Source organism: Sulfitobacter sp. CW3 (genome assembly GCF_019392245.1).
Lineage (GTDB): Bacteria > Pseudomonadota > Alphaproteobacteria > Rhodobacterales > Rhodobacteraceae > Sulfitobacter.
On sequence record NZ_JAHXRL010000005.1, the window covers coordinates 230687 to 285291 of the forward strand.

Genomic DNA, 54605 nt, shown 5'->3' on the forward strand with positions numbered 1-54605 from the left:
ATCCGGAATCTTCGATCGCCTGCTGTGCAGCGGCCACACCGAACAAAATGAACGTATCAACTTTGCGCTGCTCTTTAGGCTCCATATATTTGTCGGCATTGAACGTGCCGTCGGTGCCATCGCCAAGGGGAACTTCGCACGCGTATTGCGTGACCAAACGGCTGGGATCAAACCCCGTGATCGGGCCTGCGCCCGATTTACCGTCCAAAATTTTTGCCCAGCTGGCCTCGACCCCATCGGCCAAAGGCGTCACCAGCCCCAAACCCGTCACAACTACTCTGCGCATATCAAAGTCCCTTGGTGTATTTCCACGTTGATCGGCTATACCTTGGCACCGTGCCGAATTTCAAGACGCGATGCACCAGTTCCGTCTCAGTTCGGCGGGCCTTTGCGTGTCATCAGGCAAACGCGGGTGCCCTCGACTTCGACATCTCGCAACGCCACATAGCCCAATGTATCCGCCAAATGCAGCGACACATCGTTTTGCGCATCAATCATACAGACGGTGCGGCCGGTCACAACGCGATCAAACCAATCATGGGCCGCTGTCGCTGCCTCAAGGCCCAGGCCACTGCCCTGCGCATCGGGGTCCAAGACCCAGCCGGCCTCGGGATAAGGGTCGAAATCATCACCAAACCCGCGCGCCCCAAAGAAGAAACCCGTCTGGCCCGCCATTTCTAAGGTGCCGCGCGGCTGGATCGCCCATTGGCCAAAGCCCGCGACCTGCCAATGCCCCGCGTTGCGCAAAAACGCATCCCAAGAACGTGCCTTGGGCCATGGTTTGCCGTTGATATGGGTAACAACCTCGGGCGTGGCCCAGATTTCGGCGAAACGCTCGAAATCGTCGGAACGCATGGACCTCAAGGTCAGTCGGGCGGTGTTAATCGTTGGTACAGCTCGAGACATGTGGTGAATTACTTTCACGCTAAACTTATTATGCCGCCACTGTCGCCCAACCTACGGTGGTGAAACAAGTAAAAACTCTCACCCAAACGAAAAACGGCGCTCTTTCGTTTAGAAAGAACGCCGTTTAAGAAATTATTTGCCGATCAACCCGCAGTGCGGGCCACCGAAAGAAAGCTTAGGAAGCTTCTTTGATGAATTTGACCGCGTCGCCGAAGGTTTGGATGTTTTCGGCTGCGTCATCTGGGATTTCGATGCCGAATTCTTCTTCGAACGCCATAACCAACTCAACAGTGTCAAGGCTGTCTGCGCCAAGGTCGTCGATGAACGACGCGTTCTCGACAACTTTGTCCTCTTCAACACCCAAGTGCTCTACCACGATTTTCTTTACGCGTTCTGCGACGTCGCTCATAATCTGTCCTCATTCATTCGGGCAACTTTTGCCCTGTACTGGTTCCGCCCAAAGCCTGTAGGCCCGTTTGGATCGTGCCCCTAGGGGCGGCTATGGTTCTTGTTGACACAAGACATGGGGGGCGATCAAGCCTTCCCAAATTCGTTTCTGCGCCTCCTTTAGCATAAGACGCAAGTTTGGCAAACGCTTTGCAGCGCGCCGTTACAACATGGCCATACCACCATTCACATGCAAGGTGGTCCCTGTAACATAAGCGGCTTCCGCGCTGGCCAGATAAACAACGGCGGCGGCAATTTCCGCCGGTTCACCCATGCGAGCGGCGGGAATCTGCGCCATGATTCCCGATTTCTGATCATCGGTCAGTTTTTCGGTCATGGCAGTGGTAATGAACCCCGGTGCAATCGCATTCACGGTAATCCCGCGGCTTGCCACTTCGTAAGCGAGCGACTTTGACATCCCCACCATTCCGGCCTTGGACGCGGCATAGTTAGCCTGTCCGGGGTTGCCCGTCGCACCCACGATGCTCGAGATATTTACGATCCGGCCCCAGCGGGCTTTCATCATGCCGCGCATCACGCCTTTGCACAGTTTGAACGTCGCGGTGAGGTTCACGTTGATCACCGAATTCCATTCATCATCCGACATCCGCATGAACAGGTTATCGCGGGTGATACCGGCGTTATTGACCAGAATATCAACCGAACCCATCGCCTCGATCGCTTGCTTGGGCAGGGCTTCGACAGCTTCCATATCGCTTAGGTTACAGGGCAACACATATGCGCGGTCGCCCAGTTCGGCCTTCAGCGCCTCAAGCGGTTCTGTGCGGGTACCAGACAGCCCAACCGTCGCACCCTGCGCATGCAGGCTGCGCGCAATATCTGCACCAATACCACCGGATGCGCCGGTGATCAGCGCTGTTTTACCTGTCAAATCAAACATCTAAATATCCTTTAATCGCGGCTCACGCCGTATTTATCGCTTTTGGTTTATGCCGTGTTCATCGCTGCTGCGTCGGCTGCGGTGCCGATATTCACACAAGTGATGTCTTTGTTGATGCGGCGGATCATGCCGGACAAGGCTTTGCCGGCACCGATCTCCCAAATCTCGGTCACGCCCTGCGCGCCCATCCATTCAACCGACGACAACCAGCGCACTTGGCCGGTGACCTGTTCGATCAACAGCTTGCGGATTTCATCGGGGTCGGTCACCGCATGTGCGACGACATTCGCCACCACAGACACGATAGGCGCGTTCATCGTTACACCCGCCAGCGCCTCCGACATTTCCTCGGCTGCGGGGGCCATCAACGCACAATGGAACGGTGCGGACACCGGCAGCAGCAAGGCGCGTTTCGCCCCTGCCGCCTTGGCCAGATCAAGCGCCCGTTCAACGGCGGCCTTGCTGCCCGACACAACATTCTGCGCGGGATCGTTCTGGTTGGCGACCTGACATACCTCGCCTTGGGCGGCATCAGCGGCAACCTGTTCGGCCTGCTCAAAGCTGAGCCCGAGCAAGGCGGCCATTGCCCCTTGCCCGACGGGTACAGCTGCCTGCATGGCGCGCCCACGGATGCGCAACAAGCGCGCGGTATCTGCCAGCGAAAATGTGCCAGCCGCACAAAGTGCCGCGTATTCACCCAACGAATGGCCCGCAACGAATGCTGCCTTCTCGACCGTGATCCCTTCGGCGTTCAACGCGGCCATCGCGGCCATCGATGTCGCCATCAAGGCAGGCTGCGCGTTTTGGGTCAGGGTCAACGCCTCGGCCTCGCCTTCCCAGATCAACGTCGACAGCTTTTCACCTAGCGCCTCGTCGACCTCGTCAAACACGGCTTTGGCCGCTGGATAGGCATCCGCCAGATCGCGGCCCATGCCGATGGTTTGCGCGCCTTGGCCCGGATATACAAATGCAATGCTCATAAGGTCCCCCCGTTTCTAATTAAAACGGCTTTATCCTGTGGGGTCGGCGCAAACAAGCCTGCACCGACCCTGTGCGTTTATCCGTAATTGCCGCGGGGCCGCTTTACCGTAAACTAAACACACCATAAACCGGAGACCAAAATGGCCATTAGCAACACTGCAATCCGCTACGGCGGCGTAACAAAGTTCTTTCACTGGCTGACGGCGTTGCTGATCATCGCGTTGCTCGCTTCGGGCCTCTTCGCCGAGGATCTGCCCCACGAGACGCAAATCCAGCTGACGCAAAAAGCGTGGTTCTTTTCACTGCATAAAACCATGGGCGTCGCCGTATTTTTTGTGGCGCTTTTGCGGATCATCTGGGCCATCAGCCAACCCAAACCGGGCCTGCTGAATGCGGATAAAAAACTCGAACGCTGGCTGGCGGAAACCGTGCATTGGGTGCTTTATGCCTCGCTTGTGATTGTGCCACTGGCAGGCTGGATCAGCCACGCAGCCGCATCGGGTTTTGCGCCCATCTGGTGGCCGTTTGGCCAAAATCTGCCACTGGTGCCGAAAAGCACCGATATCGAACATCTGTTCGGTGCCATTCACGTGATTTCGGGCAAAGTACTGATGGGCGCGTTATTCCTACACTTTGTTGGCGCGATAAAGCACCATGTTATTGATCGCGATTCGACGCTGCGGCGCATGTTGCCGGGCGAACCACCCATCGGCCCCCTGCCCGTGCAATATCACAGCAGCGCCCCTGTCCTCGCCGCTTTGGTGGTCTGGATTGCAGCACTGGCCCTTGGGGTTGGTTTGGGTCTGGCGGGCGGCAAGGACGGCGCAGAAGCCGCCCAAGCGCCGGCATTGGAACAGGTGGCATCCGAATGGACCGTCCAAACCGGCACAATCGGCATTTCAGTCAGCCAGTTCGGATCGGCAGTCGAAGGCAGCTTTGCCGATTGGACATCGTCCATTTCCTTTGATGAAACAGTATCAGAGGGCAAAGCGGGCACCGTCACCACAACAATCTCGATCCCGTCGCTGACATTGGGCTCGGTCACGGATCAGGCGATGGGTGCCGACTTTTTCAATGCCGAAAACTTCCCTACCGCTGCTTTTGCCGCCGACATCACCGTCACCAATGGCAGCTATCTGGCCGATGGTACGCTGACGATCAAAGACCAATCGCTGCCGCTGTCCCTGCCCTTTAGCCTAACAATCGATGGCGACACGGCAGCGATGCAGGGCGCAACCAGCTTGGACCGGCGTGCCTTTGAGATCGGGCAAAGCGTGACAGACGCCGCCACATTGGGATTTGATGTCGCCATCGATATCAACCTGACGGCAACCCGCCCGGCCCAATAGGCCCACCAGCCATCACGCATAAAAAAAACGCCGGGGCGCTGACCCCGGCGTTTTCAATTTCAACGAACGCTAGAAGGCTTATTCAGCTTTCATCGCCTCAACGGAAATGTCGATTTGGACCTCGTCACTTACGAAGGGTGCGAATTTGCCAAGGTTGTAATCAGAACGCAGCACGGTCGTTGTCGCATCAAAACCGGCCCAAGGCTTGCCCGCCATCGGGTGGTCGCCCATTTGGTTGAGTTTGGCATCCAGAACAACCGCTTTGGTCACACCGTTCATGGTCAGATCGCCGGTGATCAGGCCGGTTTTCTCGCCTGTCACTTCGATGCCTGTCGACGTGAACGTCACCATATCGCCTTCGGCTGCACCGAAAAAGTCAGCGGACATAAAGTGATCGGTGCGCGGCTGCCAGCCGGTGATCATATCCATAACTGGAAAGGATACGGTGACAGAAGAATTCGCAGGCTCTGCCTCGTCCAGCATGATTTCGCCGTCGAAACCGCTGTACATGCCTGTCGATGTGGAAAACCCAAGGTGGCTATAAGTGAACACGATCTGGCTGTGGCTCGCGTCCAGAACATATTTCTCGGCTGCAAAGGCAGATGTCGCACCCAACGTCAGGGCCGAGGCAAGAAGGATAGATTTGAAAGTCATGATAAACACTCCGGTTGAACTATTGTATGAACCACAAATGGCGTAATTGAGCCGGTAAACAACCCAGCAGGGGCAAACACTGTCTGCGCAAGAATGAACACTTGCGCGCACCAAGGGCATAGCACAGCGGTTTTTGATCCGGGATAGTGACAGCGGCCAATCACACCCTTTTGACATGGCGCATTGCCCCTTGCCCTAGACGCCAAACCGTGTATATCGGCCCTTCGTTTTGCATCATCTTTTGAACCGCGCAGACTCTCGTGGTGGGGCCGCAAAACGCTAATGCCTCGCCTATGAAATGCGCCTTGATATAAATAGGAGTGCACATGCCGCTTTATGAGCATGTTATGATTGCGCGTCAGGACTTGTCCAACACGCAAGCAGAAGGCCTTATCGAACATTTTGGCACAGTTTTGGCTGACAACGACGGCAAGCTCGTCGACAGCGAATACTGGGGCGTCAAAACGATGGCCTATAAGATCAACAAAAACCGCAAGGGCCACTATGCCTTCCTGCGTTCGGACGCACCTGCGACCGCAATTCAGGAAATGGAGCGTCTGATGCGTTTGCACGACGACGTAATGCGCGTTCTGACCATCAAAGTTGATGAGCATAAAGAACTGCCATCCGTTCAAATGCAAAAACGTGACGAACGCCCCGAGCGCGGCGAACGCCGCGAGCGCCGTTGATCATCAGCTTGAAAGAAAGGACATAAACCATGGCCGCAAAACCATTTTTCCGCCGTCGTAAAGTCTGCCCCTTCTCGGGCGACAACGCACCGGCAATCGATTACAAAGACACACGTCTTCTGCAGCGCTACATCTCTGAGCGCGGCAAAATCGTTCCATCCCGTATCACAGCAGTTTCTGCGAAAAAGCAGCGTGAATTGGCCCGTGCCATCAAACGCGCCCGCTTCCTCGCCTTGCTGCCCTACGCCGTTAAGTAAGGAGAAAGCACATGCAAGTTATCCTTCTGGAACGTGTGGCCAAACTGGGCCAAATGGGCGAAGTCGTGGATGTAAAGCCAGGCTACGCACGCAACTATCTGCTGCCACAAGGCAAAGCGCTGTCGGCTTCCAAAGCCAACATCGAAGCCTTTGAAGGTCAGAAAGCACAGCTTGAGGCACAAAACCTCGAGACCAAAAAAGAAGCCGAAGCAATGGCGGACAAGCTGAACGGTCAGCAGTTCGTTGTTATCCGCTCCGCTTCCGATTCGGGTGCTTTGTACGGTTCCGTTACAACACGTGACGCAGCCGACGTTGCAACCGCCGAAGGTTTCACAGTCGACCGCAAACAGGTCGTTCTGCGCAACCCGATCAAAGATCTGGGCCTGCACGACGTAACCGTCGTTCTGCACCCCGAAGTAGAAGCCACCATTCAGTTGAACGTTGCACGTTCCCCTGAAGAGGCCGAACTTCAGGCGGCCGGCAAGTCGATCCAAGAACTGGCAGCGGAAGAAGAAGCCGCAGCAGAGTTCGAAATCTCTGAATTGTTCGACGATATCGGCTCTGCCGCGAACGATGACGAAGATCTGGCTGAAGCGGTTGAAGCGCAGGAAGACGACGAAGCGAAAGCTTAAGTCTCTCAATGCCTTAGAAGATTTAACGCCGTCCCCACATGCTGGGGGCGGCGTTTTCATTTGGTGGTCGCGCACGAACCGCCCTGCATGGCATTCGCCAGAATCACCCCCTTAAAAAACAAATTCTCCACGTCGCAGCCCGCGCGTCTGCGCTTCTACGCTCATTCGACGTCGGTTTAGGCGACCCTCTGCCCATGCAAAACCGCCAAGGTTGCGAGGCACTTCATCCGATGTAGTGTTTCCAAAGCAAAAACCAGAGTGTCCAGATGACAGCCATATCACGCCGCCTTTTGTGCCAGATGCTCTTGTGCAGCACTGGCCTTGCCGCTTGCGCAAGCACACCATCACCCGGCCCGGCCCCTGCCCCCAAAATGCAGCTTTATCCGAACGAGACGCCGGAACTGCGCAGCCTGATCAACAAATGGGCCGACTTTTACGACGTCCCGCGCCCGCTTGTGCACCGCCTGGCCATTCGGGAAAGCACCCACCGCCCAGAGGCCCGCAATGGCCCCTACTACGGGTTGTTGCAGATCCTGCCGGCAACAGCGCGCGGCATGGGGTTTCAGGGCAGCTCGGGCGATTTGCTGAACCCTGACGTGAACCTGAAATACGGGGTGAAATATCTGCGTGGCGCGTGGCTGCTGGCAGACGGCGATCACACGACAGCGATCAAATGGTACGCAAGCGGCTACTACTACGAAGCCAAACGCCGCGGCATGTTAAATGAAACCGGCCTGCGCAACGGGTGATCGGAAAATTCGAATTTTCCGGCCCGGAATTTTTTGAAAATTCCGCCACCGCCAGATAGCAAAAGGGCCACCCAAACGGATGGCCCTTCGCTAATTCTCACCTAGAAGGCGGTTAGACTTATTCGTCTTCCAGCGCTTCAACAGCTTTTTGAAGGTCCTCTTTGGACACTTCTTTTTCGTTCAATGTCGCTTGTTCAAACACGTGGTCAACGACCTTGTCTTCAAACAATGGCGCACGCAGCTGCTGCTGCATTTGCTGGTTTTGCTGAACGAATTCAAAGAACTGGCGCTCTTGACCCGGGTACTGACGTGCCTGGTTCATGATCGCTTGGGTCATCTCTGCGTCTGTTACCTGAACTTCGGCTTTCTGACCCAGCTCTGCCAACAGCAGGCCAAGACGAACGCGGCGTGCTGCCAAGGTCTTGTGCTCTTCTGTGGTTTCGATCTCTGGGTGGTCATGGCCCTGAACATCAGGGTTGTCTTCGTGCCACAGCTGGTGGGCGATCTGGCCCGCTTCGGCATCCAACAAGGACGGTGGCAGGTCAAAGCTGACCAGTTTGTCCAGCTCGTCCAGCAGGCCACGCTTCATAACAGCGCGCGATGCGCCCATGTATTCAGCTTCCAGACGTTCGGCGATTTGTGTTTTCAAACCGGCCAGATCTTCTGCGCCAAACTTGGTTGCCAGTTCGTCATCGATCTTGGCAGCAACAGGCTTTTTAACGTCTTTGACTTTGCATTCAAACACGGCCTCTTTGCCAGCAAGGTGCGGCGCTTGGTAATCATCTGGGAAAGAAACGGTAACGTCTTTTTCTTCACCAGCAACAACACCAACCAGCTGCTCTTCAAAGCCGGGGATGAAGGAGTTGGAGCCCAGTACCAAAGGATAATCCTCTGCAGCACCGCCATCAAACGCTTCGCCGTCAACTTTACCCAAGAAATCGAACACGATCTGGTCGCCGTCTTTGGCTTTTGTGCCCGCTTTGCGCGATTCAAAATCTTGTGCAGTCTCGGCCAGGTTTGCCAGCGCTTCTTCAACCGCGGCATCGTCGGCTTTGACGACCATTTTCTCTAGCTTGATGGATGTCAGATCAACTTCAGGAATCTCGGGCAGCGCTTCATAGGTCATTGTGACCTCGACATCGTCGCCTTCTTTCCAGTCTTCGTTGGCCATTTTCACATCGGGCTGCATCGCAGGGCGATCGCCGGACTTTTCAAAATGCTCTTGCATGGCACCATCGATGGCTTCTTGCATGGCTTCGCCCATAACCTTTTGGCCGAACTGCTTTTTCAGCAGCGCCATAGGTACTTTACCTTTGCGAAAGCCCTTCATTTCGACTTCGGGCTGTGCTTCGGCCAGCTTTTCGTTGACCTTGGCCTCCAGCTCAGCTGCTGTCACAGTGATGGCATAGCCGCGTTTCAGACCTTCGTTCAGCGTCTCGTTGACCTGCATGTTTGCTCCATAGGGTAAGGCCGCGCGATAATCGGCGCGGGCGGAAAAATTTCCGCTCTTCTATTTGGGCCTGCGCTTGGGCGCAAGCGGATTTGGGTTGGGCCCGGACCGGCGGCGCATAAAACCCGCCAAACCAAGCCCCGAATTACATCCCCAAGGCTTCTTTATACATCTCAAGGACGGCTTCTTCTTCAGCAATGTCGTCTTTGTCGCGTTTACGCAACGAGATCACTTTGCGCAGCACTTTGGTATCGTAACCGCGCGATTTGGCTTCGGCCATGACCTCTTTTTGCTGCTCGGCCAGATCTTTCTTTTCTGAATCAAGGCGTTCAATCCGCTCGACGAACTGACGCAGCTCGTTTGCGGTGACGCGGTAGGTGGCATCGCCAACGACGTCGGCGGATTCGGGGTTCGTAGCACTGTCGCTCATTGCGGGGTCCTGTGTCTGGAAAGGGTCAGCGCCCTGACTAACGCCGCGCCTGCCCTGCCGCAAGCCACACTTGCGATACCTTGCCGATTGAGATAGCTCGCGCCCCATGGAAAATGCATCAACATCTTTATTCGACATTCTGATCTGGGTCGGCGCGCTGATCTCGCTCGTAGGATTCTTTGGCCTTGTTTGGTGTATCGTCACCGTAATGCGGGCAAAACGCGCCAGCCTGTCCGAAGACGACATGCGCGCCGTCTTGCAGAAAGCCTTGCCGCTTAACCTTGCCTCGCTGTTTCTGTCAGTCATCGGTCTGATGATGGTCGTGATCGGGATCATGCTGGGCTAAATACGCGGCCCGCGAATTAACGCTTGAAACATATTCAATAATCTTTATATATCCTATTAACACGGGACGTATCTTTGCGGCCCCTCCTAACGTGTGAATGGGAATAACATGATTGAAGTCGAATGGATTTGGGGGCTGATTGGCGGCCTGATTATTGGATGTGGCGGCGCTGTCTATCTCTTGGGCAACGGGCGCATCATGGGGGCCAGCGGTATCATCGGCGGGCTTGTTGACGGCACGGGCCGCAATGCTTGGGTCGAACGGGTCAGCTTCATCGCGGCGCTTGTCCTTGCGCCAGCACTGTTGATTTACTTCTCCGGACGCCCTGCTGAAACCAACCTTACAGACAATTGGGTGCTTATTGTTGTGGCCGGGCTGCTGGTCGGCGTCGGCACTCGGGTCGGCAATGGTTGTACGTCAGGCCATGGCGTCTGCGGCATCTCGCGGCTGTCACCGCGCGGGATCGTGGCCACTTTGGTCTATATTTTTGCAGGTGCGGTGATGGTTGTTGCCCTGCGCTCCATGATGGGGGGACTGTAAGATGCGGAATATGATTGCTGTTTTGTCCGGTGCATTGTTTGGCATTGGCCTGTATATCGCGGACATGACCAACACCGTTAAGGTACAGGGATTCCTGGACTTTTTCGGCAGCTGGGATCCGACATTGGCCTTTGTGATGGGCGGTGCGATTATACCAATGGCCGTTGCATGGGCGTTGACGCGCAACCGCAAACCGCTGATTGGCGGCGAATTTCCTGCCCGTCCCGAGGCCAAATTTGACCGCCGGCTGATTGTTGGTGCGATCCTGTTCGGCATGGGCTGGGGTCTGGTTGGGCTTTGCCCGGGTCCGGCACTTGCCTCGCTTAGTTATGGCGGCATTGGCGGGCTGGTTTTCTTGGTGGCGATGCTGTCGGGGATGCTAATCGCCCCCAAAGTTTCGGCACTGCTGGACAGCAAACCCTGAGCTGGTTAAATCACGCTATGGATATGCATCAAATCACCCCCCGCTTCTTTGCTTCGCCTCAGATTGATCCGTCCGATATGGCCGCGATCAGCGAGGCGGGCGTTACCTTGATCCTGTGCAACCGCCCCGATGCGGAGGTGCCACCAAGCCATCAGCACCAGGCGATCAAGGCTGCCGCCGAAGCGGCGGGGATCAAATTTGCATATCAGCCCCTGACCCATCAGACGATGACGCCAGACGTGATCGCCAACAACCGCGCAATCGGTGCGGGCTTGGACGACGAAACCGTTCTGGCCTATTGCGCGTCTGGCACACGGTCGACGGTGGCTTGGGCCCTTGGTAAGGCTGGCGATATCCCGGCGGATGATCTGATCGAGGCGGCTCAGGCGGGCGGCTATGATCTGTCCCACATGCGCGGCATCCTCAGCACCAACTACGCGTAAACGCCCTTATCAGCCGGTCGTGTACTGGCTGATAAGATCTTCGGCGTCGTCCTCGAACCCGGGTAAATCCGACAAGTCGGGCATCGGGGCGCTGGCAAAATCCATGTCCGCGGCGGGCATGGGGGCCGCGTTCATCGCAGGGCCGGGCAATGCAGCCAAATCTTGGACGCTGTAAAAATCGTCGAACTGGGAATCCTGCGCCCCTTCCGCCTTCAATATACCAGCATCTGATGATCGCCGGCTTGGGACATCGCGCTGTTTCGCGCGCGGTTTGACACGCAAGGCGCGCATGCCCTCCCGCTGGCCAAGAACGCCATGCCCCAAAATCCGCCCTTCCAACGTCCTGATCTGCGCGTCCGAGAAACTGACCCGCCCCAGTTCAAGGACCTGCCCCACCTGCAAAGCCCCAGCCGCCCGGATTGGCAGTTGAAGCTGGGTGAGCGACACGATCAGGTTGGCTTTCAGTGATAGCACGTTCTCGCAAAGGGTTTTACTGCCCTCGTCAGCTGCGTCTTCGTCGTCCTCTGAATCAGGGGGGTCGATCTTTGGCGGCGGTTTTGGGACAGGCAGACAGAACAACAGCTCTCCCTGCCGGGTACCTTGGGCCAGATCCAGGGTCAGGCGCAGAATTTGATATTCTTTGTCCTCTAGCGCCAGCATCAACAAACGGATGTCTTGGGCCTTGGCACCGAATTTGAACCCGGTCATCAAACGCCGTTCGTCTTCGGTTTCCGGTAACGGGGCCGCCCGTTCCAGCAAGATATTGATAAAGGGTTCAATCAAGGACGCATCGGTGGTTGTCATGATACGTGCGGGGCCATCGGCCTTGAATGGCTGCACCGAACCCATGGTTTGCTGCTGGATCAGCCCCCCGACAAAAGCAGCGTCAACCATCGCCGCACCGCGCGCGCCGCCGGGCCCGTCAAGCAAGACCATCAAGTGGTCTTCTTTAAAGACGGCGGCGCAGCCTTCATTATCCACGATTTCCTGCGTAGCCCCCAGCACCGCCAGGGGCAATTCGAACAGATCGTTGCCAACCTTTGACATGCTCAGCCGCAGCGCCCTGAGCACAGAAACAGTGCGCGACTGGTGCATAGCCCGTCCCGCCTGCGTCTTACGCCGCATCGCTGATTGTTGCTGCTCCGTCACTGCATACTCCGCCGGACTCTGATCCCCGTTTGGGACAGGTTTATACGGTTAATCGTAAAGATGATCTTTATGCAGACGCGGCAATCTGAATATTGTCGGGGGTGTCGCTGTGCGGCCCAATTGGCAGTGTCACGCGAAAACCGGTACCCGCCACATCAGGCAGATAGACGATATCCCCTTGCAAACGCGTGATAATTTCACGGCATATGGCAAGGCCAAGCCCGGCCCCCTCGCCGCCTTGACCCGGAACACGGCTGAATTTCTCAAAGATCAGCGCCCGCGAGGCAGGATCGATTCCGGCACCGTTATCGATAAAATCAATCGCGACGTGATCGTCATGGCGCACCACGTTGATCCGCAGTTCGGGCACATCCGCGACGCAGTATTTCTGCGCGTTGGTAATCAAGTTGATAAACACCTGCGCCAGCCTGTCAAAATCGGTCTCAAGCATCACATCTTCGCTGTGCAGGTCGCGGATGATCTGGATCGCGCCGGTGTTGGCCGCCTTGCCCGTGGTCACCGCAAGGTCCAGCACATCACGCAACGACCCGTGTTCCCGGTTCAGCGTAACCGCGCCATTTTCCAACACCGAAAGCCCCAACAGATCGTCCAGCAGACGCGTCAGCCTGATGGTTTCCGAATGGATGATCGACGCATAGCGGGTCTTTTCCTCGGGGCTTAATGCCTGCGCATCGCGCAAGATTTCCGAAAACGACCGGATCGATGTCATGGGGGTGCGCAGTTCATGACTGATTTGGCTAAGAAAGCTGTCTTTTTGATGCGAAAGCTGGGTCAGCTTGTCATTGGCACCGCGCAGTTTTTCAGCCGTATCAGACAGCTCGCGCGACTTGATCTCGAGCTGGCTGGAATATTCCAACATTTGCGCAGATTCGTCAGCCACCGCCAGCAGATCGCGCACCGAAACCGACGCGCCCCCCACCAACTGGGCCACCATCGCATGGGCCGTTGCCGCCCCCACAGATGCTGCAAGCTCTCGCTCCAACGCTTGCACAAATCGCGGGGTGGGTTCTGGCAAACCTTCGGCTTTTTCCTGCAATCGCGCCTGCGCACGGAAAAACGCCTGCGCCTCGTTCGGGCCAAGGATGCGTTGCGCCATAATCATCAGGTCTTCGGTGCCTGCCTCAGACGCAGTCCACCCGCGTGCTGGGCTTGAGTGGTCAAAGATGTTGACGAATTGCGCACCCTGCAAACGCTCCATCGGGGTGGGGAAACTGACCAGCGACCCCAAGATAAAGGCGAGCGTGTTTAACGACAGGCTCCAGACCACGGCATGCACGGTGGGGTCCAGCCCGCTAACACCGAACAGGGCCTCTGGTCGGAGCCACGACAACCCGAACAACCCGTGTTCAAATGTCTGCGCAGACAAGGCGGCACCGGGGCCAAAGCTGGGCAACAGCATCGTGAATATCCACAAGGCAAAACCGATGCACAGCCCGAATACCGCCCCTGTGCGCGTCGCACCGCGCCAGAACACACCGCCCAGCAGGACCGGCAGAAACTGCGCGACCCCGCCAAAGGAAATTGTTCCGATAGCAGCCAACGCGCCGCTACCGCCCGAGGCACGGTAATAGGAATACCCAAGCGCAATAATAAACAGGATCGACAACCGCCGCGACAGGATCACCACATGGCGCACATCGCCCGATTGCTGCACAGTCCCCTGCCCGAAGGCCAGCCAGATCGGCATAACGATATGGTTGCTGACCATGGTCGACAATGCCAAGGTCGCCACAATCACCATGGACGTGGCCGATGAAAACCCGCCCAGAAATGCCAGCATCGCCAGATTGTTCTGCCCCTGGCTAAGCGGCAGGCTCAGCACGAAAAGATCGGGGTTTGACCCTTCGGGCAGCAGGTTCAGCCCCACCACCGCGATGGGCACCACAAACAGGCTCATCATCATCAGATATAGCGGAAAGGCCCAACTGGCGATTTGCAGATGGCGTTCATCGTCGTTTTCGACAACCAACACCTGAAACATCCGCGGCAGGCAGATCAAGGCGGCCGCCGCCAGCAAGGTCAGCGCCGCCCAGCGTCCGCCATCCACCTGCCATACGCCAATGTCAGAGCGGTCGATCTGTGCCATCGCCTCGGTCAGGCCACCCGCAAGGCCCCAGACCACAAACACACCAACCGCGATCAGGGCCAGCAGCTTTACAATTGCCTCGACCGCGATGGCGATCACCACGCCGTGGTGGCGTTCGTTGACGTTCAAATTCCGAGTGCCGAACAAGACCGTAAACAGCCCCAGCCCCACGGCCACCCAGAATGCAGCCTGCGCCGTGTTGATCGGATCAGCCGTGCCGCCAGCCAGATTGGGCGGGGCCGCAAAGATCGACAATGATAGGGTAACCGACTGTAATTGAAGAGCAATATATGGCGTCACGCCGATAACAGCCATCACCGTCACCAGAATGGCCAACAGGTTGGATTTACCATAGCGCGAGGAAATCAGATCCGCGACCGAGGTCACACGGTGCGAACGCCCGATGCGCACCAAGCGGCGCAGCAACCACCACCAACCGATCAGAACCAGACTGGGGCCAAGATAGATCGTCACATATTCCAGCCCCGACCGTGCGGCGTATCCAACGGCCCCGTAGAACGTCCAGCCTGTGCAGTAAATCGACAAGGACAGCGTATAAACCAGCGGTGAACGCAGCAGCCAATCGCCGCGCCCTTTGACCGCGGCACGTTCCGCCGCAAAGGCGACCGCAAACAAGCCCACAACATACAAAAGGCACACAGCAATCAGTTGGTTTAGCGACACCATCAGCTTTGGTATTCTTGTGCGATCTTGCGCGCGGTGCGACGCCACAGAAACAGGGCCAACAAGATCATCCCCAACCAGACGCCAAAGACATAGCGCAGCGCATGCGAAGTCATAATCTTGGGGTCTGCGACGGTATCAGGAACCGGCCATAACAGCGGCACCAACCAGAATGCCAAGGCCATGACCGGCAGCAACCGAACCGCGTCCATCAACCGGCGAAACCGATAGCTGCGCCGGGCCAGAAACAGAGGCGATCCGGGCCTGTTGCTCATGGTGCCGTCGGGGTCGTCGCTGTCAAAGAATGAACCGCCTCAAGCATCTCCGCATTTGAAAATGGTTTCGTCATAAAGCGGCTGACACCGGCGTCTTTGGCCATCTCGCGGTCACGGGCCTGCCCGCGTGCGGTCAACATCAGGATTGGCAGGTCGGCAAAGGCGGGATCAGCCCGCAGCTCCTTGAGGATTTCGAAACCGCTTTTGCCCGGCAACATCACATCAAGCATCACCAGATCGGGGCAGACGTTACGGATCACATCGACGGCGGATGATCCATTGGCCAACGTCTCGACGCGCCAGCCTTCACGGCCCAGCAGAAAACGGATTGCCTCTGCAATGTTTGTCTCATCCTCGACGAGCACAACGTGCTTTGTCATCGGTATTTCCTCTCCCGTGGTGGATCACGTCGCCCTTGAAAAGCGATCTTTGCCACCGGATCAGAGGATGCACCTTATTGATGCCACTGTCAAAACCCGTTTGGTGCCAAACTGCCGCACTATACACCATCATTCAGAATTGACGGTTCGCGGCGTGCAGGGCAATTGCTGCGGGGGCAAACCCGGCAGGTTGCCCCAACTTCCAGCCGCGGCCCGGTTGCCAGCCCTTGTGCTGGAAGGATCAACATCACCGATTGCACCAAGGGTTGCGCGTTATAGCTATGAACGGATTGAACTTCGCACGCGGCGATACAGTCGAATTCGGCATTGCCGCGGCCCAACTGTTCCACCCGTTCCTTGACCACCAGACCGGGATTTCCAAGCACCGCAAACAGCGGCCACAAGGGGCACCCCGCGCCAAAACGTGGCACCATGAAACCTTCGACGGATTTGCGGAAAATGACGGTGCCGGACCTGTCACAAACCAATAGACCGGCGGCAAGTTCGGGCATCGCGGCCATCCGCCGTAAGACCCGTCCGACAGGTTGGTGCAGATGCTGCGCCAAGGCCATGGGATCGCGGCCAATGTTTTTCATCACGCCCCGGATCGTCTCGATCGGGAGAGCATCGGCATCAACGGCCACCTGCTGCAACACGGTGCGCGCGATATGGCGCGCAGCAAAGCTTTTCAGCTCGGGGGCGGCATTGGCAAGGTTTTGAATGGCATCTTCGTCCCGACCGGCCTGTTCCAGCACGGTAAACTGAAACCGGTGCGCGGCCAGAAATGCTTCGACCTCTTCTTGGGGCGAACTCGCGACTGGCGTGGTTTCGGGGTCCGCCTCAAGATATCCGACCAAAGACTGCGCGCTGTCGGCCAAGCGCCTGCTGTCTTGATCGATGTTAATGTGGAACCGGTCCCGCCATTCGGGCTCGAGCGTTTTGGTGTCGGCAAGGATCGATGCCGTTGACCGGATCGCTGCCGCCGTGGTCAGCAATTCATGCATGGAGGCCGCCAGATGCGGATCATGGGCCAATCGGTCGGTCAGCGCCTCGATCGTGCGTTCCAGCGTTGCGATGCGACGCTGTGCATTGGCCAAAACATCCGCCCAGCCGGGGAACCGCCCGGCAAATTCATCCGCCCGCCCCACCTCGGGCCCGCTTAGCCCCGTGTCATCAGCAGCCTCGCGCAACGCGGCAATCAATGCGGCTTCGGCCCCTTCGGTCAGGGTCGTGGGTTCGACACCAAGCGCCGAGGATATGTTCAGCAACAATTTACCGCCGATTCTGCGGCGGTTATGTTCGATCAAATTGAGGTAACTCGCCGAGATACCAACAATGGCTGCAAGATCAGCCTGCTTCTGCCCAGCCATGATGCGCCGCTCTCGAATGCGGCTGCCGGTTAACGCTTCACGAGACAAGATTCCGTACTCCCATTTTACTGCGCGATTCCAACGGCTTTCTGCGATGCAACATCATAAACTTTACAAAGCCTATCACAAACTTGCGAATATATTTACAGAATAATTGTTTTTATCAAGGGGCTTATTGATCGGTTTTCAATCTTGCCCTCATATCGTCTTTGCACCTTTGTGCATCGTGTACATGAAAAGATATTCATGACGCGGTTTCAACAATTGGGAGGAAATATATGTCATTTTCTAATTTGACACGTCGTGGTTTGATCAAGACGAGTGCCGCTGCCGGCGCTGGCCTTGCGCTGCCGACGTATCTTAGCGCGGCATCGCATGCCGGATTTACCAACGCCCCGCAAGGCGACACGGTCACGCTGGGCTTTAACGTCCCGCAATCTGGCCCCTACGCGGACGAAGGCGCAGACGAATTGCGCGCATTCGAGCTGGCTGTCGAACACCTGAACGGTGGCGGCGACGGCGGCATGCTGAACACGTTCAGCTCCAAGGCGCTTGAAGGCAACGGTATCTTGGGCAAGAAAGTCCAGTACGTCACGGGCGACACACAGACAAAGTCTGACGCGGCACGTGCTTCGGCGCAGTCGATGATCCAAAAAGACGGCGCAGTCATGATTTCCGGCGGTTCGTCCTCTGGTGTGGCTGTTGCGGTTCAGGGCCTGTGCCAAGAAGCCGGCGTGATCTTCATGGCGGGTCTGACCCACTCGAACGACACAACAGGCAAAGACAAGAAGGCCAACGGTTTCCGTCACTTCTTTAACGCCTACATGTCCGCTGCCGCTTTGGCACCGGTTCTCAAGAACCTCTATGGCGATGACCGCAAGGTATACAGCCTGACAGCCGACTATACATGGGGCTGGACACAGCAGGAATCGATCCAAGCCGCAACCGAGGCAATGGGCTGGGAAACCATCAACGACGTGCGCACACCGCTCGCCGCGACTGACTTCTCCTCCTATATCGCACCTGTTCTGAACTCCGGTGCCGACGTTCTGGTTCTGAACCACTACGGCGGGAACATGGTTAACTCGTTGACCAACGCTGTTCAGTTCGGTCTGCGCGACAAGCAGGTTAACGGCAAGAACTTCGAAATCGTTGTTCCACTCTACTCCGAGCTGATGGCTCGCGGTGCAGGCAAGAACATTGCCGGTATCGTTGGTTCGCAGAACTGGGATTGGAAACTCGAAGACCAACTGGGTTCGCGCTACACAGGCACAAACGCCTTTGTTCAGTCGTTTGGTACCAAGTACGGCTTCCCACCCAGCCAGGCAGCTCAGACCTGCTATGCACAGACGCTTCTGTATGCTGATGCGGTTGCCCGTGCCGGTTCGTTCAACCCATGTGCCGTTGTCGAAGCTCTTGAAGGCTTTGAATTTGACGGTCTGGGCAACGGTCCAACGTTGTACCGTGCTGGCGACCACCAGTGCTTTAAGGACGTTGTCGTTGTGAAGGGTAAAGAGAACCCTGAAAACGAATACGATCTGGTGGAAATCGTCGAAGCCACACCAGCCGAGAAAGTTACCTATGATGTCGATCACCCGATGTTTGCGGGTGGCGAATTGGGTAACTGTAACCCAGGCGCGTAAGCACAAGTCTAAGGCGGAGGGAAACCTCCGCCCTTTCTTGCAGGCGGTTTCATCCGCCTTTCACTTATTAAAAATTCGAGGGCCCCGAGATGGACGCCATTCTTTTGCAACTTCTTAACGGGTTGGACAAAGGCTCAGCTTATGCGCTCATCGCGCTTGGTCTGACCCTGATCTTCGGCACATTGGGCGTGGTTAACTTTGCCCACGGTGCCATCTTCATGATTGGTGCGTTTTGTGCTGTCACCCTTAGCAAAATCTTCAGCCTGAGCCATCTGGCCTCAGAGCCGTCGGGCACCGACTTCTTGGGAAAACCCAAGTACGAAGATATCCTTTACATCAAAGAATGGTTTGGCGAGAGCGCTGGTGCCTGGATGCTGGACTGGTCCGTTCCGCTGTCGATCCTGTTTGCCATCCCCGTCATGATCGCCATCGGATTCATCATGGAGCGGGGCTTGATCAAGCACTTCTACAAGCGCCCCCATGCGGATCAGATCCTTGTGACCTTTGGTCTGGCAATCGTGCTTCAGGAAGTGATCAAGTATTTCTACGGCGCAAATCCGATCCCCACGGCCGCCCCCGAGGCATTCCGCGGGTCGTTTGATTTCGGCGTGCTGTTGGGCTTTGATCCCAACGCGATCATCTACCCCTACTGGCGCCTGATCTATTTCGCCTTCTCGGCCCTGATCATCGGCGGCGTCTTTGCCTTCTTGCAGTTCACCACCTTCGGTATGGTTGTGCGCGCTGGCATGGCAGACCGCGAAACCGTCGGCCTTTTGGGCATCAATATCGACAAGCGCTTTACCATTATGTTTGGCATCGCTGCCGCTGTCGCCGGATTGGCAGGTGTCATGTACGCGCCGATTAACTCGCCCAACTATCATATGGGCATGGATTTTCTGGTTCTCAGCTTTGTTGTGGTTGTTGTTGGCGGCATGGGCTCTTTGCCCGGTGCGGTGCTGGCGGGCTTCCTTCTGGGTATCCTGGAATCCTTTGCCTCGATGAACGAAGTCAAAAATATCCTGCCGGGTATCGACCAGATCATCATTTATGTTGTCGCGATTATCATCTTGCTGACACGCCCCCGTGGCCTGATGGGCCGCAAAGGCGTGATGGAGGAATAAGCCATGCTTGGACTAAACAAAAAAGACCTCGGGGTTTTGTTGCTGGTGGCTCTTCTCGCCTTGGCCGCACCGATCCTGCTCAACCCCTTCCCGGCCGATTCCGGCATGGCGCAATTCAACGCGGGTTATCCCGACCTGATGCAACGCTTTGTAATCTTCGGAATTTTCGCCATCGGATATAACATCCTGTTTGGCCTGACCGGCTACCTCAGCTTCGGACACGCCGCCTTTCTGGGTGTCGGAAGCTACTCCGCGGTCTGGATGATGAAACTGCTGTCGATGAACGTGATCCCTGCTATCGTTCTTTCGGTCATCGTGGCGGGCCTGTTCTCGGTCGTGATCGGCTATGTGTCGCTGCGCCGTTCGGGGATCTACTTCTCGATCCTGACGCTGGCCTTTGCGCAAATGTCGTTCAACCTGGCCTATTCGGTGCTGACACCGATCACGAACGGTGAAACCGGTCTGCAAATCTCGCTTAGTGATCCGCGCGTTCTGGACGGTGCCAATGCACCGAGCTACCCCAACCTCTTTGGGGCGCAAATGAACTCCGCGGCCACCCTTGAACTTGGCAGCTGGTCCTTCACCTTCTCCGTTGGCTATTACTTGTGTGCCTTCCTCATGCTTGTTGCTTTCTATATCTCGATCCGCATCTTCCGCTCGCCTTTCGGGTTGATGCTGCGTGCCGTGAAATCGAACCAGCAGCGCATGAACTACACCGGCCTGAACACCAAGCCTTATACACTGGCGGCCTTTGTAATCTCGGGCATGTATGCGGGTCTTGCTGGCGGTTTGCTGGCCTCGATGGACCCTCTTGCCGGGGCCGAGCGGATGCAGTGGACCGCGTCAGGCGAAGTTGTTCTGATGACCATCCTTGGCGGTGCCGGTACCCTTCTGGGTCCAGTATTGGGCGCGGGCTTTATCAAGTACTTCGAAAACATCTTTTCCAAGATCAACGATAACGTGCTGCATGGCTGGTTCTCCTTCATGCCAGACGGGCTCGAAGACTTTATCGTCACGATCATCCACCCCTTCGTGGGCAAAGGCTGGCACCTGACATTGGGTCTGCTGTTCATGCTGGTCGTGATCTTCTTGCCCGGTGGTCTGGTCGAAGGCGGACAACGCATCGGTCGCATGTTCCGCCGCAAGAAATCTGACCCCAACACGCCTGACGGCGAAACAACCCCTGCAGAATAAGGAGCGGACGAGATGAATATTCTTGAAATCAAAAACGTCAACAAGCGCTTTGGTGGTCTGCAAGCCCTTGGCAATGTGAACCTGAATGTCGCTGAAAACACGGTGCATGCGATCATCGGGCCAAACGGCGCGGGCAAATCCACCCTGCTGAACGTTCTGGTCGGCAAACTGATCCCCGATACCGGGTCGGTCATGTTTGACGGGCAGTCGGTGCTGGGGCGCAAACCCTACGAGATCAACCAGATGGGTATTTCCCGCGTTTTCCAAACGCCCGAAATCTTTGACGATCTTAGCGTGCAGGAAAACATGCTGATCCCCTGTTTTGCAAAACGTGACGGGGCATTCGCGATGAACGGCTATAATTCGGTCGGCAGCCAGCAAGACGTCATGGACAAAGCCGAGGAAATGCTGGTCGAGATGAAGCTGGCGGATAAACGTCACATGCACGCGGCGTCCATGTCGCGTGGTGACAAACGCCGGCTCGAGATCGCGATGTGTCTGGCGCAGGATCCACGGCTTTTGCTGCTGGATGAACCGACAGCGGGGATGGCGCGCGCCGATACCAACAACACCATTGATCTGCTCAAACAGATCAAGGAAGAACGCGACATCACCATCGCCATCATCGAACATGACATGCATGTGGTGTTCTCATTGGCCGAGCGGATCACAGTGCTGGCCCAAGGCACGCCATTGGTCGAAGACACCCCCGATAACATCAAAGGCCACCCCAAGGTCCGCGAAGCATATTTGGGCGAATCCCAAGTCGCCGCATGATGAAGGACGGGGCCTGCCCCGCACCTCTCGTAAGGATAGTATTATGAACACGACCCCCGATTTCTCCAATAACGCCAACCACGCGGCGACCGCCCCCGCCTATCTGTCGGTGTGGGATATCCATGCGTATTATGGCGAAAGCTATATCGTACAAGGCGTCAGCTTTAACGTCCACGAAGGCGAAATTCTGGCCCTTCTGGGCCGCAACGGTGCGGGCAAAACATCGACCCTGCGGACACTTGCACAGATCGGTGACCCGGAACTGCGCAAGGGCGAAGTGTGGCTGGATCACAAACCACTGCACAAGATGGCCAGCCACGAGGCATCTGCCAACGGCATCGCGCTGGTACCCGAAGACCGCCGCATCATCGCGGGCCTGACGGTCGAGGAAAACCTGCAGCTTGCCCAAATCGCCCCGCCCATCGGCTGGTCGTTGGAACGTATCTATGAACTGTTCCCCCGCCTGAAAGAACGCCGCAAGCAAGAAGGCGTGACGCTTTCTGGTGGTGAACAACAGATGCTGGCCATCGCCCGCGCCCTGGCGCGTGACATTAAGGTGCTGTTGCTGGACGAACCCTACGAGGGTCTGGCCCCCGTCATCGTGGACGAGATCGAAAAGACGCTTACGTTGATCAAATCCCAAGGGATCACGACCATTCTGGTGGAACAAAACGCCGTGCGCGCGCTGAAATTGGCGGACCGTGCGGTGATTATGGACACAGGCAGCGTGGTGTTTGACGGCACCGCCGAAGAGGTGTTGAACAACGCCGAACTGCGGGCGGAATACCTCGCCATCTAAAGCCAACAGCAGCGGGGGGAAGCGGAGTTTTTAAAAATTCCGGACCGGAAAATTCGAATTTTCCGCCCCCGTTGCAGCCTTAAGTTTCAAGTAATAACCGCAGTTCCGTCTTGAGGACCTTGCCGTAGTTGTTCTTGGGCAGGCTATCGACCCTCACATAGGTTTTCGGTCTTTTGAACCGCGCGATGCGCCCCAAACACAGCGCGTCCAGCTCGGCGTCTCCTGCGGTTCCCACAATAAACGCCACGACTTCCTCGCCCCAGTCGGGATGCGCGCGCCCCACGACCGATGCTTCGGTCACCCCGTCATGTTCCAACAAGACTTCCTCGACCTCGCGGGGATAGACGTTCGAGCCGCCGGTGATGATCACATCCTTGCTGCGGTCTTGCAGGGTCACGTAGCCGTCGGCATCCATCATCCCCACATCCCCCGTCATCAGCCAACCGTCTTTCAGCGTTGCATCTGTGGCGTCGGGATTGTTCCAATACCCCGGCATCACGGTCTGCCCGCGCACCATAATTTCGCCCGGGGTGCCATCTGCAATGGGCATCCCGTCAGCATCCCCGATCCGTACTTCCACCGCCGATTGCGCGCGTCCGACGGACCCAAGCCTGCCCCGCCAGTTGGGATGCTCGCGGTCGCTGACCGTGGCGCGGGGCAGTGCCGTGATCCCCATCGGGCATTCCCCCTGCCCGTAAATCTGCACGAATACTGGCCCGAAATGATCAACCGCATCAATGATGTCGGCGTTGTACATTGGCCCACCGGCATACACGATCGTGCGCAGCCCCGTACCACTGCGCCCCAATGCCCGCGCACCATCTGTCAGGCGTTTCACCATCGTGGGTGCCGCGAACATGTGAACCCGCCCGAAATGCGCGGCGAGATCCAGAATCTCAGGCACCTCAAAACTGCCCGATGCCGGGCAGACATGGCGTGCGCCCGCCTGCACATGCATCAGATTGTACAGCCCCGCGCCGTGGCTCATCGGGGCCGCATAAAGCGCCGTGTCATCGCCTGTGACCTGATCCACATCCACGCCGTAGCAAAGCGCCATCGACAGGGCCATAGCATGGGTAATGATCACGCCCTTGGGCTTGCCCGTTGTCCCCGAGGTATAAAAGAGCCACGCCAAGTCATCCCCCGCACGGTCCGTCACCCTACCCACAGGTGCAGACGCCAGAATCGCGCTGTAGCGATCCGAGGGTGCAACGATCACGTCGCAACCTTGGCCCGGCCCGTCGGCCAGACCCTCGGCCAAACCGCCACTGGCAAACACAAAACGCGCACCGGAATCGTTCACGATAAAATCGGCCTCGCGGCTGTGCAGCTTGGCGTTGATCGGCACGACAGCAGCCCCGGCGTACCAAATCCCGTAGAACACGATCAGATAGTCCGGTGTGTTCTTCATAAAGATCGCGACGCGGTCGCCGGATTTCACCCCTTGCGCCTGCAACCACGCAGCGACAGCCCGCGCAGCCGCATCAAATTCGGCATAGGTTGCGACCTGCGTTTCCCCCGAAAACAAGGCAGGTCGGTCACCGCCCGCCTGCGCGCTGCGCGCCAGCCAATGCGCTAAATTCATTCCGAATGCCCCTTTGTTTACCGCAGTTTGGCAAGCCGCTGCCCTATAGGCAACTGGTTGCTTTCCATAACCGCGCCCATGTCCTATAAGACAGCAGCTTTGGGGCTGAGGCACTCGCGCCCCGCGTTATATACTGGCTGAGGAACAAAATGACAAAAAACACCCATGACGCAGATGTGGCATTTATCCGTGCGCTTGCCGAATTGTTGAATGAAAACGACCTGACCGAGCTTCAGGTCAAGCGTGATTATGCCGAAGACGACAGCCTGAATGTGCGGGTCAGCCGCAAGCCCCCTCAGCAGATCGTGGCCCCGCAACAGATGCACGCGGCCCCGATGGCGGCTGCAGCACCTGCACCTATGGGTGCCCCTGCAGCGGCTGAAAGCAGCGATCCCGCATCCGATCCCGGCGCAGTAGTGTCGCCCATGGTTGGCACGATCTATATGCAAGCCGAACCCGGTGCCCCTGCCTTTATCAGCGTTGGCACAACCGTTGCCGAGGGTGACACCTTGTTGATCGTGGAAGCCATGAAAACGATGAACCACATCCCCGCCCCGCGTGCAGGCACGATCAAGCGTATCTTGGTCGAAGATGGTGCAGCCGTCGAATTCGGCGCACCTTTGGTGATCCTGGAATAAGGCGTAAACCCATGTTCAAGAAAATCCTTATCGCCAACCGGGGCGAGATCGCGTTACGCGTGATCCGCGCCGCGCGCGAAATGGGCATCGTATCTGTCGCCGTGCATTCCACCGCTGACAGCGATGCAATGCATGTGCGCATGGCGGACGAATCTGTCTGCATCGGCCCGCCTTCGTCCCAGCAATCCTATCTGTCGATCCCGTCGATCATCGCTGCTTGCGAAATCACCGGTGCCGAGGCGATCCACCCCGGCTATGGTTTTCTGTCTGAAAACGCTGGCTTTGTGCAGATCATCGAAGACCACGGCCTGACCTTTATCGGCCCCACAGCTGCGCATATCCGCATCATGGGCGACAAGATCACTGCCAAAGACACCATGAAGGAACTGGGCGTGCCTTGCGTGCCCGGATCTGACGGCGGTGTTCCCACGGTCGAAGACGCCAAGCGTATCGGCGAAGAAATCGGCTATCCTGTCATCATCAAAGCCACGGCTGGTGGTGGTGGCAAAGGTATGAAAGTCGCGCAGACTGCGGCTGACATGGAACGCGCCTTTATGACGGCCCGTGCCGAGGGCAAATCGAACTTTGGCAATGACGAAGTTTACATCGAGAAATACCTGACCACGCCACGTCACATCGAAATTCAGGTGTTTGGCGATGGCAAAGGCCGTGCTGTGCATTTGGGTGAACGCGATTGTTCGCTGCAACGCCGCCACCAAAAGGTATTCGAGGAAGCCCCCGGCCCCTCGATCACGGAATCCGAGCGTGCGCGTATTGGTAAGGTCTGTGCCGATGCGATGGCCAACATTAACTATATCGGTGCCGGCACCATCGAATTCCTGTACGAGAACGGCGAATTCTATTTCATCGAGATGAACACCCGTTTGCAGGTCGAACACCCTGTGACCGAAGGCATCTTTGGCGTTGATCTGGTGCGCGAACAAATTCGCGTGGCGTCTGGCATGGACATGTCCTTCACCCAAGAAAACCTCAAGATCAACGGTCACGCGATCGAAGTCCGGATTAACGCGGAAAAGCTGCCTAACTTCTCGCCCTGCCCCGGTAAAATCACGCAGTACCATGCCCCCGGTGGCCTTGGTGTGCGGATGGACAGTGCGCTTTATGACGGCTATTCGATCCCGCCCTATTACGACAGCTTGATCGGCAAGCTGATCGTGCATGGCCGTGACCGCCCCGAGGCCTTGGCGCGTTTGAAACGTGCCTTGGGAGAGCTGATCGTGGACGGCGTCGATACGACGATCCCGCTGTTTCACGCGCTGTTGGAAGAAAAAGATGTGCTGACAGGGGATTACAACATCCACTGGTTGGAACATTGGCTTGAAACCAACTTGGGCGATGCCTGACCTAACGCCTGACCTTTTACTACAAGGGTATTCCATGGGGATTTTCCCCATGGCCGAACACCGCGACGACCCAGATATTTTCTGGGTCGATCCGCGTTTGCGGGGTGTCTTTCCCATCGACGGGTTTCACATCTCGCGCAGTCTGGCCCGTGCCATGCGCCGCACCACCTTTACCGTGTCGATCAACACCGCCTTTGCCGACGTTGTGACAGGCTGCGCCGACCGCAAAGATACCTGGATCAACGCCGAAATCTTTGCCCTGTACCGCGCGCTTTATGACCGCGGCACCGCCCATTCGCTTGAGGTTTGGGAGGGCGATGATCTGGTTGGGGGCGTGTACGGCGTCACGTTGGGGGCAGCGTTTTTCGGCGAAAGCATGTTTTCACGCCGCGACAACGCGTCGAAAATCGCATTGGCCTGCCTGATTGACCGGCTGAAACGGGGTGGGTTCACGCTGTTCGACACGCAATTTCTAACACCGCATCTTGCGTCACTGGGGGCGATCGAAATTACCCGGGACGCCTATCACACGCGCCTAGAGGCAGCACTGGAACTGACAGCTGATTTCGAGGGCCCCGCCCCTGCCACGCCTCAGGACGTGATACAGCGGATGACCCAGATATCGTAACGCGGATGTTCAAGCGCTGACAATGCCGGCGACGAGGCGATCATCCAGCCGGAAAACAGCCGGTTCTCACTCCCGAACTCGGCAATCTCTAGCTCGGCGAATGCGTCACCGGCTGGGTTGCCTGCAGGGAAACGGCAATCGGTCATCTGAACCGCCAAATTTCCGACACGCACGATCTCACCACGCCTGATCTCGAAATCTTTGGCTTCCCCAGATATCTTATCCAAGGCACGCAGCACCGCGCCATCCGTGCTGGTCACCTGCTGCGCGTGCACGGGTGCCGCCAGCAATGCCAACATGATCAGTATCTTACGCATCAGTTACTTCCTTGGCCCGAAACGAATTTCATCAAAAGCGAGATCAGGCTGATTGCGCCTTGCGTGTCGCTGATGACATCCCCATCCGAGAAATAAAACGGTGATCCGCCGGGCACGATTTCCATATAATTGCCGCCCAGCAACCCTTCTGACGACACCACAAGCGCGCTGTCGTCCGGGATTTCGATGCCACGGGCGACCGATACAACCGTGTCAGCGCGGTAGGTTTCTGCGTTCAACGTTAGATCAGTCACCTTGCCGATATTGACCCCGGCCAGCCGCAAATCCGTACCGACGTCAATGCCTTCCATGCTGCGAAAGCTGGCCTTTAGGGCATAGCTGTTTGATGATTTCCCAATACCAGCCGCCTGCCCCGCATAGACCATAAAGCCCAAAGCAGCGGCCAAAACGGCACCGCCTACCATGATTTCTGGCAGGTCATCACGCATGGGTTATTCCGGGCTCCACGCCTCGTAATCGCCGCGGTCTGCCGGGTGTTCGCGCCGGATTGACCCCGCAGGCGCATAGGCCAATGCCGTGCCTGTCTGGTTCTCTTGATGCGGCTTTTCCCAGTGTTTGTGCGCCAAAGGGCGATCCTGGGGCGTTTCATCCCACGTGTGATGCAGCCAGCCGTGCCAATCGGGGTTCACCCGCGAGGCCTCGATCTCTCCGTTAAAAATCACCCAGCGTTTGCTGTCATCGGCGTTGCGGTAGTATATGTTGCCTTCGGCATCTTCGCCCACCTTGGTGCCCTTGCGCCAAGTAAACAGCTGCGTGTTCAGGGTCTGACCGTTCCACCATGTGACGGCCCGCAAGAAAGAAGATAGAATGCCCATTGAGGTCTCCTGAAGCTTTGTTTCGTCTATGCCCGATTGGCAGGGCAACGTCTAGTAGTCGCTGGTCAAGGTCCCCGCGAATTTGTTGGGCTAACCCCGCTTTGGGCCTGTTTTTGCTGCGAAAAACCGCCCATTTCGCAGATGTTTCAATTTTTTGCAGTTTTGAACCCTTTACCCGATCTTAAGACCCATCGACCTAAATGGATCTGTATCCGCCGGGGAAACCGGTTTGGGGTGCTTTTGACTGATCTGAAAAGCGCATACCGATTGCGAGGCAAAGCATTGATTTTCCCCGTGATGGCGTGGGCAACGGACAAGGGTAAGTAACTTGAAAAGATGATTGCGCGCACTTTCCTCTTTCTACTTGGCGCAGCGTTCGCCTGTACCCTTTGCATATTCCTGTTGCTGCTGATGCCCTTGGCGTCGGCCAGCCTAGCCAGCCTCAATGCGTTATTTCAAAACGAACCTAATCCGCTTCTCAGCGCGACAGGGGCGATTATTGCCGCGATCCTGATCTTTCGGTACAGCGCCCGCGCCGCAAACCTTGTGCAGCGCAGGCGAAACACGACGACTGTCTTGATGGAAATGCAGCAGAGTCCGGAGTTTCTGGAGATTGTCGAAAAACGACGGGCCCATTTCCCTGAATCTGGTGACGTGTCATTTGACGATTGGAACCGCGCCCGCAAAGCCATTCCGCCCCCCGGCGCGTCGTCGGCCATCATCAAGGAACATAAGGTCAAACGGGACAGCGCTGTCGCCCTGAGGACGCTATTAAATCACTACGAATCCCTTGCGGCCGGCATCACCGAGGGCAATCTGGACGAACGCATTCTAAAAAAGGCGCTCAGATCGGTCATGTGCAATCTGGCGGATGATTCCAGACATATGATCGCCGGGATGCAAAGGATGAACCCCAATAGCTACGAGCATCTGACCGCGCTTTATGGTCAATGGCGCAAGCATAATGCCTGCGACATTAATGGCAATCCGAACGAGCGGCCGATCCCGCGCCAGTCTTAGGCGGTTGGGACCAGTGCGGTGACCTCGATCTCGATCCGGTATTTGGGGTCGATCAATCCGCATTCGATCATCGTGGCCGCGGGCGGGTTTTTGCCAAAGATTTCTGACAATACCGGCCAGCAGGGTTCAAACTCGGCGCGATCCGGCAGGTAATAGTTCACGCGCACCACGTCGGCCATGGAACACCCCGCCTCTTTCAACGCGTTTTCGATCGTGGTTAACGCGGCACGGCATTGATCGGTGACCGTGTCACCCTGCCCGACGGTACCCGCAACATGGGCGAAACCGCCCGCAACGACGGCGCGGCAATAGCCGATCTTGGCTTCAAATTCACCGCCCGAAAATATGCGCTGTATCATGGTTTGTCCTTTGTGAAACATCTGCGCCCCAGTCAGATCGAATAGCCGGTCAGCCGTCAAGACACCATAACATCATAGCCACCCAAAGCCCTGCTATTAAACGAAAAAAGCGCACCCGTTAGGGCGCGCTTTGATCAATCAATATGCGCTAGACTTAGCCTGCTGTTGCGGGCTCTTTCTCGGCTTCGGCGTGGATCATCAGCGGTGCTGCGTCAGACATCACTGCCTCTTCGTTCACCACAACCTCGGTCACGGTGTCCATGCCGGGTAGTTCGAACATGGTATCCAGCAGGATGTCTTCCAGAATGGACCGCAAACCACGGGCACCGGTTTTACGCTCGATCGCGCGTTTGGCAATCGCCGCCAGCGCATCATCGGTAAAGGTCAGCTGCGTGTCTTCAATCTCGAACAGGCGTTGGTATTGCTTGACCAGCGCGTTCTTGGGCTGGGTCAGAATGGTCACAAGCGCGTCTTCATCCAGGTCTTCGAGCGTTGCCAAAACAGGCAGACGGCCGACGAATTCAGGGATCAAACCGAACTTCAACAGGTCTTCTGGTTCCAGATCGGTAAAGATCTCGCCGATGCCGCGTGCGTCTTTGTCGCGTACATCCGCACCAAAGCCCATGGCCGACCCTTTGCCGCGTGCGGCGATGATCCGGTCAAGACCCGCAAAGGCCCCGCCACAGATGAACAGGATGTTGGTCGTATCCACCTGTAGGAATTCCTGCTGCGGGTGCTTGCGGCCGCCTTGTGGCGGAACCGATGCAACGGTGCCTTCCATCAGCTTCAGCAACGCTTGTTGAACACCCTCGCCGGACACGTCGCGTGTGATCGACGGGTTTTCAGATTTGCGCGTAATTTTATCAACTTCGTCGATGTAAACGATGCCGCGCTGCGCACGTTCAACGTTATATTCAGACGATTGCAGCAGCTTTAGGATAATGTTTTCAACGTCTTCACCCACATAGCCAGCTTCGGTCAATGTGGTGGCGTCGGCCATGGTAAACGGCACATCCAGAATACGCGCCAGCGTTTGTGCCAGCAGCGTTTTACCGCAACCGGTCGGGCCGATCAGCAGAATGTTGGATTTCGCCAGCTCGATATCGCCACCCTTTTGGGCGTGGTTCAAGCGTTTATAGTGGTTGTGCACGGCAACGGACAAAACACGTTTGGCCATCGCCTGACCGATCACATAATCGTCCAGCACGTCACAAATATCTTTTGGAGTGGGCACGCCATCTGTGGCTTTCAGGCCGGATGCCTTGGTCTCTTCGCGGATGATATCCATGCACAGTTCGACACATTCATCACAGATGAACACAGTCGGCCCCGCAATCAGCTTGCGCACCTCATGCTGGCTTTTACCACAAAAGCTGCAGTACAGAGTGTTTTTGCTATCGCCGCTGGTCGTATTCGCCATTTCAACCCTTTCAGGTCTGTCTTGTGATCTTGCCCACCTTGCGGCAGTGCAGTTTTGTTTTTTGCTCCGGAACAGCTTAGGCTAGCGGTGCGCGGTCCACAATCGCAAAATCATGAACCGCGCATGCCTTATTTACTTGCCTTTTTTATCGGCGTCCGGGTCGTCCATTTTACCGCGGTTTTCGACGATCTCGTCGATCAGACCCCAGTCTTTTGCTTCTTCGGGTGACATAAAGTTGTCGCGCTCAAGGGCCGCTTCGACTTTCTCGAGCGACTGACCTGTGTGTTTTACATAGATCTCGTTCAGGCGCGTTTTCAACTTTTGCGTTTCCTGTGCGTGGATCATGATATCGGTCGCCTGACCCTGATAGCCACCAGAGGGCTGGTGCACCATCACACGGCTGTTGGGCAGTGAGAACCGCATGCCGGGTTCACCCGCTTGCAGCAGCAGCGACCCCATTGATGCGGCCTGACCGATGACCAGCGTCGACACCTTGGGTTTGATGTATTGCATGGTGTCGTAAATCGACAAACCGGATGTCACAACGCCACCGGGGCTATTGATATACATCGAAATTTCTTTTGACGGATTTTCCGCCTCAAGGTGCAGCAACTGCGCAACGATCAACGACGACATGCCATCATGGACAGGGCCGGACAGGAAAATAATCCGCTCTTTCAGCAGACGCGAGAAGATGTCGTATGCGCGTTCGCCCCGGCTGGTTTGTTCAACCACCATTGGGACAAGCGTGTTCATATAGGTATCGTGTGGATCGTTCATAAGCCTGCCTGATTGTGATGTCCGCGGGACCATACCCGCGAAACCGTTACCTACAGATTAGTCGCGCCATACTTGGGGTTCAAGGGGTGGTGTCCCATCCAGTGGGGGCAAGGGGCAATTGGGGGCGGTTTTCATTCTGCCGCCGTGCCCGCTGTGCGCTGGTTTAGCGTGGCCCCACCCCCGAAAGACGCCAAGCTGGCGTGCATAAAAATAGCGAAAAATTTATCAATGCCATCGCCCCTGCCCCACGTGTCACAAAACCTTCATGCCATCTGCACGGCTTTGTGACATATCAATATGATGTTTCGCGACATCAAAGCAAACATGCAGGAGCTGCCATGACCCGCCATGATATCCTTAATGATCCGTCTATCGGCAACAAAGCCGAAGCCTACGAGGCTTTTGACGACATCCCGACGAACCCGAACCTTGAACGCACGATTGGCGATGTCATCAATGCGCGCTATGGCCGCCGCGAGATCTTGCGCGGGATGTTGGGCGTCACAGCGACAACCACCCTGTTCGGCACCTCAGCCATGGTAGCCCCGCATCAGGCAAGCGCCGCCGGTCACGGCAGCCGCTATGCGTTTGATGAATTGACATGGGGCAACGACGAAAACCACCACGTCGCAGATGGCTATGACGCGCAGGTTTTGCTGCGTTGGGGCGATCCGATTACCGCTGATGCGCCTGAATTTGACGTGATGAACCAGACCGCCGCCGCGCAGCTCAAACAGTTCGGCTATAACAATGACTATGTTGGTTTTGTGCCCCTGAATCAAGATGGCACACGCGGCCTGCTGTGTGTGAACCACGAATACACCAACGAAGAGGTGATGTTCCCCGGTCTTGGTCGTCAGGACAACGTGGGCTTTTCCGGCATGACCCCGGAACTGATCGACATTGAAATGGCCGCCCACGGTGGATCTGTTGTCGAGATCGCGAAGGACGCGAACGGCGCGTGGCAGGTTGTGCGCGATGGCAAAATGAACCGCCGCATCAGCCCGTTGGACACCGCAATGACCATCGACGGCCCTGCCGCAGGTCACGCGCGTCTGCAAACCAACGACGACCCCACCGGCACCAAGGTGATCGGCACGCTGAACAACTGCGCCGGTGGTCTGACCCCGTGGGGCACTTGGTTGATGGCCGAGGAAAACTTTCACGGGTATTTCTGGTCCGACAATCTGGATGCCGACGGCAAGCCCGTTATTGCGGACGACGCCCCAGAAGCCGCATCCTATAAGCGCTATGGCGTTCCGGGCATGTGGTACAACTGGGGTGCCGCCCACGACCGGTTCAACGTCGACAAAGAACCTCACGCCCCCAACAAATTCGGCTGGGTCGTCGAAGTTGACCCGATGGACCCGACATCGACCCCGATCAAGCACACCGCTTTGGGCCGCTTCCGCCACGAAGGCTCCGAAACAACCGTATCCAGCGATGGCCGTCTGGTGATCTACATGGGCGACGACAACCGCTTTGATTATCAGTATAAATACGTCTCTGGCGGAAAAGTGACCGACGACCGCGCAGCCAATTCCAAACTGCTCAGCGATGGCACGCTTTATGTCGCGCGCTTTGACGAGGACGGCACTGTGGCGTGGCTGCCCCTGACCCACGGCACCGGACCGCTCACTGCCGAAAACGGTTTCAACGACCAAGGCGACGTGATGATCGACACGCGCATCGCCGCCGATCTGCTGGGCGCGACCCCCATGGACCGCCCCGAAGACGCGCAGCCGCGTGGCGATGGCACAGCCTATATCATGCTGACCAACAACACCAAGCGCGGCGCAGATGACGTGAACGCCGCAAACCCCCGCCCCGAAAGCAGCTTTGGTCACATCATCGAGATCAAAGAACATGGCGGCAACCACGCTGCAACCACTGGAACATGGTCGATCCTGGTAAAATGTGGCGATCCATCGCTGGCCGAAGTTGGCGCACAATGGAACCCGGACACGTCGGAAAACGGTTGGTTCGGCAGCCCCGACAACTGCGCCATCGACGCCGACGGCCGTTTGTGGGTCAGCACCGATCAGGGCAGCGGTTGGGCCAAGACGGGCAAATCAGACGGGCTTTATGCTGTCGAGACCGAAGGCGACGCGCGCGGTACGTCCAAGCTGTTCTTCCGCTGCCCCGTCGGCGGAGAGATGTGCGGCCCCTACTTTACCGATGACGGCGAGACCCTGTTTGTCGCGGTTCAGCATCCGGGCACGGACGGGACAAAAAACCTGGCCGGTTTCGAACGCAACAGCACTTTTGAGGACCCGGCCACCCGTTGGCCTGACTTTGATCCAGCCATGCCACCGCGCCCGGCGGTGGTGGTCATCACCAAACAAGGCGGCGGTAAAATCGCCGTATGACGAACCCTGAGCCATAGAACGGTCCCCATTTTTTAGCAGGTGTTACGCCCGGAGTTCCCGCTCCGGGCGTATTTTTATCTAGGGGTCTTTTCGAGATGCGTATCGAATCATCTTTACAAAACTAGTTTTATAGTTTTAATTGATCCCATGACAGATCACATCAAAACCGCCCGCTCCCTTGCTGCCCTTGGTCACGACACGCGTCTGGCCGTCTTTCGCCTACTTGTTCGCGCCGGCCATGACGGTCTGAACGTGGGCGAGATTGGCCAACACCTAGGGGCAGCCCCCTCAACCCTTGCGCATCACCTTAGCGCTTTGGTCGATGCGGGGCTGGTCATTCAGACCCGTCAGGGGCGGCAAATCGTTAACCGCGTCGATTTCGGCGCAATGCAAGAAACAGTGGCCTTTTTGACGTCAGAATGCTGCGTCGGGGTCACATTAAACAAGGAAGACGCCGCATGAGCGATATCACCCTCCCCCCGCGTAACCGTGGCGTCGATCTACTGCGCCACATCTGGACGAATGAACGTGTTTGGCTGTTTTGCGCGGGCCTGCTGGCTGTGCTTTTCATCTTTAACCCACCCCAAGCCATCACCAGCGCGCAGTTCGCCGCTACCAACCTTTTGAATGTCGCGCCGTTTTTGATCCTGTCGATCGGGATCGCCGCCTATGCGGGGGCGACCGGCGCGGACGGGTTGATCGCGCGTGCCTTTACCGGATCGCCTGCCATCATGATCATGATCGCGGCGCTTGCGGGCGGGCTGTCGCCGTTTTGTTCCTGCGGGGTCATCCCGCTGATTGCCGCCTTGCTTGCCATGGGCGTGCCCCTGTCGGCTGTCATGGCTTTTTGGTTGGCATCGCCCGTCATGGACCCGTCGATGTTCTTTCTAACCACCGGCGTCTTGGGTTTTGAATTTGCTATAGCCAAAACGCTGGCCGCCGTGGGCCTTGGGGTCTTTGGCGGGGTCGTGGTGCATTTCATGTCCAAGGCTGGCGGTTTGACCGATCCCCTGCGCGAAGGCGTGGGCAACGGCGGCTGTGGGGCCTCAAAGGTGCGCAGCGTGCAGACCGTCGTATGGAAATTCTGGCAAGACGACGCCCGCGTGACCAAATTCTGGCGCGAGGCCGTGAAGACCACCTTTTTCCTCGCCAAATGGCTGACGCTCGCCTTTTTGCTGGAAAGCCTGATGCTGGCATGGATCCCTGCCGAACTGATCACAAGCGTCTTGGGTGGCACAGGATTTGCCCCCATCGGCATGGCAACATTGGTCGGCGTGCCAGCTTATCTGAACGGTTACGCGGCGCTGCCATTGGTCGGCGGATTGATGGGCCAAGGCATGGCACCGGGCGCGGGTCTTGCGTTCTTGGTGGCGGGCGGCGTCACATCTCTGCCCGCCGCCATCGCCGTCTGGGCCTTGGTCAAAAAGCCGGTGTTCTTCCTATATGTCTCCCTCGCGCTTGTCGGATCACTGACCAGCGGGATTTTGTTCCAGCTGTGGATGACCCTCTGAACGCGTTACTTTGACAGACATTCGGTAAACGACGTTGCAAGCCCCTGGATCACCTCGCCATACAGCGCAGGCCCGGGGGTAAGCGCTGCGCCCAAGGGATCAAGCGGCGCTGATTTCATGTCGCCCCCCTCGGCCAAGGCGGCAACAAGACCCGGGTTGAATTGCGGTTCGGTAAAGACACAGACGGCATTGACAGATTGCACCACCTCGCGCACCTCGGCCAGCCGCGCTGCACTGGGGGCACTGCCATCACTAAGGGAAAGCGCCGCACTGGCCTCAACCCCGAAACGCGCCTCGAAATAGTGGTAGGCATCGTGGAAAACCGCAAAAGGTCGGCCCTGTAGGGGTGTCAGCTGCGCTTGGATGCTGGTTTGCAAATCGGTTAGCTCCGCCTGCCCCTTGGCCGCATTGGCCGCATAAATGGCAGCGTTTTCGGGATCAAGTTGGCCAAGCACATCCGAGATCGCCCCAAGCCACAAGGACGCATTGACCGGATCAAGCCAGAGATGCGGATCAACGGCACCCGCCGCGTGATTATGCCCATCTTGGTCATCGTGGTCGTCATGCTCGTCATGGCCACCGTCGTCGGCATGGTCATCATGATCGTCGTGATCTGCATGGTCGTCATCATCATCATCATGTTCCTCATGCGCATCATGACCTTCTTCGCCCGCATGATCATCATGATCCTCATGATCCTCATGATCCTCATCGTGATCATGGGCTTCGAACGCCACACCTGCGCGGTTCGTCAACACGAGGGTGCCTGCGACGTCCTCAAGCTCAAGATGCAGCGCATCGCCTGCCAGCGCTTCGATCGGTTCGCCCATCCAAGGGGTCAACGCATGGCCAACCCACACCACCAAATCAGCCCCGGCCAGCGCGCGCGCCTCGGACGGGCGCATGGCATAGCTGTGCGGCGACGCGCCCGGCGGGATCGTCAGATCAGGCGTACCCACCCCGGCCATCACCTGAGACACAAGCGAATGAACCGGCGCAATATCCGTCGCCACGCGGGGAACGTCGGCCCATGCAGCAGTGGATAAAAGCACGAAAGAGGCAGGCAGTAGATAGCGCATGGTGATGCTCCGTTTTGTTATAATATAACGCTTGATAGATCAGATGTTATAACATATCAATCCCCAAAGCTGCAGCGGAGGCAAAATGACCACCATCGGATTTGAAACCCACGATCACCACGCCTGTGTCAACGACACCATGGCCAAGGCAGAAAGCCGCTGTGCCGCCCTTGATCTGCGGCTTACACCCGTGCGCCGCCGGGTCTTGGAACTGCTGCTGGCCGAACATCGTGCGCTTGGGGCCTATGATATCTTGGGGCATCTGTCTGTTGAAGGGCTGGGTACCCAGCCCCCTGTCGCCTATCGCGCGCTTGATTTTCTGGTCAAAGCCGGGTTCGCCCACCGGATCGAGGCGCTGAATGCCTATACCGCCTGCGCCCATCTGGGTCAGGATCACACGCCCGCCTTTCTAATCTGTCGCAGTTGTCAGTCGGTTGCCGAAAGCGACACGACACTGACCCAAGGGCGTCTTGGCAAAGCAGCCCGCGCTGCCGGTTTCCACATCGAACACACCGTCGTCGAGGCCCAAGGCCTCTGCCCTGCGTGCCAGCCGCAGGATGCCGCATGAGCCTTATTTCAACGCATAACCTGACCCTTGTTCTGGACGGTCAAACCGTTCTGAAGAACGTGAATATCGCCATCAACCGCGGTGAAATTGTGACCATCGTCGGCCCGAACGGGTCGGGCAAATCCAGCCTGCTGCGCGCCCTGATCGGCGCGTTGAAGCCCGCCAGCGGTACAGTGACCCGCGCCGAAGGCCTGCGCATCGGATATGTGCCGCAAAAGCTGCAAATTGATGCCACCTTGCCGCTGACCGTTCATGGATTTCTGAACCTGCCAAATCGCCAGCCCCGCGCTGTTGTTGAGGATGCTTTGAAAAAGGCTGGTGTCGGCGATCTGGCGAAACGTCAGATGGTCGATCTTTCCGGTGGGCAATTTCAACGGGTTCTGCTGGCCCGCGCCTTGCTGAATACCCCCGACATTCTGATTTTGGACGAGGCGACCCAAGGGCTGGACCAACCCGGCGCTGCCGCATTTTACCGTCAGATCGAAGACGTCCGTCGTGATATGGGCTGTGCTGTGCTGATGGTCAGCCACGATTTGCACGTGGTCATGGCCGCGTCGGACCGTGTGGTGTGCCTGAACGGGCATGTCTGCTGCGAAGGCACCCCCGAGATTGTCGCCGACGCCCCCGAATACCGCGCCCTGTTCGGGACCGGAACCCAAGGGGCCTTTGCCCTGTACCGGCACGAACACACCCATTCACATGACCACGATCATGACCACACTCACTGCGACGGGGATCACTAATGCTGGATGATTTTCTACTGCGCGCCGCCCTTGCAGGCGTTGGCGTGGCACTGGCGGCAGCCCCTTTGGGGTGCTTTGTAGTATGGCGGCGCATGGCCTATTTCGGCGATGCAACATCGCACGCGGCGCTGTTGGGGGTTGCGCTGGCGCTGTCACTGGATTTGCCGGTTTTCGCTGGGGTATTGGTTGTCGCCTTGGCCATGGCGGTGATTGTCGCCACGCTGAACGGGCGTAATGTCAGCACAGACGCCTTGCTGGGGGTTCTGGCCCATGGGGCACTGGCCATTGGTCTGGTCGCCGTGTCCCTGTTGCCCAACCAACGGGTCGACCTAAGCGCCTATCTTTTCGGGGAAATTCTGGCGGTGACTAAGGGTGATCTGGCCGTGATCTGGGGCGGTGCTACGGTATCTATCGCGCTGTTGGTCTGGCGTTGGCAGGCGTTGTTGTCTGCGACCCTCAACCCCGATCTGGCCACCGCAAGCGGGCTGAACCCCAAACGCGAACAACTGATCCTGACGCTGGCCCTTGCTGTCACGGTCGCGGTCGCATTGAAGGTCGTGGGCGCGTTGTTGATTGCGGCGATGCTAATCATCCCTGCCGCCACCGCACGCCCGTTTTCACGTAGCCCTGAAACGATGGCGATTACCGCCGCCGTGATTGGCATGATCTCGACCTTGGGCGGGTTGGCCGCGTCATTCGCATTTGACACGCCCACCGGACCCAGCATGGTCAGCGTCGCCGCTGTTCTGTTTGCAGCATCAACAGGGCTGGCAGCGGTCTTTCGGCGCTAGCCCTTTGAAATAACGGCAGTTGCTTCGATCTCGACGCGGGCTTCATCCTCGATCAGACCCGCGACGACGACCATTGCCATCGCTGGAAAATGCCGCCCCATCACCTCGCGGTAGGCGCGGCCGACTTCGGCTTGAGCGGCCAGATATTCAGCCTTATCCGTTACATACCACGTCAGGCGCATGATATCTTCGGGCACACCGCCTGCGGCTTCGACCACGTCGCGGATATTGCGTAACGCCTGCTTCATCTGGCCAATGAAATCATGTGCCTCGAATTTTTGATCTGCCGTCCACCCGATCTGGCCGCCGACAAACAGATGCCCGTCCGCGCTGAGCATCCCGTTGGCATAGCCTTTGGCCGGGGCCCAACCTTCGGGCTGGATCACTTGATGAGACATTTGTTTTCCTTTTCAGACAGGCGCTTAGACGCCAAGATATTGATCGGCAACAGCGGCATCGAGGGCATCCATACGCCCCGACCAGACAGAAGCGCCGCGTTCCAGTATAACGGCACGGTCTGCGACCTGTCGCAATTCGGCCAGTGATTTATCGACAACCAGCAATGCCAGTCCAGAGTCACGCTTGAGCGTGGCGACAGCAGCCCAGATTTCCTGACGCACGACGGGGGCCAGCCCTTCGGTGGCCTCGTCCAGCATCAGCAATGTCGGGTTTGTCATCAAGGCGCGGCCAATTGCCAGCATTTGCTGTTCGCCCCCCGACAGCGACGCCGCAACCTGATCGACGCGTTCGCCCAAACGCGGAAACAAGGCGCATACCCTGTCAAAATCCCACGCGCCGGGGCGCGCGGCGGCAATCAGGTTTTCATAAACGGTAAGCGGGCCAAAACAACGCCGCCCCTCGGGGACCAACCCCAGCCCGGCCTGCGCCGCCTTGTAGCTGGGCAACGGACCCAGATCGCGGCCATTGAAATGCACGGTGCCAGCGGATTGTTTTAGCATCCGGCAGATGACTTTGATCGTTGTGGATTTGCCCATGCCATTGCGGCCCATCAGCGCGCAAACCTCGCCGGCCTCAAGCGTCAGATCGACGCCGAATAACGCTTGGGACGGGCCGTAAGACGCTGTAATGCCTTTGAGTTCCAACATGCTCATACCGCATCCTCCGCACCCAGATAGGCCTCGCGGACGGTGGGGTCGCGTTTGATTTCGTCAGCAGTGCCCGTGGCAATCACCTGCCCGTAGACCAAAACGCTGATCCGATCCGCAAGGGCGAAAACTGCATCCATATCATGTTCGACCAACAAAATCGGGGCCTGCGCCCGCAGCGCGTCCAGGAACCCGGTCAGCCGTTTTGACCCCGATGCACCCAGCCCCGCCATCGGCTCATCCATCAAGAATACCTTGGGTTCGAGCGTCAGGGCCACGGCAACCTCAAGCAGGCGACGTTGGCCGTGGGACAGATCGGCGGTCCGTTTGGCGGCCTGATCGGCCAGCCCGACGCGTTCCAGCGCGGCCATTCCGCGATCGACCAACGCGCGGTCCTTCATCACCGGGCGAAAGAAACGCATCACGCCACCATCATGGCCCAATGCGCCCAAAACGGTGTTTTGCAGCACCGTATATTCCATCGCCAGCGATGAAATCTGGAACGTGCGCCCCAGCCCGGCCCGCGCGCGCGGTACTGTGCCCAAGTGCGTCACATCGCGGCCCGCAAATTCAACCGTCCCGCTGTCAGAGCGCAAACCGCCCGCGATCTGTTTGATCAACGTCGATTTACCCGCCCCGTTCGGGCCGATCAGCGCGTGGATTTCCCCCCGCACCAACGTCAACGACACATCATCCGTCGCCTTCAGCGCGCCAAAGCTTTTGTTCAGGTGTGACAGCTTTAACAATGGATCAGTCATGTGCCACCTCGCGCCCTGCAATCGTGCCAATCAGGCCGCCGCGTGCAAACAACACAACCAGCAGCAAAAGCAGCCCCAGATAAACGTGCCAAAACTCGCTTAGCCCGCCTAATGTGTGTTCGAGCAAGATATACAGCGCCGCCCCGGCCACAGGGCCAAACAGCCGTCCGACCCCGCCCAAGATGACAAACACCATGATCTCTCCGCTGGTATGCCAGCTGAACATGGTGGGACTGACGAAACGGTTAAGATCGGCAAACAGCGCCCCGGCCAACCCGGTAACGGCACCTGAAATCACAAAGGCCACCAGACGGAGGCGAAACGGGGTCAGGCCCACGGTTTCAACCCGTTCGGCGTTTTGCCGTGCCGCCGACAGCGCCAGACCAAAACGTGCCTTGGCCAGACGGCCCGCGCCAAACAGAACGATGGCCAGAATGCCAAAGGCGATGGCAAAGAACTGGATCGGATCAAGGGTATTCAACCCCGGAAAATCATTGCGAACATAGATAGATAGCCCATCCTCGCCCCCATAAGCCGGCCAAGAGATCGCGAAGTAATAGAGCATCTGACCAAAGGCGAGCGTGATCATGATAAAGTAAACGCCCGTCGTGCGCAGGCTAAGCGCGCCAATCGCAAGCGCGGCAAGCGCCGACGCGACAATCGCCACGCCCCAGATCACCAGCATCGATTTGGTGCCTTCGATCAGAAACGGGGTTTCCATCAGCGGCGTATAGCTTTGGGCGTGGCTGGCAAGAATGCCCATGGCATAGCCCCCCAACCCGAAAAACGCCGCGTGCCCAAAGCTGACCAACCCGCCCAGACCCAGTGCGATGTTCAGGCCAACGCCCGCCAATGCAAGGATTGCCGCCTTGGTCGCCAAGGTGATAATAAACGGCTCGTCCAGGGCAAATGCGACCAGCGCCGTGGTGGGCAGGATCGCGAATAATACAATGTTCAAAAGGGTTTCGCGGGTCATGTTACTTCCCTCCAAACAGGCCGGAGGGTTTGAACAGCAACACCCCAACCATCAAGATATAGATCGCCATTGACGCGACCGCCGACCCGACAGATGTGGCCGATGATGCGGGCATAAAGGTCGCGAAAAGCGGCGGCAGCAGCACGCCGCCCAACGTGTCGGTCAGCCCCACAAGGATCGACCCGACCAGCGCCCCCTTGATCGATCCGATGCCGCCAATCACGATCACCACAAAAGCAAGGATCAAAACCGGTTCACCCATCCCGACCTGCACCGACTGGATTGCACCCACCAGCGCGCCAGCAAGCCCGGCAAGGGCCGCGCCAAGGGCAAAAACCATCGTATAAAGCTTTGAGATATCAATGCCCAAGGCGGCGATCATCTCGCGGTCAGCCTCGCCTGCGCGGATCTGGATGCCGATGCGCGTTTTCGCGATCAGCCAGAAAACTCCGGCGGCGACTAACAGGCCGACGCCGATAATCACCAAACGATACAGCGGATATAGAATGCCCCCCGGCAGCATGATCGGCCCGGCCAGCGCTGCGGGTACGTCCAAGAACAGCGGAAACGACCCAAACAGCCAGCGCGTCCCTTCGGAGAAAATCAAAATTAATGCAAAGGTGGCAAGCACTTGGTCCAGATGATCGCGGTCATACAGACGCCGGATCACCAGCAATTCAACCAATGCCCCCGCCGTAGCGGATGCGGCCAGCGCAGCCACCAACGCCAAGGCAAAAGACCCGGTCCATCCCGCGACAGCAGCGGCAGCAAACGCACCAACCATATACAGCGATCCGTGGGCCAGATTGATCAGGCCCATAACGCCGAAAATCAGGGTCAAGCCGGCAGCCATCAGGAATAGCATCACACCGAACTGAAGCCCGTTCAGGACCTGTTCGATCAATAATATCGTCGACATAAGGGGGCGTTCCTTAGGTAACTCTTGCAGGGGGCGATCTGCCAGAACACGCTGCGCCAGTGAACACCGGCGCAGCGGATTAGATTACATTTTGCAGTCAGCACCATAGACGTCTTGGTGGTCGCTGGACGCCACGCCGATGATCTTGTTTGTCACGACATCACCCTCTTTGATGACCTCGCGCATGTAGATATCCTGGATCGGGTGGTGGTTTGGCGCGAATGCGAAATCACCCCGTACCGATGCAAAATCGGCTTCTTCCAATGCGGCTTGGAACGCGGCCGCGTCCTTGACATCTGCCTTGCCCATTGCGCTTTGCAACAATAGTGCGGTGTCATATCCCTGCGCCGCATAAAGCGATGGCAGGCGGCCATACTCGGCTTGGAAGTCTGCAACGAATTTCTTGTTCGCCGCGTTGTCGATGTCTTTGGACCAGTGCGATGTGTTCTTGACGCCCAGTGCCGCATCGCCAATCGCGCCCAAGATACCTTGGTCAAAGCTGAACGCCGGACCCATCACATTTTTCTCAACGCCTGAACCGGCAAATTGTTTCATAAATGAAATTCCCATGCCGCCGGGCAGGAAGAAATAGACCGTATCGGCGTCTGATGCGCGGATTTGTGCAATTTCGGCGGCATAGTCTGTCTGGCCCAATTTGGTGTAAACCTCGCCCACGACCTCGCCCTTAAAGGTGCGTTTGAACCCATTCATACCATCTGTGCCCGCCGGATAGTTCGGGGCCATCAGGAAAACCTTCTCGATGCCATTATCGCTGGCCCACATACCGCCTGCCTCATAGAAGGCGTCGTTTTGCCAAGCGACGTTAAAGTACAGCGGGCTGCACCCTTTGCCGGCCAACGCGGACGGGCCCGCGTTCGGGGAAAGATAGAATTTTCCCTGTGCCGTCGCGGCGGGCACCACGGCCATGGCAAGGTTGGACCAGATGATCCCGGTCAAAACGTCGACCTTTTCGGACTGGATCAGCTTGTCGGTCAATTGCACCGCGATATCCGGTTTACGCTGGTCATCTTCGATCACCAGTTCCAGATTATCGTTGCCCTTGGCCGCAAGCACAAAGCCGTCGCGCACGTCAATGCCAAGGCCCGCACCACCACCAGACAGTGTTGTGATCATGCCAACCTTGACCTTGCTGCCATCGGCATAGGCCATGCCCGCGCCAAGCGCCGCGATCGAGGCCGCAGCAATTAGTGTTCTTAGTTTCATTGTAGTCTCCCTTGATGTGTGAGCCTCTTTTTGGGCTCGTTTGATAATTCTACAGTGACGCATGTGGCGCAGCGGTCAAGCAGCGCCTTAAGTGACCCGTGATTTCACCTTGTACGCGTCGGTATCCCAAAGATTATTGTTCATTACGTCAGCAATAACCCTGACCGCTGCGGACACATCAGCGCTGTCGATATAGAGCGGCGTAAAGCCAAAGCGCATGATGTCGGGCGCACGGAAATCACCGATCACGCCGCGGTCAATCACCGCCTGCATAGCCGCATAGCCATGTTCAAACCGCCACGACACCTGCGATCCGCGTATCGTGGCATCGCGTGGGCTGGCCAGCGTCAGCGCGGGCACGTCGCGTTCGATTTCCGCGATGAATTGTTCCTGAAGCGCGATAGACGCGGCGCGCAGATCGTTCATATCAACGTCGGCCCACAGCTCCATCGCGACCTCAAGTGCGGTCAGTTGGATCACGGGGGGCGTGCCCACCCGCATCCGTTCGATCCCGTTTCCCGGGGCATAATTCAGATCAAATTCAAACGGTTGACGGTGCCCAAGCCACCCTGCCAGCGCGGGTTCAACGGCGTCCGCAAGATCAGGGCGCACATAGATAAAGCCCGGCGCGCCCGGTCCACCGTTAAGATATTTATAGGTACAGCCCACGGCAAATTCCGCGTTCGAGGCGGTCATATCCACGGGCAGCGCGCCAGCAGAATGCGCAAGATCCCACACCATCACGGCCCCTTTGGCCTGGGCCAATTCCGTGACCGTCTTCATGTCATGCATGCGGCCTGTGCGGTAATCGACCTCGGTCAACATCACCACAGCGACGTCTTCGCTGATCGCCTCCATGACCTCTTCGGGGGGAACCGTGCGCAGTTCGTACCCCTGCTCCAACAGCTTCACCAGCCCTTCGGCCATATAAAGGTCAGACGGAAAATTCCCGTTATCGCTTAGGATTACACGGCGATCTTTACGCAGTTTCAGGCCCGATGACAGCGCCTGAAACACCTTGATCGACAGGGTGTCGCCCATCACGACGGACCCGTCCGGCGCGCCAATGATGCGGGCGACCATATTGCCAACGCGGCTGGGCTGCGCCATCCAATCGGCCTTGTTCCAGCCGCGGATCAGCATTTCGCCCCATTCATCAGCCATCATCGCCTGCACCCGCGCAGGCACGGCGCGCGGTAGTGGACCCAGCGAATTGCCATCCAGATAGATCACACCTTCGGGCAGAAAGAACGCCGCTTTATTCAAAATATCAGCCACTTACAGGGCTCCTCTCACGTGCCATAGTTCCGGAAAAAGTTCGACTTCAAGCATTTTGCGCAGATAGGCAACGCCATTTGTGCCCCCCGTACCGCGCTTGAACCCGATGATCCGCTCGACGGTGGTGACGTGGTTAAAGCGCCAGCGGCGAAAGTAATCTTCAAGATCGACCAGCTTTTCCGCCAGCTCGTACAGTGCCCAATATTTCGACGGGTTTTCATAGACTTGCTGCCACAAGTCTTGCACGTCGGGTTGCGCATCCCAATTGGTTTTGCCCGGCTCGCCTGCCAGATTCACATGGCCAAAGCCCTTGCACAGATGGGTGATGGCCACCTGATACAAGCTGGGCTGGGCCAACTCGTCTTGCAGCGCCTTTAGCGCGTCGGGTTTATGTTTGTGCACCTGCATCAGCGCCCCGTTGCGGTTGCCCAGCAGATATTCGACCAGCCGGTATTGGTGCGACTGAAACCCGCTGGAATTGCCCAAGGACGGCCGAAAGGCTGTGTATTCGCTGGGGGTCATCGTGCGCAGCACATCCCACGCATTGTTGAGCTGTTCAAAGATCCGTGCCACCCGCGACAGCATCTTGAACGCCGAGGCCAAATCATCGGTCAGCATCACCTTGCGGGCCGCTTGCAGCTCATGAATGGCCAGCCGCATCCACAGTTCGGACGTCTGATGCTGCACGATGAACAGCATCTCGTCATGGGCGTCACTTAGCGGGTGTTGCGACGACAGGATCGCATCAAGCCCCAGATAATCGCCATAGGACATGTCCTTGGCAAAATCCATTTTCGCCCCTTTTGAGGCTTCGTCAAAACTACTCACTGTTTTTCCCTTAGCGCAAAACGCTGTATCTTGCCGGTCGCAGTCTTTGGCAATGCATCGATAAATTGAACGTCTCGTGGATATTTAAACGGTGCAATGGTCGCTTTAACATGATCCTGCAACAGCTTGATTGTATTTTCATTTATTGGCACATCTTCCCTCAGAACGATATGCGCCTGCACGATCGATCCGCGCTGTTCATCAGGCTTTGCGACCACAGCACATTCCAAAACAAAGGGGTGTGCCAGCAGTGCCGCTTCGACCTCGGGGCCTGCGATATTATAGCCTGACGAAATGATCATGTCATCGTTGCGTGCGGCGAAATGCAGGTATCCGTCCTCGTCCATACTAAAGCTGTCGCCGGTGATGTTCCAACCGTCTTTGACGTAAACCGCCTGCCGATCATCCGCCAGATAGCGACACCCGGTGGGCCCTTGCACCGCCAACCGCCCCACATCCCCGCGCGGCAATTCTGTGCCAGCCTCGTCGACCACCTTGACCCGGTAGCCCGTGACAGGCTTGCCCGTGCAGGCGGCCCGATGGTCATCAAAACGGTTCGAAATAAAGATATGCAACATCTCGGTCGCGCCAATCCCGTCCAGCATCGGCTTGCCGGTTTTTTCCTGCCACTCGTGGTAAACAGGCGCGGGCAAGGTCTCCCCCGCGCTGACGGCAGCGCGTAGGCTGGACAGATCGGCACCGCCGTCCATCGCCACCAGCATCGCACGATATGCCGTGGGGGCGGTAAAACACACGGTTGCTTTGTATTTCTCAATTATTTCAATCATGTTCGGCGGTGAGGCCGTTTCCAGCAATGTGGCTGCCGCACCAAATCGCAACGGAAATATCGCCAACCCGCCCAAGCCAAAGGTAAACGCCAAAGGCGGCGATCCGACGAAAACGTCGTCAGGCGTGACGTTCAGAACCTCGCGCGCATAGCCGTCTGCGATAATCAGCAAGTCCCGGTGAAAGTGCATTGTCGCCTTGGGACTGCCCGTCGTCCCCGAGGTAAAGCCGAGCAAGGCCACATCATCAACAGCCGTATCAACCGACTGAAATTGAACAGGTTTTTCCAGCGCAAGCCGGTCAAGCTCAGCATCATGGTTGCTGGTCCCATCGAACCCGACCACAGATTTCAAAAACCGGGAGGTTTTCGCGCAGGCCGTCATTTCGTCCATTAACCGCGTGTCGCATATCGCGTGGCTGATCTCGGCTTTGTCGACGATTGCCGTTAACTCTCCGGCGCGCAGCATCGGCATTGTGTTCACCACCACGGCACCCGCCTTGGTCGCGGCCAACCAACACGCGACCATCGCAGGGTTGTTCGCCGACCGGATCAAAACCCGGTTGCCCGGCTTCACCCCTAGGTTTTCAACCATCGCGCGCGCCAGTTTGTTGGTCCAGTCGGCCATCTCTTTATAGCTGCGCCTGCGCCCGTTTCCGATCAAGGCGGTGTAATCAGCAAATCCCTTTTCAACCATTTTATCAGTAAGTTCGACGGCGACATTCAACCGATCAGGATAGTCAAACCCCTCTAACAACAGCTCCGGCCAGCTTTGCATTGGCGGCAAATTATCCCGTGAAAAGCTATCGACATGTCCTGACGGTTGCATACCTAAATCCTCTACATCGCACCAATGGTTTGACGCGCAATCACAACCCGCTGCACGTCTGATGCGCCTTCATAAATGCGCAACGCTCTGATTTCGCGGTACAGGCTTTCCACCATCATACCGTGGCGCACCCCGTCGCCCCCAAACAGTTGCACCGCCTTATCGATCACCAGTTGCGCGTGATCGGTGGCAAACAGCTTGGCCATCGCGGCCTCGCGGGTGACCCGTGGCGCGCCCTGATCTTTCAGCCACGCCGCGCGGTAAATCAGCAACGCTGACGCATCAACATCCACCGCCATATCCGCGATATGGCCCTGTACCATCTGCAAATCCGCCAGTGGTTTGCCCTGCACCTGACGCGCGGTTACCCGTTGCAGCGCCTCGTCCAACGCCCGGCGGGCAAACCCCAAGGCAGCCGCCGCAACCGTTGACCGGAACACATCCAGCACCGACATCGCAATGGCAAACCCCTGCCCCGGCGCGCCCAACATTGCAGACGCTGGCACCCGACAATCGGTAAAACGCAACGTCGCCAAGGGATGCGGCGCGATCACCTGCAACCGCTCGGCAATCTCGAAGCCCGGCAAACCCGCGGGCAAGATAAATGCCGACAATCCACGCGCTCCGGGGGCCTCGCCAGTTCTCGCAAACAACGTGTATACATCCGCGATGCCACCATTCGATATCCAGGTTTTCTCGCCATTCAGGATATACGCATCACCGTCACGCACGGCTGTCATTGTCGAATTGGCAACGTCAGACCCGGATTGCGGTTCCGTCAAAGCAAAGGCTGAAATCGCGGCACCCGAACGGGTCTTTGGCAACCATTCGGCCTGCTGTTCCGGCGTGCCGAACAGACTGATGGCCCCCGTCCCAAGCCCCTGCATTGCAAAGGCAAAATCAGCCAGCCCGTCATGGCGCGCCAATGTTTCGCGGATCAGACACAAGCTGCGCACATCTAGCGTTTCGCCTGCTTGCGCGCCCGAATACTGCAACCAACCGCCCGCGCCCAACATCGCGACCAGCGATCGGCATGCTGCATCGGTATCGTTATGATCCACGCCAGCCAAAGCGCCTGCTGCCCAAGCGTCCAAATCATCCGCCAAGGCCCGATGCCGATCCTCAAAAAACGGCCAATCCAGAAAACTGCGATCAGACATCGCGCACCACCCCTCTTTTCATTTTGCCAAATAAACTCCCGCCGGAGGCTCCCGTCCTCACATCAAGCACCACCGTTCAGTTCCCCTCGAACACGGGCCGCTGCTTGGCGACAAAAGCGTTATAGGCGCGCTCGAAATCGCCGGTTTGCATGCAGATCGCCTGCGCCTGCGCCTCGGCCTCGATCGCCTGTTCAATCGACATCGACCATTCCTGCGCCAGCATCGTCTTGGTCATCATATGGGCAAAGTTCGGCCCCGACTGGATTTGCTGCGCCAGCGCCAAGGCATCCGCCTCCAGCGCGTCCCCTGACACCAGACGGTTGAAAAAGCCCCAGCGTTCGCCCTCATCCGCAGACATGGACCGCCCGGTATAAAGCAGCTCTGCCGCGCGGGTTTGTCCGATCACACGGGGCAGGATCGCGCAGGCCCCCATGTCACAGCCCGCAAGGCCGACACGGGTGAACAGAAACGCCGTCTTGGCCTCGGGTGTAGCCAGTCTCAGGTCGGACGCCATGGCGATGATCGCCCCGGCACCGACACAAACTCCATCCACCGCCGCGATCACCGGCTTGCCGCAGTTCACGATGGCCTTGACCAGATCGCCGGTCATCCGGGTAAAGCGCAGCATGTCTTTCATGTTCATGCGGGTCAGCGGCCCGATGATGTCATGCACATCCCCGCCCGAGCTGAAATTCCCGCCGTTCGACCCGAAAATCACCACATCCACGTCATCTGCATAGACCAGATCCCGAAACCAGTCGCGCAGCTCTGCATAGCTGTCAAAGGTCAGCGGGTTTTTGCGGTCAGGGCGGTCAAGGCGCACTGTCGCGATGCCGTCTTTGATCTCGCAAAGAAAATGTTTCACGTCGCTACGCATGGCTTGGGTCATTTATTTCTTCCTTATTCTCAGCAGCTTGCGCCACCGCTATCAGTTGCGCGGCCATCAGGCGGGCATCTGCCGCGCTGATGCCGTGCAACATATCGTTGATCCAGCCCTCATGGGCGGTGGCCTGTTGTGCGAATTCGACGTTGCCCGCCGGCGTCAGCCGCAAGATCATGGCACGGCGATCCCCCGGCACTGGCACGCGTTCCACCAGACCTTCCTCGGCCAAGCGATCCGCAATGCCTGTGACATTCCCGTTGGACACCCGCAACACGCCTGAAAGCTGGCTCATTTTCAGACCTTCGGGGTGGCGCGACAAGGCGGCCATCACATCGAAACGCGGCAAGGTGGTTTTGAATTCAAGCCGCAGTTTATCACGCAGGTGCCCGTCAACGTGACGGGTCAGACCCAGCAGGCGCAGCCACAGGCGCAGCCGGTCTTTAGAGGGGGTGCTCAAATCTCGCCGCCCGACACCGACAACGCGTGGCCATTCACCATCGACGCGCCGGGCGAGGCAAGGAATGCCACGGCCGCCACGACTTCGTCTGTGGTGATCATGCGCCGCATCGGGTTGCCGCCCAACACCATCTTTTCCGCCTTTTCGCGGGGGATATCAAAGCGGGTCATGACGTTGGTCACCGCCGCCTGCCCCATATCAGTATCCACGAAACCCGGGCAGACCGCGTTGCAGGTGATGTCGTCACGGGCGACCTCCTTGGCCAGTGCACGCACCAGCCCGATCACCCCGTGCTTTGCCGCCACATAAGCGGAGATATTGGGCCCGCCCTGCAAACCAGCGGTCGAGGCGATGGCAATCAGCCGCCCCCCTGCCTGCATCCCCGCCAATGCGGCGCGGAAGGTCAGGAATGTGCCGGTCAGGTTCACGTCCAGTGTCGATTTCCAGTCGGCAAGCGTCATATCGCGCAGCTTGGCGGATTTGCCGGCACCTGCGTTGGCAATTACGATATCGAACGGCGCGTCGAACAGCGCCTGAACCGATGTCTCGTCGGTCACATCCAAGGTGCGGCAGGTCATGCCACGGCCGCCGTCGGTTTCCTGCAATGCATCCATCCTGCGGCCCACGATGGTGACATCGGCACCGTCGTTCGCAAAATGCCGTGCAATCGCGCGCCCTATCCCCGAACCGCCCCCTGTGACAAGTACTCTAATCATCAAACACGCCCTTCCATTTCTGCGGCGCGGTCGGCATTTCGCCACGCCTGATCTCGTCCCGCCTCATAGGGTTTTGGCCAGACAGCCTGACGGTCGCCGATTGCGGCCCCCTGATGCAAGGTCCAATAGGGATCGGCCAGATGCGCCCGCGCAAGGCAAACCAGATCGGCGCGCCCCGCCATGAGGATCGAATTTACGTGGTCGGCCTCGAATATATTGCCAACTGCCATCGTCTTGATCCCGCCATCGTTTCGTATCCGGTCCGAGAACGGCGTTTGGAACATGCGGCCGTAGACTGGTTTCGCCTGGGTCGAGGTCTGCCCGGCTGAAACGTCGATAATATCCGCCCCTGCCGCGTCAAACATCGCTGCAATTTCAACGGCTTCTTCGGGTGTGACCCCGTCATCGCCCGCCCAATCATTGGCCGAAATACGCACCGCCATCGGTTTGGCCGCGGGCCAAGCAGCACGCATGGCTTTGAACACCTCAAGCGGATAACGCATCCGGTTTTCCAAGGACCCGCCATATTCATCATCGCGCGTATTCGACAGCGGAGAGATAAACGACGAGATAAGATAGCCATGCGCGGCGTGCAGTTCGATCATATCAAACCCTGCGCGGTCGGCCATTTCGGCTGCGGCCACGAACTGCGCGGTCACCGCATCCATATCGGCGCGGGTCATTGCCTTTGGCGTCGCGTTTTCATCCGACCACGGGATCGCCGAGGCTGACAGCAACGGCCAGTTGCCAGACGGCAATGGCGCGTCCATCGTTTCCCATCCAACTTGCGTCGACCCTTTGCGGCCCGCATGGCCGATCTGGCAGCAGATTTTCGCGTCTGTTTCCGCATGGACGAAATCGGTCAACCGCTTCCACGCGGCCTCGTGTTCTGGGGCATACAGCCCCGGACAGCCTGGCGTGATCCGCCCGTCGGCAGATACGCAGGTCATTTCGGTATAGACCAGCCCCGCCCCGCCCTTGGCACGTTCGCCATAATGGATCAGATGCCAGTCGGTCGGCGTGCCATCAACGGCTTTGTATTGCGCCATGGGCGACACGACGATGCGGTTTTCCAGCGTCATATCACGCAGATGGAACGGCGCGAACATCGGCGCACGGGCGGGCAGATTGGTGCCAGCGCCCGCTTGGTCCATGAACCACGCCTCGGCCCCGCCGAGCCATTGCGGATCACGTTCGCGCAGGTTTTCATGGCTGATGCGTTGGCTGCGGGTCAGCATCGAATAGTTCAACTGCACCGGATCAAGATCAAGGTAGCGTTCGACATCCTCGAACCACTCGACCGAATTGCGCGCAGCCGATTGCAGGCGCAAAACCTCTAGCCGGCGCGCATCTTCGTATTTCGCGAACGCGGATTTCAGATCGGCATCATCCGTCACATGCTTGGCCAGCGAAATCGCGGATTCCAGCGCCAGCTTGGTGCCCGACCCGATTGAAAAATGCGCGGTGGCCGAGGCATCACCCAGCAGAACAACGTTCTCATGGCTCCATTTCTCGCAGAGGACACGGGGGAATTTGATCCAGGCAGACCCACGGATATGACCCGCGTTGGTCATCAACTTGTGACCGCCCAGATGGTCCTTGAAAATCTCCTCGCACACCGCGATCGATTCTTGCTGGCTCATCTCACCAAAGCCAAAGGCATCATAGGTTTTTTGCGAACATTCCACGATGAAGGTCGCCGTATCAGGGTCAAATTGATAGGCGTGCACCCACACCCAGCCCTTGTCGGTTTTTTCAAAGATAAAGGTAAAGGCATCGTCGAATTTCTGGTGCGTGCCCATCCAGACAAACGGGCAGCGGCGCACATCAATGTCGGGCTTGAAAGTATCCTGAAACTCGAGCCTCGTTTTCGAATTCAACCCGTCGCAGGCCACCACCAGATCATAGTCGTCCATATAGGCCGACGCCGATTTCACCTCGGTTTCGAACTGTAAATTGACGCCAAGGGCACGTGCGCGGTCCTGCAAAATCAGCAACAGCTTTTTACGCCCGATCCCGCAAAACCCATGCCCCGAAGACGTGATCACCTGCCCCTTGTGGTGCAGCGCGATATCATCCCAATAGGCGAAATGGCTGCGGATCTCAGCCGCGCTGACGGGATCATTTTGTTCAAGATTATCAAGAGTTTCGTCGGACAGAACCACGCCCCAACCAAAGGTATCGTCAGGCTTGTTACGTTCAAGAACGGTCACATCGGCGTCGGGCTGGCGCAGTTTCAGAGAGATGGCAAAATATAGCCCCGCAGGCCCACCACCCAAACATATTGCCCGCATAACGCCATTCCCCATTCTGCCGATAACCATGACGGTAGAGTGAGTCGTTTATTATTTCAAGTATAGATATTTTAATCTTAAAGTATCAGCATGACGCGGGGGTTTGTTGCATGGCAACGCTACGCACGTCTGAGAGTTTTAGGCAGTCGGAATTGAAACCGGGCGGACGTTAATCAGCACAAACCCTGCCTTCGTGTCCGGCGCAATTGAAGGTCGATTTGAACCCAGATCGACACCCCTGCTTGACGACGAGGTTCAAACATATGACCGGATTACGAAAATTGCCAATTCACCATAGTGAAGGCCGGAACAGTGACTGGCGCAATCACGGATCGCTCAGCGCTCTGACGGGAAAGCCCAGCAGCCCTTAGAGAATACACAATCCGCCCGACGCTACCACAGCTACCATATCGACATTCAAGGTCCTTTTCCGATGTTGAGCAGACCTTGGGTGCGACGCAGCGCCATAAGGCGCATTCTCACCCGTTGACTCCGTCCACTTTATAGGTAGACCAGTCTACCTATTCATAGCGAGTTCAGAATGCCCCCACAGACCAAACGACAAGTTGAAAGCGCACGGGATCGGTTGCTAAAGGCAGCAGCGGTATTGTTCTACAACGATGGCATTGCCGCCACCGGGATCGACGCGATCACCGCGCGCGCGGGCGTCGCAAAGCAAAGCCTTTACAATAACTTCGCCTCTAAATCCGATCTGGTGGCCGCATATATCGACCAGCGTCATGATGAATGGCTGGGACTTTATGCAGCCCGCGAGGCGACGGTTCACCTCCCCAAAGACAAAATTCTCGCTGTTTTTGACGCCTATGACGACCACGCCACATTTGCCTATGAACGCGGCTTTCGCGGTTGCGGGCTGCTGAATGCGGCAGCCGAGCTGGACGCAGACGACCCGGGGCGCAAAGCGGTGCGTCGCCACAAAGAGCAAGTCGAGGCGATATTGCAAAGACAGCTCACACTGCTTCTGCCCAATCGCACGGACCGCGTGGAAACGCTGGCGGCACATCTGGCATTTCTGCTTGAGGGGGCAATGACCCGCGCGGGGCTTGAGGGCGATGCAAGCCGTCTGCGCAGCGCCCGTGACATGGCCCAAGATATGTTGGTGCATCTATGACCCCTCCGTCGTCCAGCCCCCAGACCGACCAAGCCATCGGTGCCATCTTCTGCCTCTTCGCGGCCATCGCCTGGGGCACAACCGGGACAGCCGCCACATTCGCCCCTGGGGTCAGCCCGCTGGCGATCGGTGCCGCCGCCATGGGGATAGGCGGCGCGCTTCAGGCAGTAATCGCGCACAAAGGCATCTTGGCCAATCGGGCAGCGCTAAAGCGCGAGTGGCCGGCGTTGCTGGTGGGGGCCGTCTCTGTGGCGATCTACCCGCTGGCTTTCTATGCCTCCATGCGTCTTGCTGGCGTGACCGTAGGCACCGTTATCTCAATCGGGTCTGCGCCGCTGATCTCGGCGCTGATCGAATACTGGCTTGATGGTCGTCGCCTGACTGCCCGTTGGGCAATCGGTGCCGCGATCGGGTTAAGCGGCATCGCACTGTTAAGCCTGTCGGAGGGCGACCATGGCACAACGGCAAGCAATGTGCCGCTCGGCGCGCTACTGGGCCTGCTGGCCGGCGGCACCTACGCGCTTTATTCGTGGACGGCCCAGCGGATGATGCGCAG

61 protein-coding genes (2 of these 61 running past the window's edge) are annotated in these 54605 nt (G+C 57.6%); 26 read left to right on the plus strand and 35 right to left on the minus strand.

Translation table 11 applies throughout. The features are described from left to right. The 5 genes from fabF to fabD all read right to left on the minus strand — a co-directional run. A protein-coding gene (gene fabF, locus KZZ06_RS13640) for a beta-ketoacyl-ACP synthase II (protein ID WP_219580671.1) crosses the window boundary here: on the minus strand, positions 1 to 286 show its beginning. It extends 974 nt beyond the left edge of the window; only the first 286 of its 1260 coding nucleotides appear in the window; it begins with the start codon at positions 284 to 286; the stop codon falls past the left edge of the window. A gap of 86 nt (positions 287 to 372) precedes the next feature. After that, positions 373 to 906: a GNAT family N-acetyltransferase gene (locus KZZ06_RS13645; protein ID WP_219580672.1), complete on the minus strand. Its 534-nt coding sequence runs from the start codon at positions 904 to 906 to the stop codon at positions 373 to 375. 175 nt (positions 907 to 1081) lie between these two features. Next, positions 1082 to 1315 (minus strand): acyl carrier protein, encoded by a 234-nt coding sequence (locus KZZ06_RS13650; RefSeq protein ID WP_093914756.1) that lies wholly within the window; start codon positions 1313 to 1315, stop codon positions 1082 to 1084. A 201-nt stretch (positions 1316 to 1516) separates the two neighbouring features. Next, entirely contained in the window at positions 1517 to 2254 is a 738-nt protein-coding gene (fabG, locus tag KZZ06_RS13655; protein ID WP_219580673.1) for a 3-oxoacyl-[acyl-carrier-protein] reductase, read from the minus strand. A 47-nt stretch (positions 2255 to 2301) separates the two neighbouring features. Beyond that, positions 2302 to 3234 carry an ACP S-malonyltransferase gene (gene fabD, locus KZZ06_RS13660; protein WP_219580674.1) on the minus strand — a complete coding sequence of 311 codons (933 nt, stop codon included), beginning with the start codon at positions 3232 to 3234 and terminating at the stop codon, positions 2302 to 2304. 141 nt (positions 3235 to 3375) lie between these two features. Here fabD and KZZ06_RS13665 point away from each other — a divergent pair, with 141 nt between their 5' ends. After that, entirely contained in the window at positions 3376 to 4584 is a 1209-nt protein-coding gene (locus KZZ06_RS13665; protein ID WP_219580675.1) for a cytochrome b/b6 domain-containing protein, read from the plus strand. A 78-nt stretch (positions 4585 to 4662) separates the two neighbouring features. On the opposite strand, the gene KZZ06_RS13670 is transcribed toward KZZ06_RS13665, so the two are convergent. Next, complete coding sequence (locus KZZ06_RS13670; RefSeq protein WP_219580676.1) at positions 4663 to 5238, minus strand: YceI family protein; 576 nt, start codon at positions 5236 to 5238, stop codon at positions 4663 to 4665. Between the two features lie 326 nt (positions 5239 to 5564). On the opposite strand from KZZ06_RS13670, the gene rpsF reads away from it, so the two are divergent. The 4 genes from rpsF to KZZ06_RS13690 all read left to right on the plus strand — a co-directional run bounded on the left by rpsF (position 5565) and on the right by KZZ06_RS13690 (position 7565). Beyond that, positions 5565 to 5927, plus strand: coding sequence for a 30S ribosomal protein S6 (rpsF, locus tag KZZ06_RS13675; RefSeq protein WP_008228007.1), 363 nt, complete (start codon positions 5565 to 5567; stop codon positions 5925 to 5927). Positions 5928 to 5956: 29 nt separating this feature from the next. Then, complete coding sequence (gene rpsR / locus KZZ06_RS13680; RefSeq protein WP_005852865.1) at positions 5957 to 6184, plus strand: 30S ribosomal protein S18; 228 nt, start codon at positions 5957 to 5959, stop codon at positions 6182 to 6184. An 11-nt stretch (positions 6185 to 6195) separates the two neighbouring features. Then, on the plus strand, positions 6196 to 6816 hold the full coding sequence (gene rplI, locus KZZ06_RS13685; protein ID WP_219580677.1) for a 50S ribosomal protein L9: 621 nt from the start codon (positions 6196 to 6198) through the stop codon (positions 6814 to 6816). A gap of 299 nt (positions 6817 to 7115) precedes the next feature. Next, positions 7116 to 7565, plus strand: a complete 450-nt coding sequence (locus KZZ06_RS13690; protein ID WP_219580745.1) for a lytic transglycosylase domain-containing protein — start codon at positions 7116 to 7118, stop codon at positions 7563 to 7565. Positions 7566 to 7683: 118 nt separating this feature from the next. On the opposite strand, the gene tig is transcribed toward KZZ06_RS13690, so the two are convergent. Both tig and KZZ06_RS13700 read right to left on the minus strand, forming a co-directional pair. Next, positions 7684 to 9015, minus strand: coding sequence for a trigger factor (tig, locus tag KZZ06_RS13695; RefSeq protein ID WP_219580678.1), 1332 nt, complete (start codon positions 9013 to 9015; stop codon positions 7684 to 7686). A 145-nt stretch (positions 9016 to 9160) separates the two neighbouring features. After that, entirely contained in the window at positions 9161 to 9445 is a 285-nt protein-coding gene (locus tag KZZ06_RS13700) for a DUF2312 domain-containing protein (protein WP_093914748.1), read from the minus strand. A 106-nt stretch (positions 9446 to 9551) separates the two neighbouring features. Here KZZ06_RS13700 and KZZ06_RS13705 point away from each other — a divergent pair, with 106 nt between their 5' ends. The 4 genes from KZZ06_RS13705 (at position 9552) to KZZ06_RS13720 (ending at position 11198) form a co-directional block, all read left to right on the plus strand. Continuing rightward, the gene (locus tag KZZ06_RS13705; protein WP_219580679.1) at positions 9552 to 9791 is read left to right on the plus strand and encodes a hypothetical protein; all 240 of its coding nucleotides are present in this window, start codon (positions 9552 to 9554) and stop codon (positions 9789 to 9791) included. 108 nt (positions 9792 to 9899) lie between these two features. Next, the gene (locus KZZ06_RS13710) at positions 9900 to 10331 is read left to right on the plus strand and encodes a YeeE/YedE family protein (RefSeq protein WP_219580680.1); all 432 of its coding nucleotides are present in this window, start codon (positions 9900 to 9902) and stop codon (positions 10329 to 10331) included. Position 10332: 1 nt separating this feature from the next. Further along, positions 10333 to 10755 carry a DUF6691 family protein gene (locus tag KZZ06_RS13715; RefSeq protein WP_219580681.1) on the plus strand — a complete coding sequence of 141 codons (423 nt, stop codon included), beginning with the start codon at positions 10333 to 10335 and terminating at the stop codon, positions 10753 to 10755. A gap of 17 nt (positions 10756 to 10772) precedes the next feature. Then, complete coding sequence (locus tag KZZ06_RS13720; protein ID WP_219580682.1) at positions 10773 to 11198, plus strand: TIGR01244 family sulfur transferase; 426 nt, start codon at positions 10773 to 10775, stop codon at positions 11196 to 11198. 9 nt (positions 11199 to 11207) lie between these two features. On the opposite strand, the gene KZZ06_RS13725 is transcribed toward KZZ06_RS13720, so the two are convergent. The 5 genes from KZZ06_RS13725 to KZZ06_RS13745 all read right to left on the minus strand — a co-directional run bounded on the left by KZZ06_RS13725 (position 11208) and on the right by KZZ06_RS13745 (position 17211). Further along, a complete protein-coding gene (locus KZZ06_RS13725) occupies positions 11208 to 12293 on the minus strand; it encodes a FliM/FliN family flagellar motor C-terminal domain-containing protein (RefSeq protein WP_219580683.1) in 1086 nt (361 codons plus the stop codon). 121 nt (positions 12294 to 12414) lie between these two features. Next, the gene (locus KZZ06_RS13730; protein ID WP_219580684.1) at positions 12415 to 15141 is read right to left on the minus strand and encodes a sensor histidine kinase; all 2727 of its coding nucleotides are present in this window, start codon (positions 15139 to 15141) and stop codon (positions 12415 to 12417) included. Beyond that, positions 15141 to 15413 carry a hypothetical protein gene (locus KZZ06_RS13735; protein ID WP_219580685.1) on the minus strand — a complete coding sequence of 91 codons (273 nt, stop codon included), beginning with the start codon at positions 15411 to 15413 and terminating at the stop codon, positions 15141 to 15143. Before KZZ06_RS13735 ends, KZZ06_RS13730 begins: the two co-directional genes overlap by 1 nt. After that, complete coding sequence (locus KZZ06_RS13740) at positions 15410 to 15793, minus strand: response regulator transcription factor (RefSeq protein WP_219580686.1); 384 nt, start codon at positions 15791 to 15793, stop codon at positions 15410 to 15412. Before KZZ06_RS13740 ends, KZZ06_RS13735 begins: the two co-directional genes overlap by 4 nt. Positions 15794 to 15912: 119 nt before the next feature. After that, positions 15913 to 17211: a helix-turn-helix transcriptional regulator gene (locus KZZ06_RS13745; RefSeq protein WP_219580687.1), complete on the minus strand. Its 1299-nt coding sequence runs from the start codon at positions 17209 to 17211 to the stop codon at positions 15913 to 15915. Between the two features lie 230 nt (positions 17212 to 17441). Between KZZ06_RS13745 and KZZ06_RS13750 the strand changes: the two genes are divergently transcribed. The 5 genes from KZZ06_RS13750 to KZZ06_RS13770 all read left to right on the plus strand — a co-directional run bounded on the left by KZZ06_RS13750 (position 17442) and on the right by KZZ06_RS13770 (position 22697). Next, positions 17442 to 18806, plus strand: coding sequence for a substrate-binding protein (locus KZZ06_RS13750; protein ID WP_219580688.1), 1365 nt, complete (start codon positions 17442 to 17444; stop codon positions 18804 to 18806). Between the two features lie 89 nt (positions 18807 to 18895). Then, positions 18896 to 19927 (plus strand): branched-chain amino acid ABC transporter permease, encoded by a 1032-nt coding sequence (locus KZZ06_RS13755; protein WP_219580689.1) that lies wholly within the window; start codon positions 18896 to 18898, stop codon positions 19925 to 19927. Positions 19928 to 19930: 3 nt separating this feature from the next. Continuing rightward, a complete protein-coding gene (locus KZZ06_RS13760; protein WP_219580690.1) occupies positions 19931 to 21121 on the plus strand; it encodes a branched-chain amino acid ABC transporter permease in 1191 nt (396 codons plus the stop codon). 12 nt (positions 21122 to 21133) lie between these two features. Then, positions 21134 to 21898 carry an ABC transporter ATP-binding protein gene (locus KZZ06_RS13765; protein WP_219580691.1) on the plus strand — a complete coding sequence of 255 codons (765 nt, stop codon included), beginning with the start codon at positions 21134 to 21136 and terminating at the stop codon, positions 21896 to 21898. Positions 21899 to 21941: 43 nt separating this feature from the next. Then, positions 21942 to 22697: an ABC transporter ATP-binding protein gene (locus tag KZZ06_RS13770; protein ID WP_219580692.1), complete on the plus strand. Its 756-nt coding sequence runs from the start codon at positions 21942 to 21944 to the stop codon at positions 22695 to 22697. A 79-nt stretch (positions 22698 to 22776) separates the two neighbouring features. On the opposite strand, the gene KZZ06_RS13775 is transcribed toward KZZ06_RS13770, so the two are convergent. Further along, positions 22777 to 24282, minus strand: a complete 1506-nt coding sequence (locus KZZ06_RS13775) for a class I adenylate-forming enzyme family protein (protein ID WP_219580693.1) — start codon at positions 24280 to 24282, stop codon at positions 22777 to 22779. Positions 24283 to 24431: 149 nt separating this feature from the next. On the opposite strand from KZZ06_RS13775, the gene accB reads away from it, so the two are divergent. Genes accB through aat form a run of 3 tightly spaced genes read left to right on the plus strand, consistent with a single transcriptional unit; the run spans position 24432 to position 26912 of the window. Continuing rightward, entirely contained in the window at positions 24432 to 24920 is a 489-nt protein-coding gene (accB, locus tag KZZ06_RS13780) for an acetyl-CoA carboxylase biotin carboxyl carrier protein (RefSeq protein ID WP_219580694.1), read from the plus strand. An 11-nt stretch (positions 24921 to 24931) separates the two neighbouring features. Then, positions 24932 to 26284 (plus strand): acetyl-CoA carboxylase biotin carboxylase subunit, encoded by a 1353-nt coding sequence (accC, locus tag KZZ06_RS13785; protein ID WP_219580695.1) that lies wholly within the window; start codon positions 24932 to 24934, stop codon positions 26282 to 26284. After that, positions 26277 to 26912, plus strand: coding sequence for a leucyl/phenylalanyl-tRNA--protein transferase (gene aat, locus KZZ06_RS13790; RefSeq protein WP_219580746.1), 636 nt, complete (start codon positions 26277 to 26279; stop codon positions 26910 to 26912). The genes accC and aat overlap by 8 nt, the downstream gene beginning before the upstream one ends. On the opposite strand, the gene KZZ06_RS13795 is transcribed toward aat, so the two are convergent. The 3 genes from KZZ06_RS13795 to KZZ06_RS13805 are packed head-to-tail and all read right to left on the minus strand — an operon-like array spanning position 26876 to position 28065. Further along, positions 26876 to 27229 carry a DUF2155 domain-containing protein gene (locus KZZ06_RS13795; protein WP_219580696.1) on the minus strand — a complete coding sequence of 118 codons (354 nt, stop codon included), beginning with the start codon at positions 27227 to 27229 and terminating at the stop codon, positions 26876 to 26878. The genes aat and KZZ06_RS13795 overlap by 37 nt on opposite strands. After that, positions 27229 to 27678 carry an outer membrane lipid asymmetry maintenance protein MlaD gene (gene mlaD, locus KZZ06_RS13800; RefSeq protein ID WP_219580697.1) on the minus strand — a complete coding sequence of 150 codons (450 nt, stop codon included), beginning with the start codon at positions 27676 to 27678 and terminating at the stop codon, positions 27229 to 27231. The genes KZZ06_RS13795 and mlaD overlap by 1 nt, the downstream gene beginning before the upstream one ends. Positions 27679 to 27681: 3 nt before the next feature. After that, positions 27682 to 28065 carry an NADH:ubiquinone oxidoreductase subunit NDUFA12 gene (locus KZZ06_RS13805; RefSeq protein ID WP_219580698.1) on the minus strand — a complete coding sequence of 128 codons (384 nt, stop codon included), beginning with the start codon at positions 28063 to 28065 and terminating at the stop codon, positions 27682 to 27684. 336 nt (positions 28066 to 28401) lie between these two features. Between KZZ06_RS13805 and KZZ06_RS13810 the strand changes: the two genes are divergently transcribed. Then, positions 28402 to 29085 (plus strand): DUF4760 domain-containing protein, encoded by a 684-nt coding sequence (locus KZZ06_RS13810; protein WP_219580699.1) that lies wholly within the window; start codon positions 28402 to 28404, stop codon positions 29083 to 29085. Here the strand turns inward: KZZ06_RS13810 and KZZ06_RS13815 are convergent. The 3 genes from KZZ06_RS13815 to KZZ06_RS13825 all read right to left on the minus strand — a co-directional run bounded on the left by KZZ06_RS13815 (position 29082) and on the right by KZZ06_RS13825 (position 31644). After that, the gene (locus tag KZZ06_RS13815) at positions 29082 to 29444 is read right to left on the minus strand and encodes a RidA family protein (protein ID WP_219580700.1); all 363 of its coding nucleotides are present in this window, start codon (positions 29442 to 29444) and stop codon (positions 29082 to 29084) included. The two genes, KZZ06_RS13810 and KZZ06_RS13815, sit on opposite strands and share 4 nt — an antisense overlap. Before the next feature lie 154 nt (positions 29445 to 29598). Then, complete coding sequence (clpX, locus tag KZZ06_RS13820) at positions 29599 to 30864, minus strand: ATP-dependent Clp protease ATP-binding subunit ClpX (RefSeq protein ID WP_219580701.1); 1266 nt, start codon at positions 30862 to 30864, stop codon at positions 29599 to 29601. Positions 30865 to 30996: 132 nt separating this feature from the next. Continuing rightward, positions 30997 to 31644 carry an ATP-dependent Clp protease proteolytic subunit gene (locus KZZ06_RS13825; RefSeq protein WP_219580702.1) on the minus strand — a complete coding sequence of 216 codons (648 nt, stop codon included), beginning with the start codon at positions 31642 to 31644 and terminating at the stop codon, positions 30997 to 30999. A 338-nt stretch (positions 31645 to 31982) separates the two neighbouring features. Here KZZ06_RS13825 and KZZ06_RS13830 point away from each other — a divergent pair, with 338 nt between their 5' ends. The 3 genes from KZZ06_RS13830 (at position 31983) to KZZ06_RS13840 (ending at position 35524) form a co-directional block, all read left to right on the plus strand. Beyond that, positions 31983 to 34013, plus strand: a complete 2031-nt coding sequence (locus KZZ06_RS13830; RefSeq protein WP_219580703.1) for a PhoX family phosphatase — start codon at positions 31983 to 31985, stop codon at positions 34011 to 34013. A 147-nt stretch (positions 34014 to 34160) separates the two neighbouring features. Next, a complete protein-coding gene (locus KZZ06_RS13835; protein ID WP_219580704.1) occupies positions 34161 to 34475 on the plus strand; it encodes a helix-turn-helix transcriptional regulator in 315 nt (104 codons plus the stop codon). Continuing rightward, a complete protein-coding gene (locus tag KZZ06_RS13840; RefSeq protein ID WP_219580705.1) occupies positions 34472 to 35524 on the plus strand; it encodes a permease in 1053 nt (350 codons plus the stop codon). Before KZZ06_RS13835 ends, KZZ06_RS13840 begins: the two co-directional genes overlap by 4 nt. A gap of 5 nt (positions 35525 to 35529) precedes the next feature. On the opposite strand, the gene KZZ06_RS13845 is transcribed toward KZZ06_RS13840, so the two are convergent. After that, complete coding sequence (locus KZZ06_RS13845) at positions 35530 to 36603, minus strand: zinc ABC transporter substrate-binding protein (protein ID WP_219580706.1); 1074 nt, start codon at positions 36601 to 36603, stop codon at positions 35530 to 35532. An 85-nt stretch (positions 36604 to 36688) separates the two neighbouring features. On the opposite strand from KZZ06_RS13845, the gene KZZ06_RS13850 reads away from it, so the two are divergent. The 3 genes from KZZ06_RS13850 to KZZ06_RS13860 are packed head-to-tail and all read left to right on the plus strand — an operon-like array spanning position 36689 to position 38705. Continuing rightward, positions 36689 to 37171, plus strand: a complete 483-nt coding sequence (locus KZZ06_RS13850; protein WP_219580707.1) for a transcriptional repressor — start codon at positions 36689 to 36691, stop codon at positions 37169 to 37171. Then, positions 37168 to 37914 carry a metal ABC transporter ATP-binding protein gene (locus tag KZZ06_RS13855; protein ID WP_219580708.1) on the plus strand — a complete coding sequence of 249 codons (747 nt, stop codon included), beginning with the start codon at positions 37168 to 37170 and terminating at the stop codon, positions 37912 to 37914. The genes KZZ06_RS13850 and KZZ06_RS13855 overlap by 4 nt, the downstream gene beginning before the upstream one ends. Then, entirely contained in the window at positions 37914 to 38705 is a 792-nt protein-coding gene (locus tag KZZ06_RS13860) for an iron chelate uptake ABC transporter family permease subunit (RefSeq protein WP_219580709.1), read from the plus strand. The genes KZZ06_RS13855 and KZZ06_RS13860 overlap by 1 nt, the downstream gene beginning before the upstream one ends. Here the strand turns inward: KZZ06_RS13860 and KZZ06_RS13865 are convergent. From KZZ06_RS13865 to KZZ06_RS13930, 14 genes are all read right to left on the minus strand, one after another. Further along, positions 38702 to 39103 carry a RidA family protein gene (locus KZZ06_RS13865; RefSeq protein ID WP_219580710.1) on the minus strand — a complete coding sequence of 134 codons (402 nt, stop codon included), beginning with the start codon at positions 39101 to 39103 and terminating at the stop codon, positions 38702 to 38704. The two genes, KZZ06_RS13860 and KZZ06_RS13865, sit on opposite strands and share 4 nt — an antisense overlap. A 24-nt stretch (positions 39104 to 39127) precedes the next feature. Then, entirely contained in the window at positions 39128 to 39817 is a 690-nt protein-coding gene (locus KZZ06_RS13870) for an ABC transporter ATP-binding protein (RefSeq protein ID WP_219580711.1), read from the minus strand. Beyond that, a complete protein-coding gene (locus KZZ06_RS13875) occupies positions 39814 to 40569 on the minus strand; it encodes an ABC transporter ATP-binding protein (RefSeq protein WP_219580712.1) in 756 nt (251 codons plus the stop codon). Before KZZ06_RS13875 ends, KZZ06_RS13870 begins: the two co-directional genes overlap by 4 nt. Further along, on the minus strand, positions 40562 to 41545 hold the full coding sequence (locus KZZ06_RS13880) for a branched-chain amino acid ABC transporter permease (protein WP_219580713.1): 984 nt from the start codon (positions 41543 to 41545) through the stop codon (positions 40562 to 40564). Before KZZ06_RS13880 ends, KZZ06_RS13875 begins: the two co-directional genes overlap by 8 nt. Position 41546: 1 nt before the next feature. Continuing rightward, complete coding sequence (locus KZZ06_RS13885) at positions 41547 to 42464, minus strand: branched-chain amino acid ABC transporter permease (RefSeq protein ID WP_219580714.1); 918 nt, start codon at positions 42462 to 42464, stop codon at positions 41547 to 41549. 84 nt (positions 42465 to 42548) lie between these two features. Beyond that, on the minus strand, positions 42549 to 43688 hold the full coding sequence (locus tag KZZ06_RS13890) for an ABC transporter substrate-binding protein (RefSeq protein WP_219580715.1): 1140 nt from the start codon (positions 43686 to 43688) through the stop codon (positions 42549 to 42551). Between the two features lie 87 nt (positions 43689 to 43775). After that, positions 43776 to 44966, minus strand: coding sequence for a kynureninase (gene kynU, locus KZZ06_RS13895; RefSeq protein WP_219580716.1), 1191 nt, complete (start codon positions 44964 to 44966; stop codon positions 43776 to 43778). Continuing rightward, positions 44967 to 45794 (minus strand): tryptophan 2,3-dioxygenase family protein, encoded by an 828-nt coding sequence (locus tag KZZ06_RS13900; RefSeq protein WP_308340019.1) that lies wholly within the window; start codon positions 45792 to 45794, stop codon positions 44967 to 44969. Further along, positions 45791 to 47407, minus strand: coding sequence for an AMP-binding protein (locus KZZ06_RS13905; RefSeq protein WP_219580717.1), 1617 nt, complete (start codon positions 47405 to 47407; stop codon positions 45791 to 45793). Before KZZ06_RS13905 ends, KZZ06_RS13900 begins: the two co-directional genes overlap by 4 nt. An 11-nt stretch (positions 47408 to 47418) precedes the next feature. Further along, positions 47419 to 48567 (minus strand): acyl-CoA dehydrogenase family protein, encoded by a 1149-nt coding sequence (locus tag KZZ06_RS13910; protein WP_219580718.1) that lies wholly within the window; start codon positions 48565 to 48567, stop codon positions 47419 to 47421. A gap of 76 nt (positions 48568 to 48643) precedes the next feature. Beyond that, positions 48644 to 49444 (minus strand): enoyl-CoA hydratase family protein, encoded by an 801-nt coding sequence (locus KZZ06_RS13915; RefSeq protein WP_219580748.1) that lies wholly within the window; start codon positions 49442 to 49444, stop codon positions 48644 to 48646. Further along, complete coding sequence (locus KZZ06_RS13920) at positions 49437 to 49907, minus strand: MarR family winged helix-turn-helix transcriptional regulator (protein WP_219580719.1); 471 nt, start codon at positions 49905 to 49907, stop codon at positions 49437 to 49439. The genes KZZ06_RS13915 and KZZ06_RS13920 overlap by 8 nt, the downstream gene beginning before the upstream one ends. Then, the gene (locus KZZ06_RS13925) at positions 49904 to 50623 is read right to left on the minus strand and encodes an SDR family NAD(P)-dependent oxidoreductase (protein ID WP_219580720.1); all 720 of its coding nucleotides are present in this window, start codon (positions 50621 to 50623) and stop codon (positions 49904 to 49906) included. The genes KZZ06_RS13920 and KZZ06_RS13925 overlap by 4 nt, the downstream gene beginning before the upstream one ends. Further along, positions 50623 to 52917 (minus strand): bifunctional salicylyl-CoA 5-hydroxylase/oxidoreductase, encoded by a 2295-nt coding sequence (locus KZZ06_RS13930; protein WP_219580721.1) that lies wholly within the window; start codon positions 52915 to 52917, stop codon positions 50623 to 50625. The genes KZZ06_RS13925 and KZZ06_RS13930 overlap by 1 nt, the downstream gene beginning before the upstream one ends. A 541-nt stretch (positions 52918 to 53458) precedes the next feature. Between KZZ06_RS13930 and KZZ06_RS13935 the strand changes: the two genes are divergently transcribed. Together KZZ06_RS13935 and KZZ06_RS13940 are read left to right on the plus strand one after the other, a co-directional pair. Beyond that, positions 53459 to 54049 carry a TetR/AcrR family transcriptional regulator gene (locus tag KZZ06_RS13935; protein WP_219580722.1) on the plus strand — a complete coding sequence of 197 codons (591 nt, stop codon included), beginning with the start codon at positions 53459 to 53461 and terminating at the stop codon, positions 54047 to 54049. Continuing rightward, positions 54046 to 54605, plus strand: partial view of a DMT family transporter gene (locus KZZ06_RS13940; protein ID WP_219580723.1) — the 5' portion only. It continues 364 nt past the right edge of the window; 560 of the gene's 924 nt are visible here — the first part of the coding sequence; it begins with the start codon at positions 54046 to 54048; the stop codon falls past the right edge of the window. Before KZZ06_RS13935 ends, KZZ06_RS13940 begins: the two co-directional genes overlap by 4 nt.

Coding starts and splice junctions, on each gene's coding strand:
- KZZ06_RS13645 (WP_219580672.1), bottom strand. CDS start 906: ATGTCTCGAGCTGTACCAACGATTAACACCGCCCGACTGACCTTGAGG.
- KZZ06_RS13650 (WP_093914756.1), bottom strand. CDS start 1,315: ATGAGCGACGTCGCAGAACGCGTAAAGAAAATCGTGGTAGAGCACTTG.
- fabG (WP_219580673.1), bottom strand. CDS start 2,254: ATGTTTGATTTGACAGGTAAAACAGCGCTGATCACCGGCGCATCCGGT.
- fabD (WP_219580674.1), bottom strand. CDS start 3,234: ATGAGCATTGCATTTGTATATCCGGGCCAAGGCGCGCAAACCATCGGC.
- KZZ06_RS13665 (WP_219580675.1), top strand. CDS start 3,376: ATGGCCATTAGCAACACTGCAATCCGCTACGGCGGCGTAACAAAGTTC.
- KZZ06_RS13670 (WP_219580676.1), bottom strand. CDS start 5,238: ATGACTTTCAAATCTATCCTTCTTGCCTCGGCCCTGACGTTGGGTGCG.
- rpsF (WP_008228007.1), top strand. CDS start 5,565: ATGCCGCTTTATGAGCATGTTATGATTGCGCGTCAGGACTTGTCCAAC.
- rpsR (WP_005852865.1), top strand. CDS start 5,957: ATGGCCGCAAAACCATTTTTCCGCCGTCGTAAAGTCTGCCCCTTCTCG.
- rplI (WP_219580677.1), top strand. CDS start 6,196: ATGCAAGTTATCCTTCTGGAACGTGTGGCCAAACTGGGCCAAATGGGC.
- KZZ06_RS13690 (WP_219580745.1), top strand. CDS start 7,116: ATGCTCTTGTGCAGCACTGGCCTTGCCGCTTGCGCAAGCACACCATCA.
- tig (WP_219580678.1), bottom strand. CDS start 9,015: ATGCAGGTCAACGAGACGCTGAACGAAGGTCTGAAACGCGGCTATGCC.
- KZZ06_RS13700 (WP_093914748.1), bottom strand. CDS start 9,445: ATGAGCGACAGTGCTACGAACCCCGAATCCGCCGACGTCGTTGGCGAT.
- KZZ06_RS13705 (WP_219580679.1), top strand. CDS start 9,552: ATGGAAAATGCATCAACATCTTTATTCGACATTCTGATCTGGGTCGGC.
- KZZ06_RS13710 (WP_219580680.1), top strand. CDS start 9,900: ATGATTGAAGTCGAATGGATTTGGGGGCTGATTGGCGGCCTGATTATT.
- KZZ06_RS13715 (WP_219580681.1), top strand. CDS start 10,333: ATGCGGAATATGATTGCTGTTTTGTCCGGTGCATTGTTTGGCATTGGC.
- KZZ06_RS13720 (WP_219580682.1), top strand. CDS start 10,773: ATGGATATGCATCAAATCACCCCCCGCTTCTTTGCTTCGCCTCAGATT.
- KZZ06_RS13725 (WP_219580683.1), bottom strand. CDS start 12,293: ATGCACCAGTCGCGCACTGTTTCTGTGCTCAGGGCGCTGCGGCTGAGC.
- KZZ06_RS13730 (WP_219580684.1), bottom strand. CDS start 15,141: ATGGTGTCGCTAAACCAACTGATTGCTGTGTGCCTTTTGTATGTTGTG.
- KZZ06_RS13735 (WP_219580685.1), bottom strand. CDS start 15,413: ATGAGCAACAGGCCCGGATCGCCTCTGTTTCTGGCCCGGCGCAGCTAT.
- KZZ06_RS13740 (WP_219580686.1), bottom strand. CDS start 15,793: ATGACAAAGCACGTTGTGCTCGTCGAGGATGAGACAAACATTGCAGAG.
- KZZ06_RS13750 (WP_219580688.1), top strand. CDS start 17,442: ATGTCATTTTCTAATTTGACACGTCGTGGTTTGATCAAGACGAGTGCC.
- KZZ06_RS13755 (WP_219580689.1), top strand. CDS start 18,896: ATGGACGCCATTCTTTTGCAACTTCTTAACGGGTTGGACAAAGGCTCA.
- KZZ06_RS13760 (WP_219580690.1), top strand. CDS start 19,931: ATGCTTGGACTAAACAAAAAAGACCTCGGGGTTTTGTTGCTGGTGGCT.
- KZZ06_RS13765 (WP_219580691.1), top strand. CDS start 21,134: ATGAATATTCTTGAAATCAAAAACGTCAACAAGCGCTTTGGTGGTCTG.
- KZZ06_RS13770 (WP_219580692.1), top strand. CDS start 21,942: ATGAACACGACCCCCGATTTCTCCAATAACGCCAACCACGCGGCGACC.
- KZZ06_RS13775 (WP_219580693.1), bottom strand. CDS start 24,282: ATGAATTTAGCGCATTGGCTGGCGCGCAGCGCGCAGGCGGGCGGTGAC.
- accB (WP_219580694.1), top strand. CDS start 24,432: ATGACAAAAAACACCCATGACGCAGATGTGGCATTTATCCGTGCGCTT.
- accC (WP_219580695.1), top strand. CDS start 24,932: ATGTTCAAGAAAATCCTTATCGCCAACCGGGGCGAGATCGCGTTACGC.
- aat (WP_219580746.1), top strand. CDS start 26,277: ATGCCTGACCTAACGCCTGACCTTTTACTACAAGGGTATTCCATGGGG.
- KZZ06_RS13795 (WP_219580696.1), bottom strand. CDS start 27,229: ATGCGTAAGATACTGATCATGTTGGCATTGCTGGCGGCACCCGTGCAC.
- mlaD (WP_219580697.1), bottom strand. CDS start 27,678: ATGCGTGATGACCTGCCAGAAATCATGGTAGGCGGTGCCGTTTTGGCC.
- KZZ06_RS13805 (WP_219580698.1), bottom strand. CDS start 28,065: ATGGGCATTCTATCTTCTTTCTTGCGGGCCGTCACATGGTGGAACGGT.
- KZZ06_RS13810 (WP_219580699.1), top strand. CDS start 28,402: ATGATTGCGCGCACTTTCCTCTTTCTACTTGGCGCAGCGTTCGCCTGT.
- KZZ06_RS13815 (WP_219580700.1), bottom strand. CDS start 29,444: ATGATACAGCGCATATTTTCGGGCGGTGAATTTGAAGCCAAGATCGGC.
- clpX (WP_219580701.1), bottom strand. CDS start 30,864: ATGGCGAATACGACCAGCGGCGATAGCAAAAACACTCTGTACTGCAGC.
- KZZ06_RS13825 (WP_219580702.1), bottom strand. CDS start 31,644: ATGAACGATCCACACGATACCTATATGAACACGCTTGTCCCAATGGTG.
- KZZ06_RS13830 (WP_219580703.1), top strand. CDS start 31,983: ATGACCCGCCATGATATCCTTAATGATCCGTCTATCGGCAACAAAGCC.
- KZZ06_RS13835 (WP_219580704.1), top strand. CDS start 34,161: ATGACAGATCACATCAAAACCGCCCGCTCCCTTGCTGCCCTTGGTCAC.
- KZZ06_RS13840 (WP_219580705.1), top strand. CDS start 34,472: ATGAGCGATATCACCCTCCCCCCGCGTAACCGTGGCGTCGATCTACTG.
- KZZ06_RS13845 (WP_219580706.1), bottom strand. CDS start 36,603: ATGCGCTATCTACTGCCTGCCTCTTTCGTGCTTTTATCCACTGCTGCA.
- KZZ06_RS13850 (WP_219580707.1), top strand. CDS start 36,689: ATGACCACCATCGGATTTGAAACCCACGATCACCACGCCTGTGTCAAC.
- KZZ06_RS13855 (WP_219580708.1), top strand. CDS start 37,168: ATGAGCCTTATTTCAACGCATAACCTGACCCTTGTTCTGGACGGTCAA.
- KZZ06_RS13860 (WP_219580709.1), top strand. CDS start 37,914: ATGCTGGATGATTTTCTACTGCGCGCCGCCCTTGCAGGCGTTGGCGTG.
- KZZ06_RS13865 (WP_219580710.1), bottom strand. CDS start 39,103: ATGTCTCATCAAGTGATCCAGCCCGAAGGTTGGGCCCCGGCCAAAGGC.
- KZZ06_RS13870 (WP_219580711.1), bottom strand. CDS start 39,817: ATGAGCATGTTGGAACTCAAAGGCATTACAGCGTCTTACGGCCCGTCC.
- KZZ06_RS13875 (WP_219580712.1), bottom strand. CDS start 40,569: ATGACTGATCCATTGTTAAAGCTGTCACACCTGAACAAAAGCTTTGGC.
- KZZ06_RS13880 (WP_219580713.1), bottom strand. CDS start 41,545: ATGACCCGCGAAACCCTTTTGAACATTGTATTATTCGCGATCCTGCCC.
- KZZ06_RS13885 (WP_219580714.1), bottom strand. CDS start 42,464: ATGTCGACGATATTATTGATCGAACAGGTCCTGAACGGGCTTCAGTTC.
- KZZ06_RS13890 (WP_219580715.1), bottom strand. CDS start 43,688: ATGAAACTAAGAACACTAATTGCTGCGGCCTCGATCGCGGCGCTTGGC.
- KZZ06_RS13905 (WP_219580717.1), bottom strand. CDS start 47,407: ATGCAACCGTCAGGACATGTCGATAGCTTTTCACGGGATAATTTGCCG.
- KZZ06_RS13910 (WP_219580718.1), bottom strand. CDS start 48,567: ATGTCTGATCGCAGTTTTCTGGATTGGCCGTTTTTTGAGGATCGGCAT.
- KZZ06_RS13915 (WP_219580748.1), bottom strand. CDS start 49,444: ATGCGTAGCGACGTGAAACATTTTCTTTGCGAGATCAAAGACGGCATC.
- KZZ06_RS13925 (WP_219580720.1), bottom strand. CDS start 50,623: ATGATTAGAGTACTTGTCACAGGGGGCGGTTCGGGGATAGGGCGCGCG.
- KZZ06_RS13930 (WP_219580721.1), bottom strand. CDS start 52,917: ATGCGGGCAATATGTTTGGGTGGTGGGCCTGCGGGGCTATATTTTGCC.
- KZZ06_RS13935 (WP_219580722.1), top strand. CDS start 53,459: ATGCCCCCACAGACCAAACGACAAGTTGAAAGCGCACGGGATCGGTTG.